The following is a 44710-nucleotide window of genomic DNA, read 5'->3' as shown; positions in this document are numbered from 1 at the left end:
GCGGTAGTGCCGGCCGCTGGCCGGCAACAGCAATAGCAACAGCGGGCATTCCGTGGAATGGTGGGGCCATGTGGATTGGCAGGACACGCCGTAAACCCATCCATGGGGGCTCGATGGCGCCATCCATGGCGCCAACGGTCCTGCCAACCCACATGGCCCCACCTCTGACAGATTCCTGCGGCTGTTGGATCGCGCGGCTGTTGGTAGGTGTCAACCTTGGTCGACACATCTGTCAGATATTGAATGAGTTCATCCATGTCGACCAAGGTCGACACCTACCAGAGCAGGATGCCGCTCCAACAGATCGCGGAAATCTGTCGAAGGCGGGGTGGGTCCGGTTGCGGGGGTGTCCGCGGCATGGATGCCGCGGCCAAGCCTCCATGGACGGATTTACGGCGTCCCCCGCAACCGGACCCACCCCGCCAACCCACAGGAACCCAGCTTTTGAAGTTGCTCCGGCTCCGGCCGTTGCTCCGGCCTCTGCGGGTGCAGGGTGCAACCCTGCAGAACAAACCCCACCCTACGCCGCCGTCGGTTGTGCAATCTTCCCCCGCGCACTACGATCCTGCGGTTCGCGCGCGCAGGCGCGCGCCCGTATTCCTGCTGAGCGCCCCGCGCGCCGCATCTGCCAACCCGAGGTATCCATGGTCATCAAACCGCGCGTCCGCGGCTTCATCTGCGTCACCACCCACCCGACCGGCTGCGAAGCCGCGGTCAAGCAGCAGATCGACTACATCCGCGCGCGCCCGCCGATCCAGAACGGCCCCAAGCGCGTGCTGGTCATTGGTGCCTCCACCGGCTACGGCCTGGCTGCACGCATCACCGCCGCCTTCGGCAGCGGTGCCGCCACCCTCGGCATCTTCTTCGAGCGCCCGGGCACCGAATCCAAGCCGGGCACGGCCGGCTGGTACAACTCGGCCGCGTTCCACAAGTACGCAGACGAAGCCGGCCTGTACGCCAAGAGCATCAACGGCGATGCCTTCTCCGATGAAGTGAAGGCCAGGACCATCGAGATGATCAAGGCCGATCTGGGCCAGGTCGACCAGGTCGTCTACAGCCTGGCCGCGCCGCGCCGCAAGCATCCGAAGACCGGCGAGATCATCAGCTCCACGTTGAAGCCGATCGGTGAGCCGATCACCCTGCGTGGCCTGGATACCGACAAGGAAGTGCTGACCGAGACCCACCTGCAGCCGGCCACCCCGGAAGAAATCGCCGGTACCGTTGCGGTGATGGGCGGTGAGGACTGGCAGATGTGGATCGATGCGCTGGCCGATGCCGGCGTGCTGGCCAACGGCTGCACCACCACCGCCTTCACCTACGTGGGCGAAGAGATCACCCAGGCGATCTACTGGAACGGCTCCATCGGCGCCGCCAAGAAGGACCTGGACACCAAGGTGCTGGGCCTGCGCGAAAAGCTGGCGAAAATCGGCGGCGACGCGCGCGTGTCGGTGCTGAAGGCGGTAGTCACCCAGGCCAGCTCGGCCATTCCGACCATGCCGCTGTACCTGTCGCTGCTGTTCAAGGTGATGAAGGAAAAGGGCACCCACGAAGGCTGCATCGAACAGCTGGATGTGCTGTACGACATCCTCTACGGCGGCAAGGCCGATGGCGTGGCGGTCGATCGTCTGCGCCACGACCTGGTCGATGGCGATGGCCACACCGTCGCGCTGGTCGATGACGAAGGCCGCCTGCGTGCCGATTACAAGGAAATGGCCGCGGACGTGCAGGGCAAGGTGGTCGCGCTGTGGCCGCAGGTGACCAACGAGAACCTGTACGAGATCAGCGATCTGGCCGGCTACAAGGCCGATTTCCTGCGCCTGTTCGGTTTTGGCGTGGAGGGTGTCGACTACGAGGCCGACGTCAATCCGGACGTGAAGATCGAAAACCTGGTCGACATGACCTGATCAACGAAGAGGCCGGCGAAATCCGGCCTTCTCTTTGGGTGGTGCCGGCCAGCGGCCGGCACTACCATCGGTCATCCGAACTCGAAGCCCATCTCCGGCAACGCCGGGCCGACGAAGTCGCCCTGCACGTAGTCCACGCCGGCACTGAACAGCAACGTCATCGAATTGGCATCGCTGACGAATTCGGCGATGGTGCGGATGCCGGCTTCCTGCGCGCGCGCGGTGATCTGGCTGATGCGGTCGATGTTTTCGCGGGTGGCTGCCAGGTCGCTGGTGAAGCCACGGTCCAGCTTGAGGAACTGCGGCTGGAAGTGGGCCAGCAGCTGGAACGAATCCAGCCCCGAACCGAACTGCTCCAGGCCGATGCGGCAGCCCAGCGGTGCTACTTCGGCAAGGAACTGCTGTGCACTGCGCAGGTGAGTGAACACCTTCGCTTCCGGCGCATGCAGCCACAGCCGTTCGCCGGGTACACCCTGAGCCTGCAGCTCGCGGCGCAGGGTAGCGATCATTTGCGGGTCGTCGAACGATTCCGGCGTCACTTTCACCAGCATCTGCGTGGCATGGCCTTCGCGTGCACGCTGGCCCAGCACCGCGATGGCCCGTGACACCACCCAGCGGTTGATGTCGGCCAGCAGGCCGTGCTCCTCCGCGATACCGAGGAACGCGGTCGGACTCAGCAGTTCGCCGTTGTGCTCCAGGCGCAGGTAGGCCTCATACAGCTCCAGCGACTCGCCCTGCAGGTTCAGCACCGGCTGGTAGTGCAGCTGGAAGCCGTCACCGGCCAGCGCTTCACGGATACGGGCGACCCAGCGCAGCACGCGTTCTTCCTCCACGCGGTCGGCGGCGGCCGGGTCGAAGATGCGGCAGGTGTTGCCCAGTTCTGCGGCGGCCTGCGTGCATTCGCTGGCTCGTGCCAGCACCTGGCCGATACTGGCGATCTTCTCGCCCACCTGCACGCCACCGATGCTGACCGTTACCGTGGCCGAGCGTGCGCCGATGCTGAAGACGTGCGCGGCGTAGGCTTCGCGGATGCGCTCGGCCAGTGCCACGGTCTGCGCGTACGGCCCGGCCTGCAGCACGGCGAAATTGTGTTCGCCGAAGCGGGCCAGCTGTGCGTCTTCGCCAACGACTTCGGCCAGCAGCGCGGCGAGCGCGCCGATCAGGGTGTCGGCCGAGGCCAGGCCAATGTCCGGCAGCAGGCGCGCGTAGTGGTCCGGCTCGATCAGCAGCAGGCCGAACTGGCCTTCGCTGCGCCCGGCCTGGGCCACCGCGCTTTCCAGCTGCAGCATGAAGGTCGGGCGATTGAGCAGGCCGGTGACCTGGTCGCGCTGGCGCAGGTCCTCGACCTCACGTGCCAGCTCGGGGTCGAATTCCATGCGGCGGCGGAGCACCACCTGCAGGCAGGATTCGCCTTCGTAGGTGGCAGCGGCAAACTCCATCGTCGCCGGGAACGCGCTGCCATCCTCGTGGCGCGCGTCGAGCTGGTACTGCGGCGGCGGCGCCTCGCCACGGCTCAGCCCCTTCAGCAGCTGCTTGAAGCCCTCCACGTGCTGGGCGGCGACCATGTCCAGCAGCGAGATGCCTTCGATGTCGTCGAAATGCTCGTAACCGAACATCTCCAGATAGGCATCGTTGGCGCGGATGTGCATGCCTTCATGCACATAGGCGATGGGGTCGCGCGAGGAGGCGATCAACGCATCGCAGCGGCGCTCGGTTTCGCGCATCTGTGCTTCGATGCGGCGCAGGCCGCGACGCGCCTGCAGGTCCACCCACTGGTCGCGGACCACGGCGAGCAGATGCTCCGGACGTTGGCGCAGGGCGAGGGCGCGGATGCCGTGGCTGCTGGCCTGCACCAGTTCGTCTTCGTCGATGCGCTCGGCCAGCAGCACCAGCGGAATATCCTTGCCGCTGGCAGCAATATGCTGGGCCACCAGTGGCAGCGGGATGCCCTGGGAGGGCGAAGCCAGCACCAGGTCGATGGCCTGGCTGGCCAGCACCTGGGCCAGCTCGGCTGCATCCTGCGGACGCCACGGGCGTACCGCGATGCCGCTGTTGCGCAGCGTGCTGACGATGGCTTCGGCATTCTCGCCGCTGTCATCGACGATCAGCAGGCGGATGGTGATGTCGTTCGCGTTCTGCATGCACTGCTCCCCAATCTGCAAATCTAGATACACGATGCGCGGCGAACCGTCCATGCGCGCACCCCTTGCACGCATTGAACGGCGATGTGGTTCACACCACGCCACCGGCCGCGTGGCCGCTGGCCCAGGCCCACTGGAAGTTGTAGCCGCCCAGCCAGCCGGTCACATCCAGCACCTCGCCGACGAAATGCAGGCCGGGCACGCGCTTGGATTCCATCGTCGAGGACGAGACCTCGGCGGTATCCACGCCGCCCAGGGTGACCTCGGCGGTGCGGTAGCCCTCGGTGCCACTGGCCACCAGCGGGAACGCGCCCAGCAGCTGCGCGGCCTGGCGCAGCACCGGCTCGTCCAGCTGGCGCACGGGCCGGTCGGGCAGCCAGTGTTCGCACAACCGCTGTGCCAGCCGCTTCGGCAGTACCTCGCCCAGCACCGTGCGCAGCTCGGCGGCAGGCCGCTCGCGCTTCATCTGGCGCAACCACTCGCCGGCATCCTGGCCGGGCAGCAGGTCCAGTTCCAGCGCGTCGCCGGGTTGCCAGAACGAGGAGATCTGCAGGATCGCCGGGCCACTCACGCCGCGATGGGTCAGCAGCATGAAATTCTGGAAGCTCTTTCCGTTGCAGCGCGCCTCGATGGGCAGAGCGACGCCGCTGAGATCGGCCAGCCGTTCCTGGTGCTTGCCGCTGAGCGTCAGCGGCACCAGCCCGGCGCGGGTCGGCAGCACCTGGTGGCCGAACTGTCGGGCCACTTCATAGCCGAAGCCGGTGGCGCCCATGCTGGGAATGGACAGGCCGCCGGTGGCCACCACCAGCGAGGCGCAGTGGAACAGGCCCTGCGTGGTGTGCACGCGGAAACCATCGCTGCCATGCTCGATGCGCTGCACGCTGCAGTCGGTACGCACCTGCACGCCTGCCGCCTGGCATTCGTCCACCAGCATCTTCACGATCTGCTTGGACGAGACATCGCAGAACAACTGGCCCAGCTCTTTTTCGTGATACGCGATGCCGTGCTTGCTGACCAGCTCGATGAAGTGCCAGGGCGTGTAGCGCGCCAGTGCCGACTTGCAGAAGTGCGGGTTGACCGACAGGAAGTTGGCCGGGGTGGTGCCGGTGTTGGTGAAGTTGCAGCGGCCACCGCCGGACATCAGGATCTTCTTGCCGACCTTGTTGGCATGGTCGATCACCTGCACCTGGCGGCCGCGCTGGCCAGCCGTGATCGCGGTCATCAGCCCGGCCGCACCGGCGCCGATGACCACTACGTCGCAACGGATCGTGCTCATGCCTTGGCGCGCTTGCGCCAGTTCGGGATCACGTCGAGCTGGATCTGGTCGTTGAGCAGCTGCACTTCACCGTCCTGGATCAGCACGCTCCAGCGCATGGCGCGCTGGATCTGCTGGCCCCAGCGCTCGACGAATTCACCGTCCAGATCAACCACCGAGAGATTGTCGAAGCGTGCCAGGCCCTTGCTCTGCTTGCCCCACCAGATCTCCGAGGCGTTGCCGCCGTAGTTGATCACCTGCACCTGGCGGCTGCGATTGCTGGCCTTGCGGATGCGCGATTCGTCCGGATGGCCCAGGTCGATCCACTGCAGGATGTCGCCGGTGTAGTCGTGTTCCCACAGATCGGGCTCGTCATCGGTGCTCAGGCCGCGGCCGAATTCCAGGCGGTCGCCGGCATTGAGGGCGAAGGCGAGCAGGCGCACCATCAGGCGTTCGTCGGTCTCGGACGGATGCTGGGCCAGGGTCAGGTTGTGGGTCGCGTAGTAACCGCGATCCATGTCGCTGATCTGCAGTTCGGCCTTGCGGATGGTGGCGGTGAGGGCCATGGGGGATCCGTGGACTAAAGACGACAATGATAGAGGTTTGCTCCAGGGGTGTCCGTTGCCGGTCTGTCTGCGCAGCGTCAACGGTGGCACTCTTGCGCTCTTTCCCGTGGCCGGAGTGGACGCCATGACCTTGCCCAGCCGCCTGCAGCTGCCACCCGGCCACTGGTCCAGCCTGCTCGATGGCCTGTGCGCGCGTTTCCCGCGTATCGACCGTGCGCAATGGCAGGACCGCTTCGCCCGAGGCCGCGTGCAGGATGCGCAGGGCAGGGCACTGGCGCCGGACATGCCTTGGCAGGTGGGGCTTGAAATCCAGTACTTCCGCGAGGTGGCCGACGAGCCGGTGATTCCCTTCGCCGAGACCATCCTGCATCTGGATGCGCACCTGCTGGTGGCCGACAAGCCGCACTTCCTGCCGGTGACGCCGGCCGGTGGGTATGTACGCGAAACCCTGCTGTCGCGCCTGGTCGCACGCACCGGCAACACCGAGCTGGCGCCGTTGCACCGCTTGGACCGGCTGACCGCCGGCCTGGTGCTGTTTTCCACCCAGGCAGCCACGCGTGATGCCTACCAGCGGCTGTTCCGCGAGCGGCGCATCGGGAAGACCTACGAGGCGCTGGCACCGGCGCTGCCGGGGCTGGCGTTTCCGCTGCAGCGGGACAGTCGTCTGGTGCCGGGGGAGCCGTTCTTCCGCATGGCCGAAGTGCCGGGCGAGCCCAATGCCCGCAGCCGGATCGAGCTGATCGAGGCCGAGGGGCCGGTCTGGCGCTACCGGTTGCGGCCGGAAACCGGCCGCAAGCACCAGCTGCGCGTGCATATGGCGATGCTGGGCGCCCCCATCGAGGGCGATGACCTGTATCCGCAGTTGATGCTGCGCCCGGATGAAACGGTCGAGGCGCCCCTGCAGCTGCTGGCGCAGGGGCTGGCCTTCGACGATCCATTGAGTGGGGAGCCCAGGCGGTTCAGCAGCCAGCGTCGCCTGTGCCTGCCCGGCCAGAGCGGGTAGGGTCGTTCAGCGAACCGGGCGTCGCGCCAGCCAGCGGTCCAGCTCGGCCGCGAACAGCTGCCGGTCGCGCGGGCCCAGCGGCGGTGGGCCCCCGGTCTGCACCCCGGCGCCGCGCAGCTCTTCCATGAAATTGCGCATCGACAGCCGCTCGGCCATGTTGTTCGGCGTGTACAGCTGGCCGCGTGGGTTCAGCGCCACCGCCTTCTTCTCCAGCACCAGAGCGGCCAGCGGGATGTCCTGGGTGACCACCAGGTCACCGGCGGCGACCCGCTCGACGATGGCGCTGTCGGCCACGTCCAGGCCCTGGGGGACCTGGATCGAGCGCAGCCAACGTGAGGGCGGGGTCCGGATCCACTGATTGGCGACCAGGGTCAGCTCGATCCCAACGCGTTCAGCGGCACGGAACAGGATGTCGCGAATGACGGTGGGGCAGGCGTCCGCGTCTACCCAGATGCGTGGGAGAGCGGGTTCAGCTTGGGTTTCAGCTTCAGTCATTTACCCAGTGTAGGGTAGGAAAATCCTGAATGGGGGCTCGGAGTTAGCCTCGATCGGCTGCCAGCCCTTGTCACGTCTAGCGGGCGGGGTCTGCCCATGAACGTCCGGGCTATCGCTTTTTGCAGAAAACACGCGTATCGTTCGTCCCACTGTGTTTGCTAGGGTCACCGTGAATCGTGGCCTGGTGCAGTTGATCTCACGATCCGCTCATCGATCCGCTTTACCAACGCCTGCAACTCAGTCTCGGCCCCGATACCCGGTGGCTGCGATTTTTTCAACATGTGTTTCAGGAGTTAGTCAAATGTCTGATCGTCAGACCGGCACCGTCAAGTGGTTCAACGACGCCAAGGGCTTCGGCTTCATCACCCCGGAAAGCGGCCCGGACCTGTTTGTGCACTTCCGTGCCATCCAGGGCACCGGCTTCAAGACCCTGCAGGAAGGCCAGAAGGTTACCTTCATCGCCGTCCAGGGTCAGAAGGGTATGCAGGCTGACCAGGTGCAGGCGGTCTAATCCGTCTGCTACCGTTTGGTAGCCAGAACGCCGGAAGCGAAAGCTTCCGGCGTTTTTTATTGCCCGCTGTTTTGTAGAGTCGGGTTTGCTCGACCGCGTTTGAAAGCAGTCGAGCAAGCCCGACTCTACAAAAGGCATGCAGCCGGGCGGGCTAAGATCAGATGCATCCTCCCATCGCGGAACCGTCCATGCGCATCGTCCACCACCTGGAAAACTCCCGTTCCCTGCGCGTGCTGTGGATGCTGGAGGAGCTGGGGCTGGACTACGAACTGCGCCGTTATCCGCGTGATCCGAAGACGCTGCTGGCGCCGCCGGAACTGCGCAACGTGCATCCGCTGGGCAAGTCGCCGGTGCTGCAGGATGGCGAACTGGTACTGGCCGAGTCCGGGGCGATCCTCGACTACCTCGCTGACCGTTACGACACGCAGCGCCAGCTGTCGCCGTCACCGATGCCGGCCGACGGAGCTGAACGCATCGCCTACCGCTACTGGCTGCACTATGCCGAAGGTTCGGCGATGCCGCCGCTGCTGCTGACCCTGGTGATCGGTCGCATCCGCAGCGCACCGATGCCGTTCTTCGCGCGCCCGATCGCACGCAGCATCGCCGACAAGGCCGAGCGCGGCTTCATCGGCCCGCAGCGGCGCCTGCACCTGGACTGGATGGAGCGCCGCCTGGCCGAAAGCCCGTGGTTTGCTGGCGAGCGCTTCAGTGCGGCCGATATCCAGATGAGCTTCCCGATCCAGGCCGCTGCCGCGCGCGGTGGTGGCCTCGACGACAAGCCGGCACTGCGTGGCTTCCTCAAGCGTATCGGTGAGCGCCCGGCCTACCAGCGTGCCGAGGCCCACGGCGGCCACCTGCAGGCGCTCAGCGGCAATTGAGGAGGGCGGCCGTCGCCCCCATCTTCAGCACCATGGATACCGACAGCCCCCGTTTCGACAACCGCCTGCTGCATACCCTGCCGGGCGACCCCGAATCCGGCCCGCGCAGGCGTGAAGTGCTGGGCGCAGCTTGGTCGCCAGTGATGCCGACCCCGGTGACGGCGCCCACGCTGCTGGCCTGGGCGCCGGACGTGGCCGAAATGCTTGGCTTCAATACCGCTGAGGTCGAGAGCGAAGGCTTCGCCCGTGTATTCGGTGGCAACGCACTGTATGCAGGCATGCAGCCTTGGGCGGCCAACTACGGTGGCCATCAGTTCGGCCATTGGGCCGGCCAGCTCGGCGACGGCCGTGCGATCTCGCTGGGTGAACTGGTCGCGCCGGATGGCCACCACTGGGAGCTGCAGCTGAAGGGCGCCGGCCCCACGCCTTACTCGCGCGGCGCCGATGGGCGCGCAGTGCTGCGCTCGTCCATCCGCGAATTCCTGTGCAGCGAAGCGATGCACCATCTGGGGGTGCCGACCACGCGCGCGTTGTCGCTGGTCGGTACCGGCGACGACGTGGTGCGTGACATGTTCTACGACGGTCATCCGCGCGCCGAGCCTGGTGCCATCGTATGCCGGGTGTCGCCGTCGTTCCTGCGCTTTGGTTCCTTCGAGCTTCCGGCATCGCGCGGGGAAACCGCCTTGCTGCAGCAGCTGGTCGATGCCTGCATCGCCCGTGATTTCCCCGAGCTGGAAGGGGAGGGCGAGGCGCTGTACGGCGACTGGTTCGCGCAGATCGCGGTGCGCACCGCCGAGATGATCGCGCACTGGATGCGCGTGGGTTTCGTGCATGGCGTGATGAACACCGACAACCTGTCCGTGCTCGGCCTCACACTTGATTACGGCCCTTACGGCTGGGTCGAGGATTTCGATCCGGACTGGACGCCGAACACCACCGACGCGCAGGGCCGCCGTTATCGCTTCGGTACCCAGCCGCAGGTGGCGTACTGGAATCTGAGCCGATTGGCCCAGGCGTTGTCGCCGTTGTTTGCCGATGTTGCGCCACTGCAGGCGGGCTTGGCAGCGTATCAGTCCACCTTCGTGGCCTGCACCCGTCGCGATGCCGCAGCCAAGCTGGGCCTGGCCGCTGCCGACGATGACGACCTGCAGCTCTACCTGCGCTGGCAGCAGTTGATGCAGGACGGTGGCATGGACATGACCCTGGCCTGGCGCGCGCTGATGCGTATCGATCCGACGGCAGCGGATGCGACGGTTCTGGACGCGGTGTACTACGACGAGGCGCGCCAGCAGGCGGTGCAGGCACCGTTGCAGCAGTGGCTGCAGGATTATGCGACGCGGCTGCAGGCCGATCCGCTGTCGGCCAGTGAGCGCACGGCGAAGATGGCCGCGGCCAATCCGCTGTACGTGCTGCGCAACTGGTTGGCGCAGGAAGCCATCGATCGTGCAGAGCAGGGCGACCTCGGTGGCGTTCACGCACTGCAGGACGTGCTGCGTGATCCGTACACCGAGCGTGCCGGGCTGGAGCATTTCGCCGGCAAGCGCCCGGCGTGGGCAGACAACCGCGCCGGCTGCTCGATGCTGTCCTGCAGTTCCTGAGGGTGGGTTTCGGCAGGGCTGCGCCCTGCACCCGCAGAGGCCAGATCAAAAGCCAAGGCAAGAGCTGGCTTCCGTGGTTTGGCGGGGTGGTGTCGGAGTGCGGGGACGCCGCAAGTACGTCCCTGTAGGCTTGGCAGCCGCATCCATGCGGCTGACACCCCGCACTCCGACACCGCCCCACCTCTGACAGATTCCGGCGGCTGTTGGTAGGTGTCGACCTTGGTCGACACGGTAGATCCACGCCATGCGTGGATGCTCTTCTTTCAATCTTCGAAATATTCGACTTCGATAGAGATCCATCCACGCATCGCATGGATCAACAGATCGCAGAAGTCTGTCGAAGACGGGGTGGGTCCGGTTGCGGGAGTGTCCGCGGCATGGATGCCGCGGCCAAGCCCCCATGGACGGGTTTACGGCGTCTCCCGCAACCGGACCCACCCCGCCATCTCTCGGAATGCGGCTTTTGCTTTCGCTTTTGCTTGCGCGGTGGCCTCTGCAGGTGCCGGGCGCAGCCCGGCCGATACCCCCCAACAGGCAGGCGACGCCCGGAACAGGTACCCTATGCCGCCATCAGATAGCCAACGTGACATGACCGACGCCATCGTCGCTCCGCAGTGGGCCTCCCGCCTGCGCGACATCGCCGACTTCCCCAAGCCCGGCATCCTCTTCAAGGACATCATGCCGCTGCTCGCCCATAGCGAGGACTTCCGCGGTGCCATCACCGCGATGGCCGACCGCTGGCGCGACCAGAAGCTGGACGCGGTGATCGGTATCGAATCGCGCGGCTTCATCCTCGGCGCCGCGATGGCGCTGGAACTGGGCGTCGGCTTCGTGCCGGTGCGCAAGCCGGGCAAGCTGCCGGGCCAGGTGCTGCGCGAGGAATACACGCTGGAATACCGCAGCGACTGCATCGAAGTGCACGCCGATGCGCTGCCGGCCGGCGCCCGCGTGGCGATCATCGATGACGTGCTGGCTACGGGCGGCACGCTGGTCGCCGCGTTGTCGCTGGTGCGCCGCCTGGGCGTTGACGTGGTCGGCGCCGGTGTACTGGTCGAACTCGACGGTCTCGGCGGCCGCGCGCGCTGGGAAGCGGATCTGCCGCTGTACACCGAACTGGTGTTCTGATCGAAGGGTGGGTGCCAACCAAGGTTGGCAACTACCGGCTCCAGGCCATTAGCTCTGGTAGATGCCAACCTTGGTTGGCAGCGCCTTTCGCGACTGGCGCCACGGATGGGCCAACCAAGGTTGGCCGCTACCAGGTCACGTCGTTGCCAACCGTGGTTGGCAACGTTGCTTCAATCACATCATCCGCACGCGGAAACGTCGGCCCTTGATCTTGCCGGCTTCCAGCTTGGCCACGGCCTTGTTGGCCTGCTCTCGCGCGATCGCCACATAGGAGCGGGTCGGGAAGATCGCAATCTTGCCGATGAACTTGCTCGACAGGCCGGCGTCGCCGGTCAGTGCACCGAGGATGTCGCCCGGGCGCAGCTTGTCGGTCTTGCCGCCGTCGATCCGCAGGGTGCGCATCGCCGCCTGCGGCAGCTCGGCCGGGCGCGAGGTTGCCAGCGGCGTCTTCTGCCAGTCCAGCGCCTGACCCATCTGCGCTTCGATGGCTTCGGCACGGGTCTTCTCGCGGCCGGCCACCAGGCTGATCGCCAGGCCGCTGGCACCGGCACGGCCAGTACGGCCCACGCGGTGCTGATAGCTCTCCACGTCGGTCGGCAGCTCGTAGTTGATCACCGCCGCCAGCTCTTCCACGTCCAGGCCGCGTGCGGCCACGTCGCTGGCCACCAGCACGTTGCAGCTGCGGTTGGCCAGCAACAACAAGACTTCCTCGCGGTCGCGCTGCTCCATGTCGCCGTGCAGGGCCAGTGCGGAGAAGCCGAACTGCTGCAGCGAGTTGGCTACTTCGTCCACGTCCTTGCGGGTGTTGCAGAACACCACCGCCGATTCCGGCGTGTACTTCAGCAGCAGGCCAGCCAGCGCCTTCTGGCGGTGCGCCGGTTCCACCTCGCAGAACAGGTGGCGGATCGCCGGAGCCTGGTCGGCACCCTCCACGGTCACTTCCACTGCGTCGCGCAGCAGGTCACGCGCCATGGCGCGGATGCTGTCGGGGAAGGTGGCCGAGAACAGCAGGCTCTGGCGGTCCCTGTGGGTGCGGCCGGCGATCTCGCGGATCGGCTCCTCGAAGCCCATGTCGAGCATGCGGTCGGCCTCGTCCAGCACCAGGGTGCGCACCGCGCCAAGATTCAGCGCGCGCTTGCGTGCCAGCTCCTGCACGCGGCCGGGGGTGCCGACCACCACATGCGGATCGTGGCCTTCCAGCGACGCCAGCTGCGGGCCCAGCGGCACGCCGCCAACCAGCAGCAGCAGCTTCAGGTTGGGGATGCCGGTGGCCAGCTTGCGGATCTGCTTGCCGACCTGGTCGGCCAGTTCGCGGGTCGGGCACAGCACCAGCGCCTGCACACGGATCAGGCTGGGGTCGATGGACTGCAGCAGGCCCAGGCCGAAGGCGGCGGTCTTGCCGCTGCCGGTCGGCGCCTGTGCGATCACATCGCGGCCATCCAGGATGGCCGGCAGGCTCTGCGCCTGCACGGGGGTGAGGGTGGTGTAGCCGAGGGCATCCAGGCCGGGCTGCAGGGCCGGGCTCAGCGGCAGGGTCGAGAAGTCAGTCATGGCGCATTGTACCCGTCCGCGCGGCCGGCCCCGTCCTGGGGCCTTCATCCATGTGGGTGCCGACCTTGGTCGGCACGCTCCCGCTCAGCCCAGCACCGCCAGCACACCCTGGTGGATCGCCAGCCCGCCGAACAGCAGCCACGCAAACAGGATCAGCGCCAGCAGCAGCGGCTTCAGTCCGGCCTGGCGCAGCGCCGAAACGTGGGTGGTCAGGCCGAGCGCGGCCATCGCCATCGCCAGCAGCACGGTGTCCAGCTGCACCAGCCCCGCCTGCAGGCTGGCCGGCAGCAGATGCAGCGAGTTGAAACCGGCCACCGCCACGAAACCGAACGCGAACCACGGCACCACGATGCGCGCCTTACTGCCGTCGGCGCCGGCCTTGCCGCCACGCGCCAGCCACAGCGACAGCGCGACCAGGAACGGCGCCAGCAGCATCACCCGCACCATCTTGGTGATCACTGCCGTATCAGCTGCCGCTTCGTTGACCGCGCGGCCGGCCGCCACCACCTGTGCCACTTCATGCACCGTCGCACCGGTGAACAGGCCGTACTGTCGCGCGTCCATCGCCAGCCAGCCGTGCGACTGCACCAGTGCATACAGGGCGGGATACAGGAACATTGCCAGCGTGCCGAACACCACCACCGTCGACACCGCCACCGTGACCTGTGCCGCGCGGCCACGCACCACCGGTTCGGCGGCCATCACCGCCGCCGCGCCGCAGATCGCGCTGCCGGCACCGATCAGCATCGCCGCCTCGCGTTCCATCTTGAACACGCGCATGCCCAGCCAGCAGGCCAGGCCGAAAGTGCTGGCGACCACCAGCACGTCCATCAGCACGCCGCTGACGCCGACATGGCCGATGTCCTGGAAGGTCAGGCGCAGGCCGTACAGCACGATGCCGGCGCGTAGCAGCCAATGCTTGGAGAAACCGACGCCGGCCGCGCTGCTTGGCGCGAGCCGCGGGTAGAGGGTGTTGCCGACCACGATGCCGGCGACGATGGCGACGGTCAGTGCACTCAGGCCATGCGCCTGCAACCAGGGAAGCTCGGCCAGGTACAGCGACGCCGCCGCGATCAGGCCCACCAGCAGAAGGCCGGGCAGACGCGGCTGCCAGCGTTGGCGCAGGGCGGGCAGGGACCAGGAGGAGAGAGCGGGGGCGTTCATGGCAGGGGCAGGGCTGGAGGGATGGGGCAAGCGTGCGCCTGCTTGATCGACCTGTAAAACGAATAATATGGGTGAAACCTACCTATCAAGCGGGTAACAGCCATGCGCCTCACCTTGCGCCAGCTTCAGGTCTTCGTCGCCATCGCCGATCACGGCAGCACCACCGCCGCCGGCCAGGCCATTGCGCTTTCGCAGTCGGCCAGCAGCGCCGCCCTGCAGGAGCTGGAAGCGCACTTCTGCACGCCCCTGTTCGACCGCATCGGCCGCCGCCTGGCGCTGAACGGGCACGGCCGCGCACTGCTGGAGCCGGCGCGCACCTTGCTGGTCAACGCCGCCGACCTGGAGCGTCAGCTGGCCGCCGGCGGCGACCCGTCGCAGGGGGCACCGCTGCGGCTGGTGCTGGCTGCCAGTACCACCATCGGCAATTACCTGCTGCCGCCACGCATCGCCGAACTGCTGCGGCAGGCGCCGCAGGCCGAGGTCGACCTGCGCATCGACAACAGTGCCGGCGTGGTCGCTGCCGTGCAGCGCCTGGACGTGGACGCCGGCTTGATCGAAGGCCCGTGCCACGAACGCGGCCTGCAGGTGACCGCCTGGCAGCAGGACCCGCTGGTGATCGTGGCTGCCGCCGATGCCCCCGCCAGCTGGTCGCTGGACGAACTGCGCCGCGCACGCTGGTTGCTGCGCGAACCCGGCTCGGGTACCCGCGAAGCGGTGGAACAGGCGCTGCTGCCGCATCTGCGCGGTTTCGCCCAGACCCTGCAGCTGGGCAATACCGAAGCGATCAAGCAGGCCGCCATCGCCGGACTGGGTCTGGCCTGTTTTTCTCGTCATGCGCTGGAAGAACCACTGGCCCTCGGCCGCCTGCGCGTGCTTGAGACCCCGTTGCCCGCCCTGCAGCGCACCCTGTGGCTGGTACGGCATCCCGGCAAGCAGTGGCTGCCGGGGCTGCAGGCGTTGCTGGGGGAGGTGGGGTAATCCATCAGAACCCCAGTTGATTCCATCCATCGACAGGCCTTGCAGCGCTCATCCACGCATGGCGTGGATCTACCGTGCCGACCAAGGTCGACACCCACCAGAGCAGAATGCCGTTCCGACAGATCGCGATGAACTGTCAGAGGCGGGTCGGTGTGGGGCTGCAGGACCGTTGGCGCCATGGATGGCGCCATCGAGCCCCCAGGGACGGGTTTACGGCGTGTCCTGCAGCCCCACACCGACCCGCTTGCCACCGTAAGCCGCTTTTGACGTTGCTTTGGCCGCGGCCGTTGCCTCTGCGGGTGCCGGGTGCAGCCCGGCCGACGCCCCCAACCGGTACAATGGCGGGATGCCTCTGATTACCCTACAGAACGTCGACTTCAGCGTCGGCGGCCCGTTGTTGCTGGAAAAGGCCGAACTGTCGATCGAGCCGGGCGAACGCATCGCCCTGATCGGCCGCAACGGCGCCGGCAAATCCACCCTGCTCAAGCTGCTGTCCGGCGACCACAAGCCCGATGACGGCGAAGTCCGCGTGCAGCAGGGCGTGCGTGTCACCCGCCTGGAGCAGGAAGTGCCGCACGGCGCCGCCGGTTCGGTGTTCGATGTCGTGGCCGACGGCCTCGGCGAACTGGGCCAGTGGCTGGCCGAGTTCCACCACCTCAGCCATGCCGAAGTGTTCGATGGCGAAGCGCTCGGCAACGTGCAGGCCAAGATCGACGCCGCCAACGGCTGGGGCCTGGACCAGCGCGTCAGCGAAACCCTGACCAAGCTCGACCTGGACGGCGAGGCCGAGTTCGGTCGTCTGTCCGGCGGTATGAAGCGCCGCGTGCTGCTGGCCCGTGCGCTGGTGTCCAGCCCGGATGTGTTGCTGCTGGACGAACCGACCAACCACCTGGACATCGAAGCCATCGACTGGCTCGAAGCGTTCCTGAAGGGCTGGAGCGGCAGCGTGGTGTTCGTCACCCACGACCGCCGCTTCCTGCGTGCGCTGGCCACCCGCATCGTCGAGATCGACCGCGGCCAGGTCACCAGCTGGCCGGGCGACTGGGCCAACTACGAGCGCCGCCGCGAGGAACGCCTCAACGCGCAGGCGCAGGAGAACGCCCGCTTCGACAAGCTGCTGGCGCAGGAAGAAGTCTGGATCCGCCAGGGCATCAAGGCGCGCCGTACCCGCGATGAAGGCCGCGTACGTCGCCTGAAGGCGATGCGCACCGAACGCTCGCAGCGCCGCGACCTCAGCGGCAACGTCAAGATGGAAGCCGCGCAGGGCGTCAGCTCCGGCAAGAAGGTCATCGACGTCAAGGACATTTCGTTCGCCTTCGGCGAGCGCACCATGGTTCGCGATTTCACCACCACCATCCTGCGTGGCGACCGCATCGGCCTGATCGGTCCCAACGGCAGCGGCAAGACCACGCTGCTGAAGCTGCTGCTGGGCGAACTGCAGCCGGCCAAGGGCGAGGTCAACGCGGGCACCAACCTGCAGATCGCCTATTTCGACCAGTACCGCGCGGTGCTGCGCGAAGACTGGAGCGCGATGGAGAACGTGGCCGAAGGCCGCGATTTCCTCGAGTTCAACGGCAAGCGCAAGCACGTGCATGCCTACCTGCAGGACTTCATGTTCACCCCGGAACGTGCGCGTGCGCCGATCACCCGCCTGTCCGGCGGCGAACGCAACCGCCTGCTGCTGGCCAAGCTGTTCGCGCAGCCGTCCAACCTGCTGGTGATGGACGAACCGACCAACGACCTGGACGTGGAAACCCTGGAGCTGCTGGAAGAGCTGCTGGGCGAGTACACCGGCACGCTGCTGCTGGTCAGCCACGACCGTGACTTCATCGACAACGTGGTGACCTCCACGCTGGTGATGGAAGGCGATGGCGTGATCGGTGAGTACGTCGGTGGTTACAGCGACTGGCAGCGCTATGCGGCCAGTCTGGCGACGCCTGCTGCGGCCCCGGCAGCCAAGCCGGCGGTCGCTGCACCGGCCGCCACGGCCGCTGCTCCGGCTGCGCCCAAGCGCAAGCTGGCCTACAAGGAAGCGCGCGAACTGGAGCAGCTGCCGAAGACCATCGAGAAGCTGGAAGGCGATGTCGAAGGGCTGACCTCTGCGATGAACGACCCGTCGTTCTACACCCGCAGCAGTGCCGAAGTAACCGCGCACACCCAGCAGCTGGCCAAGGTGCAGGCCGAGCTGGATGCCGCGTACGCTCGCTGGGAAGAGCTGGAAGGCTGAGCGTCTGCCACGGCCGTCTCGCCCGGCGGGCGGCTGTGGCTTTTGATCTGATTCCGCCTTGAAGCGAGCCGAGCACCGCAGGTCCGGCGAGGGCGAAGAGGCGCGGGTGTCTGAGCGTAGCGAGTTCCCGCGCCGTCCCTCGGTGGGCCGAGGAGCGCAGGGTACCGGTGCGCAGCATCGGCTCGCGGACGGCGGAGCGTTTCTTTTGGTTACTTTTCTTTGCGCGCAAAGAAAAGTAACGCCCATGAACGCCTCAGATTGCAGCAGTCATGATCCGCGCAGCGTGGTCATTTAACCCCGTGCAGATCCCGCAGCTGGCTCGGCCGACTGCCGAAATACGCCGCCAGATCGGCGATGTCCTGATCGCTCAGGTCCTTCGCCTGTGGCGTCATCAGCGCATGCTGGCGGTCACCGGCACGGTAGGCCTGCAGCGCATGCGCCAGGTAGTCACCGTACTGCCCACCCAGCTTCGGGTAGGTCGCATCGATCGGCGCGTTGCCGTCGGCGCCGTGGCAGTCGATGCAGCTCTGGTTGGTGGCCTTGCTCTTCACCTTGGCGCGGGCTTCACCGGCGGCCTCGCGGCCCGGTGGCAGGCCGGCAGAGGATGAAGAGCCGTGTTCGCCGCTGGCATGGCCCGGGTCGGCGGCGGATTTCTCGCTGTTTTCCACCTGCGACTGTGAACAGGCGGCCAGCAGCAGGGCAACGGACAGGGCGATGGCGTGACGCATCGGATGCGCGGCTTTCGACATGGGCGGGCCTTACTTGACGGTGGACAGGTAAACAGAGAGATCGGCGATCTCCTGTTCGCTGAAACTCATCGACTGCGCCTGCATCGTCGGATGCCTGCGCTTGCCCTGGCGGTACTCGGTCAGGGCCTGGGCCAGGTACTGCTGGGTCTGGCCGCCGATCTTCGGCACCCGGTAACTGGGGTAGGCGTTCTTGTAGCCGGTGATGCCATGGCACCCTTGGCAGGTGTAGGCCAGGACACGGCCATTGTCGAAGTTGCCGGTGGGGGCGGCAGGCGCCGGGGCAGCGGCGGGAGCCGGGGCCGGGGCAGGTGTGGCAGGAGCAGGAGCGGGCTGTGCGGCGGCCCCAAGGGGCAGGAGGACGGCCAGAGCGAGACAAGCGGCGAGCGGCTGCGGGCGCATGGTGTCGTTTCCGGGGATTCGGGTCTGGTCGTTCCGGCGTGGGGTACGGAACGACCCGAGTATAGCCCCAGGTTTCATCTAGCTGAAATGGGGGGCGGGCCGACCAGTGGCACGAAGACACCATGACCTTTGGGATATGGTGTTGCCGTGAAGTGGTGCATTACTTTGCTACCACACCTGTCCACGCATCCTCCAGGGATCTGACGATGTCGCACCCAACCTTCCTGTCCGGCCGTCGCAGCGGAATCTGCGCTGCCGCACTGCTGATCTCCACCTCCCTGCTGCTGGGCGGTTGCGCCGCAGGGCCCAATTCCGAAGCCAAGGCCGCCGAGACCAAGGAGGAGAAGAAGGTCGATGCGGTCCCGGTCGAAGTGGCCGTGGCCAGCCACCGTGCTGTCGCGGCCAGCTACACCGGTACCGCTGCGCTGGAACCACGCGCCGAGTCGCAGGTGGTGGCCAAGACTTCCGGCGTGGCGCTGGCGGTGCTGGTTGAAGAAGGCCAGCGGGTCAGCGCTGGCCAGCCGCTGGTGCGTCTGGACCCGGACCGCGCGCGCCTGGCCGTGGCACAGAGCGAAGCGCAGATGCGCAAGCTGGAAAACAACTACCAGCGCGCGCAGAAACTGGTTGGCCAGCAGATGGTCAGCGCCGCCGATGTCGACCAGCTGCGTTACGACCTGGAAAACGTACGCGCGCAGTACCGCCTGGCCACGCTGGAACTGTCCTACACCACGGTGGTGGCGCCGATCTCCGGCGTGATCGCGTCGCGCTCGATCAAGACCGGCAACTTCGTGCAGATCAACACGCCGATCTTCCGCATCGTCGACAACTCGCGGCTGGAAGCCACCCTCAACGTGCCCGAGCGCGAGCTGGCCACCCTGCGCGCTGGCCAGCCGGTGACGCTGGCCGCCGACGCGCTGCCGGGCCAGAGCTTCACCGGTACGGTCGATCGCATCGCGCCGGTGGTGGATTCGGGCAGTGGCACGTTTCGCGTGGTCAGCGCCTTCGACGGCGCCGCGCACGCGCTGCAGCCCGGCATGTTCGGTCGCATCCGCATCGATTACGACCAGCGTGCCGATGCGCTGGTGGTGCCGCGCCTGGCGCTGCTCGACGATGGTGAGCCGGCGGTGTTCCGGGTGCGCGAAGGCAAGGTCGCACGCGTTCCGGTCAAGCTGGGTTACGCCGAGGGCCCGTGGGTGGAGATCCGTGATGGCCTGGCGGCCGGTGATCAGGTGGTCACCGCCGGCAAGGTCGCCCTGCGCGACGGCACCGCAGTGCAGGTGATCGCCGATCCGAAGGCAAAGCCGAAGACGGTCGCAGCGTCGGCCAAGCCGGCAGACAAGGCCGGGAGCAAGCAATGACCGCCCCGGGCCACGACCACGGTGCCTCGCCGGCGAGCGACGGCGCCGCCGCCAGCATGCGCGGCGGCCTGGTGGAATTCGCTACCCGCCGCCGCGTGACCATCGCCATGTGCACGGTCACCCTGTTGCTGTTTGGCCTGATCGCGCTGGGCAACCTCAAGGTCAACCTGCTGCCCGACCTGAGCTACCCGACGCTGACCGTGCGCACCGAGTACACCGGTTCGGCGCCGACCGAAATCGAAACCCTGATCACCCAGCCGGTTGAAGAAGCGGTCGGCGTGGTCAAGAACCTGCGCAAGCTGAAGTCGGTCTCGCGCACCGGCCAGAGCGATGTGGTGCTGGAGTTCGCCTGGGGCACCAACATGGACCAGGCCAGCCTGGAGGTGCGCGACAAGATGGAAGCGCTGAACCTGCCACTGGAGGCCAAGGCCCCGGTGCTGCTGCGCTTCAATCCGTCCACCGAACCGATCATGCGCCTGGTGCTGTCGAACAAGGTGGCGCCGACCAGCGATGCCGATGCGGTCCGCGAGCTGACCGGCCTGCGCCGCTATGCCGATGAAGACCTGAAGAAGAAGCTGGAGCCGGTCAGCGGCGTGGCGGCGGTCAAGGTCGGTGGCGGCCTCGAGGACGAGATCCAGGTCGACATCGACCAGCAGAAGCTGGCCCAGCTGAACCTGCCGATCGACACCGTCATCAAGCGCCTGAAGGACGAGAACATCAACATCTCCGGCGGCCGCCTGGAGGAGGGTTCGCAGCGCTTCCTGGTGCGTACCGTCAACCAGTTCGCCGATCTGGAGGAGATCCGCAACCTGCTGGTCACCACCCAGGCGTCGAACGGCAGTGCTGCGGATTCGGCGTTGCAGCAGATGTTCAACATCGCCGCGTCGACCGGTTCGGCGGCAGCCATCGCGGCGGCATCGGCGGCGCAGAGCGCATCGTCCGGCGGCGGTTCCAGCGTGGTCGCCAACGGTGTGCCGGTGCGCCTGAAGGACGTGGCCACCGTGCGCCAGGGCTACAAGGAGCGCGAAGCGGTGATCCGCCTGGGCGGCAAGGAATCGGTCGAACTGGCGATCTACAAGGAGGGCGACGCCAATACCGTGTCCACCGCCGAAGCGCTGCGCAAGCGCCTGGAGCAGATCAAGGGCACGTTCCCGTCCGACGTCGAGATGACCACCATCGAGGACCAGTCGCGCTTCATCGAGCACGCCATCGCCGACGTCAAGAAGGATGCAGTGATCGGCGGCCTGCTGGCGATCCTGATCATCTTCCTGTTCCTGCGTGATGGCTGGAGCACGTTCGTGATCAGCCTGTCGCTGCCGGTCTCGATCATCGCCACGTTCTTCTTCATGGGCCAGCTCGGCCTGAGCTTGAACGTGATGTCGCTGGGCGGTCTGGCACTGGCCACCGGCCTGGTGGTGGATGACTCGATCGTGGTGCTGGAGAGCATCGCCAAGGCCCGCGAGCGTGGCCTGGGCATCCTGCAGGCGGCCATCGCCGGTACCCGCGAAGTGAGCATGGCGGTGGTCGCCTCCACCCTGACCACCATCGCGGTGTTCCTGCCGCTGGTGTTCGTCGATGGCATCGCCGGCCAGCTGTTCCGCGACCAGGCGTTGACCGTGGCGATCGCCATCGCGATCTCGCTGCTGGTGTCGATGACCCTGATCCCGATGCTGAGCTCGCTGAAGGGACGGCCGCCGCTGGCGTTCCCGGAAGAAGCGCCGAACGAACCGTGGCAACCGCAGAACCGCTGGCAGAAGCCGGTGGCACTGGGCCGTCGTGGTGCCGTGGCGACCGCGCGCTGGAGCTTCTACGCGCTGGCTTGGCTGGTGGTGCGGGTGTGGCGTGGCGTGGTGGCGGTGGTCGGCCCGGTGATGCGCAAGGCCAGCGATCTGGCGATGAAGCCCTACGCCGGCGCCGAGCGTGGCTACCTGCGCCTGCTGCCGAGCGCACTGGCGCACCCGGGCAAGGTGCTGGGCGTGGCCACGATCATCTTCGTGGCGACCATGGCGCTGGTGCCGATGCTCGGTGCCGACCTGATCCCGCAGCTGGCGCAGGACCGTTTCGAGATGACGGTGAAGCTGCCGGCCGGCACGCCGCTGAAGCAGACTGATGCACTGGTACGCGAGCTGCAGCTGGCGCACGGCAAGGGCGAGGGCGTGGCGTCGCTGTACGGTGTCAGCGGCAGCGGCACCCGCCTGGATGCCAGCCCCACCGAGAGCGGCGAGAACATCGGCAAGCTGACCGTGGTGATGGAAGGCGGCGGCAATGCGCGTACCGAAGCCGAGATCACCGAGCGCCTGCGTGACACCATGGGCCAGCATCCGGGTGCACAGGTCGATTTCGCGCGGCCGGCGTTGTTCAGCTTCTCCACGCCGCTGGAAATCGAGCTGCGCGGGCAGGACATGGCCACGCTGGAAGTGGCCGGCCAGCGCCTGGCGGCGATGCTGCGCGGCAATGCGCACTACGCCGATGTGAAGTCGACGGTGGAAGAGGGCTTCCCGGAAATCCAGATCCGCTTCGATCAGGAACGCGCAGGTGCGCTCGGCCTGACCACCCGCCAGATCGCCGACGTGGTGGTGAAGAAGGTGCGCGGCGATGTCGCCACCCGCTACAGCTTCCGTGACCGCAAGATCGACGTGCTGGTGCGTGCACAGGAAGGCGACCGCGCCAGCGTGGAGAGCATCCGCCGGCTGATCGTCAATCCGGGCAGTACCCGTCCGGTGACGCTGGACGCGGTGGCCGAGGTGGTGGCTACCACCGGCCCCAGCGAGATCCATCGCGCCGACCAGACCCGGGTGGCGGTGGTGTCGGCCAACCTGCGCGACATCGACCTCGGCGCGGCCATGCGCGAAGTGCAGCAGATGGTCGCCGAGCAGCCGCTGGGTGCGGGTGTCGGCCTGCACATCGGTGGCCAGGGTGAGGAGCTGGCGCAGGCGGCGAAGTCGTTGATCTTCGCCTTTGGCCTGGCGATCTTCCTGGTCTACCTGGTGATGGCCTCGCAGTTCGAATCGCTACTGCACCCGTTCGTGATCCTGTTCACCATCCCGCTGGCGCTGGTCGGTGCGATCCTGGCGCTGATGCTGACCGGCAAGCCCATCTCGGTGGTGGTGTTCATCGGCCTGATCCTGCTGGTCGGCCTGGTCACCAAGAACGCGATCATCCTGATCGACAAGGTCAACCAGCTGCGCGAGGCTGGCGTGGCCAAGCACGAGGCACTGGTGGAAGGTGCCCGCTCGCGCCTGCGGCCGATCATCATGACCACGCTGTGCACGCTGTTCGGCTTCCTGCCGCTGGCGGTGGCGATGGGCGAGGGCGCCGAAGTGCGCGCACCGATGGCGATCACCGTGATCGGCGGCTTGCTGGTGTCGACCCTGCTGACCCTGCTGGTGATCCCGGTGGTGTACGACCTGATGGACCGTCGCGGCGATGCGTATTACCGCGAACGTGGCCGCAAGCATGCCGGTGAGATCGAGCCGGGTGCAGCGGGCAGCGCGGCGGGTGTGGAGGAACCGGCATGAGTGTGGCCGAGTTCTCCATCCGCCGTCCGGTCACCACCATCATGTTTTTCGTGTCGCTGGTGGTGATCGGCCTGATCGCTTCGTTCCGGCTGCCGCTGGAAGCGCTGCCGGACATCTCCGCGCCGTTCCTGTTCGTGCAGATTCCGTACACCGGCTCGACCCCGGAGGAAGTGGAGCGGACCATCATCCGCCCGGTCGAGGAATCGCTGGCGACGATGACCGGCATCAAGCGCATGCGCTCGTCGGCCACCTCCGAGGCGGCGCTGATCTACATCGAGTTCAGTGACTGGGACCGTGACATTGCGATAGCCGCTTCCGATGCACGCGAGCGCATCGATGCGATCCGCAGTGACCTGCCTGACGACCTCCAGCGCTACAACGTGTTCAAGTGGTCCAGCAGCGACCAGCCGGTGCTGAAGGTGCGCCTGGCCAGCACCACCGACCTGACCACTGCGTACGACATGCTCGATCGCGAGTTCAAGCGGCGCATCGAGCGTATTCCCGGCGTGGCCCGCGTCGACATCACCGGCGCGCCGCCAAACGAGGTGGAGATCGCCATCGATCCGAACCGGCTCAACGCGCATGGGTTGAGCATCAACGAGCTGAGCGAGCGCCTGCGCACGCTGAACTTCTCGATCTCGGCCGGACAGATCGACGACAACGGCCAGCGCGTGCGCGTGCAGCCGGTGGGCGAGATCACCGACCTGCAGGAAATGCGTGACCTGGTGATCAACGCCAAGGGCCTGCGCCTGGGCGACATCGCCGATGTGCGCCTGAAACCGGCGCGGATGAACTACGGGCGGCGCCTGGACGGCAACCCGGCGGTCGGCCTGGACATCTTCAAGGAGCGCAGTGCCAATCTGGTAGAAGTGTCGCGCGCGGCACTGGCCGAGGTTGAATCGATCCGTGCCGAAGCGTCGATGCGCGACGTGCAGATCAAGGTGATCGACAACCAGGGCAAGGCGGTGACCTCCTCGCTGCTGGAACTGGCCGAGGCCGGTGCGGTCGGCCTGATCCTGTCGATCACGGTGCTGTTCTTCTTCCTGCGCCACTGGCCGTCCACGCTGATGGTGACCCTGGCCATTCCGATCTGCTTCACCATCACCCTGGGCTTCATGTACTTCGTCGGGGTGACGCTGAACATCCTGACCATGATGGGCCTGCTGCTGGCGGTGGGCATGCTGGTCGACAACGCCGTGGTGGTGGTGGAGAGCATCTACCAGGAACGCGAGCGCATGCCGGGGCAGCCGCGGCTGGCCTCGATCATCGGCACCCGCAACGTGGCCATCGCGCTCAGCGCCGGTACGCTGTGCCACTGCATCGTGTTCGTGCCGAACCTGTTCGGCGAGACCAACAACATCAGCATATTCATGGCGCAGATCGCGATCACCATCTCGGTCTCGCTGCTGGCCTCGTGGCTGGTCGCGGTCAGCCTGATCCCGATGCTGTCCGCGCGCATGGCCACGCCGAAGCTGGTGCACTCGCAGACCGGCGTGATCGCGCGCCTACAGCGGCGCTACGCGACACTGCTGGACTGGTCGCTGCGCCATCGCGGCTGGAGCCTGCTCGGCATCGTGCTGGTGGTGCTGGTCAGCCTGGTGCCGATGAAGCTGACCAAGGTCGACATGTTCGGTGGTGACGGCGGCAAGGACATCTTCATCGGCTATATGTGGAAGGGCGCCTACACCTACCGGCAGATGTCCGAGGAAGTGGCGCGGGTGGAGAACTGGATCGACGCCAACCGCGAGCGCCTGCACGTCAAGCAGGTGTATTCCTGGTACAGCGAGCAGGAAGGCAGCTCCACCGTGGTCACCCTGGACGAAAAGTACGCCAAGGACATCAAGGCGCTGCAGGAAGAGCTGCGCAAGGGCCTGCCGAAGTCGGCCCGCACCGACTACTTCGTCGGCAACCAGGGCGGCGATGGCGGCGGTGGCGGCAACCAGGGCGTGCAGGTGCAGCTGGTCGGCGACTCCAGTTCGATGCTGCAGGAGATCGGCCAGGAAGTGGTACCGCTGCTGGCCCAGCGTGCCGAGCTGCGCGATGTGCGCATCGACAACGGCGAAAAAGGCGGCGAGCTGAAGGTGCGCGTCGACCGCGAGCGCGCCGCCGCATTCGGCTTCAATGCCGAGCAGGTAGCCAGCTTCGTCGGCCTGGCCCTGCGCGGTGCACCGATGCGCGAGTTCCGCCGCGGCGACAACGAAGTGCCGGTATGGGTGCGCTTCGCCGGTGCCGAGCAGAGCAGCCCGGAAGACCTGGCCGGTTTCAGCGTGCGCACCGGCGATGGCCGCAGCGTGCCACTGCTGAGCCTGGTCACCGTCGACGTTGGTTCGTCCGCCACCCAGATCGGACGCACCAACCGCCAGACCACGCTGACCATCAAGGCCAACCTGGCCGAGAAGGTCACCGCGCCGGATGGCCGCAAGGCGATGGAGTCGGTGCTCAAGCCGATGAACTTCCCGGCCGGCTATGGCTTCACCTTCGATGGCGGTGACTACGGCAACGACGACGAAGCGATGCAGCAGATGGTGTTCAACCTGCTGATCGCGCTGGTGATGATCTACGTGGTGATGGCGGCGGTGTTCGAGTCGCTGCTGTTCCCGGCGGCGATCATGAGTGGCGTGCTGTTCTCGATCTTCGGTGTGTTCTGGTTGTTCTGGATCACCGGTACCTCGTTCGGAATCATGTCCTTCATCGGCATCCTGGTGCTGATGGGCGTGGTGGTGAACAACGGCATCGTGATGATCGAGCACATCAACAACCTGCGGCGCGGCGGCATGGGACGCACCCAGGCGCTGGTGGAGGGCTCACGCGAGCGATTGCGGCCAATCATGATGACCATGGGCACGGCGATCCTGGCGATGGTGCCGATCTCGCTGACCAGTACGCAGATGTTCGGCAACGGCCCGGAGTACGCGCCGATGGCGCGCGCGATTGCCGGCGGCCTGGCGTTCTCGACCGTGGTCAGCCTGCTGTTCCTGCCGACGATCTATGCAGTGCTGGATGACCTGCGCAGTGCGGTCACGCGACTGATCCGCCGCGCGCGTGGAGTGGAAATGGTAGAGCCGGGCGCTGCCCGGCTGTAATGCACATCAACGTGTTGTGGTGTGGGGGAGGCCGGTCGTAGTGGGGCGGCCTCCCCCTTTTTTTGATGTTCTGCGCAGAGCATGCTCGGCCGATCTTTGCGGTCGGCGTAAAGCGTGCAAACCAAGGTTGGCACCTGCCGGTCGCGCGCGCAGACGCCGTGCGGCCGGTAGCGCCGGGCCATGCCCGGCGGGGCGTTGCAATCAACCGGCGACCTTGCCCCACACCTTGAACGTGGTCAGCCACAGGCCCAGCATGCTGCCGATGTTGGTCAGCATGAAGGTCAGCACCACGCGGGTGACGCGGTTGCGATACCAGCCCTTCAGGCTCTGCGCATCGTCGCGCAGCTTCAGGAAGTCCTCATACGCCGGCTTGCGCAGGCGCGCTTCCACCAGGGCCGAGAATGCGCCGGTCGGGATGCTCAGGCGGAACGGCTTGAACGGCGCCACCGCGATCGCGGTGAGGATGCTCAGCGGATGGCCGCCGGCCAGCAGGCAGCCCAGGCCGGCGAGGCCGCCGGTATACATCGCCCAGGTCGCCAGCAGTTCGGTGCCCACGCCCAGACCACCGCGGTAGAAACCTACTCCGATGCCGGTCGCTACGATGGCCAGGATGCCCAGCGTGAACCACGGAATGTTGCGCTTCTTCGGCACCGCTTCCAGTTCGGCGCGCAGCGGTGCCGGTGCTTCGGTGTCGGTTTCCAGGTAGCGGGCCAGCCCGGCCAGGTGACCGGCACCGACCACTGCCAGCACCTCACGCTGCTGCGGATCGTGTTCTTCGCGCAGGCGCGTGGCCATGTAGCGGTCACGCTCGCCGATGATGGTCTCGTACAGCGCAGGGCTCTCGCTGGCGAACTCGCCGAAGCTCGACTCCAGCATGTCGCCCTGCTTGAGCTTCTCGATCTCGTTTTCGCCCACTTCCTCGGATGAGAACAGACCTGCGCCAAGCCCGGCGACCAGCTTCAGCTTGCCGAAGAAGCCCAGCCGTTGCGAGGCACGGTGGAAGGTCAGGCCGACTTCACGGTCGATCAGGTGTACCGGCAGGTTGCGCTCGCGCGCCAGTTCCACCGCGCGCTTCAGTTCGGCGCCCGGCTCGATGTCGAGCTGTTCGGCCAGGCGGCGCTGGTACGCGGACAGGGCCAGGTTGGCGGCGAACAGGGCCACGCGGCCCTTGCGGATCACTTCGACCAGGTCGAGCTTGGCCAGCGTGTCCGGATCGCTCAGCGCCTGCAGGCGCTGCGGGTCCAGTTCAACGGCAACGGCATCGAAGCGGCCGCTGTCGATGGCTTTCTCCACCGCCTCGACGCTGGCGCGTGAGACATGGGCGGTGCCCAGCAGGGTGTAGCGCACGCCGTCGCGTTCAACAACGCGTACCGGCTGGCCGGCGAAGAGGTCGTCGCCGGTCTCGGGAAGGGTTTCGGTCATGGGTTCATTCATTGGAAGGTGCAGTGTCGGCGCCATCGCCGAGCGCGCGCTGCATCTGCACGGTATCCAGCCAGCGGCCATGCTTGCGGCCGAGGCCACGGAACACGCCGACCAGCTCGAAGCCGAAGCGTTCGTGCAGCTTGATTGAAGCGGTATTGGTCGGTTCGCCGATCACCGCCACCATCTGCCGGTAGCCACGCGCCACGCAGGCGTCGATGAGGGCCTGGAGCAGGCCGGTGCCAACGCCCTTGCCCTGGAACGCGGCATCGACGTAGACCGAGTTTTCCACGGTCCACTGGTAGGCAACGCGGGTGCGGTAGGTGTTGGCGTAGGCATAGCCGGCCACCTGGCCGTCGATCTCGGCGACCAGGTAGGGGAAGCCGCGATCGATGATGTCGCGCATACGGCGCAGCATCTCGGACGCGTCGGGGATGTCGTACTCGTAGGTGTTGACGAAGTCGGTCACTTCCACCGCGTAGATCGCGGTGATCGCGGCGATGTCGGCCGGGCCGGCATCACGGATGAGGACGGCCATGCGCGGGCTCCGGCTCAGTCGATGTAGCGCTTGAGCAGGTCACCGTACGCGTCGATGCGGCGATCGCGCAGGAACGGCCAGATGCGGCGCACGTGCTCGCTGCGCTGCAGGTCGACATCGCACAGCAGCACGGTGGCGTCAGTGCCGGCTTCGGCCAGGAATTCGCCCTGCGGGCCGAGCACGTGGCTGTTGCCCCAGAACTGGATGCCCGACGCGCCCAGTGGCGATGCCTCGTGGCCGACGCGGTTGCAGCTCAGCACCGGCAGGCCGTTGGCCACGGCGTGGCCGCGGTGGCTCAGCACCCAGGCGTCGCGCTGGCGGGTCTTCTCGTCCTGCACGTCGTCCGGGTCCCAGCCGATCGCGGTCGGGTACAGCAGCAGCTCGGCGCCGGCCAGCGCCATCAGGCGTGCCGCTTCCGGGTACCACTGGTCCCAGCACACCAGCACGCCGAGGCGACCCACCGAGGTATCGATCGGCTTGAAACCGATGTCGCCCGGGGTGAAGTAGAACTTCTCGTAGAAGCCCGGATCGTCCGGGATATGCATCTTGCGGTACTTGCCGAGCAGCGTACCGTCCTTCTCGAACACCACCGCGGTGTTGTGGTACAGGCCGGCAGCACGGCGCTCGAACAGCGAGCCGACCAGCACCACGCCGTGCTTCTTCGCCAGCGCGCCCAGGCGCTCGGTGCTCGGGCCGGGGATCGGCTCGGCCAGGTCGAACTCGTCCACCGATTCGTGCTGGCAGAAGTACGGGCCGTTATGCAGTTCCTGCAGCAGCACCAGCTTGGCACCCTGCGCAGCCGCCTCGGCCACGCGTGCTTCGATCACCGCCAGGTTGGCGGCGGCATCACCGTGGTTGCGCTCCTGGATCAGGGCGACGGTAAGGGGGCTGCGCGAGTTCATGCGGGGCGTTCCTGCGGGGGAAAACCTGCATGTTAGCGCGGATGGGCGGCGACGGCGTGTCGCGCGCTGAATGGGTGCTGGTAGTGCCGGCCGCTGGCCGGCAACCCCGTCAATCCATCAGGCATTGCATGGTTGCCGGCCAGCGGCCGGCACTACCCATCCTCAGGCCTTCAACAACCCTTCCGGCAGCTGCATGGTGATGCAGTGCAGGCTGCCGTTCTGCCAGATCAGCGAGCGGCAGGGCACCTGCACGATTTCGCGGCCCGGGTGCGCCTGCGCCAGTACATCGCGGGCCAGGTCGTCGGCCGGATCGCCATAGGCCGGCATCAGCACCGCACCATTGACGATCAGGTAGTTGGCGTACGACGCCGCCAGGCGGCGGCCTTCGTCGATCACCGGCTGTGCCCACGGCAGCGGGAACAGGCGGTACGGCTGGCCGTCCTTGGTGCGCAGCGCGGCCAGCTCATTGCCCATCGCCTGCAGTTCGGCGTAGTGCGAGTCGCTCTCGTCGTCACAGGCCTGGTAGACGATGCTGTCAGCCGAGGCGAAGCGAGCGAGGGTATCGATGTGCGCATCGGTGTCGTCGCCTTCCAGATAGCCGTGGTCCAGCCACAGCACGCGGTCCTGCTGCAGCCAGTCGGCCAGGTCGGCAGTCAGGCTGGCGCGGTCGCGGTCCGGGTGGCGCTCATGCAGGCACTTCCAGGTGGTCAGCAGGGTGCCTTCGCCATCGGTCTCGATGCCGCCGCCTTCCAGCGCGAACGGAATGCTGCGCACCGGTGCGTCGTTGAACACGCCGGCCTGGTCGAGCACGCCCACCAGCTGGTCATCCAGGGTGGCGTCGAACTTGCCGCCCCAGCCGGTGAAGCGGAAATCCAGCAGCTGGAAGCCGCCGTCGGCACGGCGCAGGGTGATCGGGCCGGAGTCGCGCAACCAGGTATCGTCGTAGGCCGCCGTGGTGAAGTGGACCTTGTCCATGTCGATGCGGTTGGAGCGCAGCCGCATCTCGGCATAGGTCTCCACATCGTCGTCGGCCACGCAGATCAGCACCGGCTGGAAGCGGGTGATGGCCGCGACCAGCGCGATGTAGGTCTCTTCCACCTGGCCCAGGCGGTCGGCCCAGTCGGTGTCGGCGGTGGGCCAGGCAATCAGGACGCCGCTCTGGGCTTCCCACTCGGCAGGAAAACGAAGGGTCTGGTTCATGGTCTCGCTACACAGGCCCGCCCAGGGCGGGTAAAGGGATCAACGGATCGGCGGTTTCGGGCCGATTTCGTTCGGGTCCGCCTGGTTGGCCACCACGTCGATCACCTTCTGCTTCTCGAAGTAGACGGTGAACTGCGGGTACACCCAGCGGTTGATGGTCGGCCATTGCCGCTTCTGCCCGCCACGCGGCTGCAGCTGCTCGCTCGGCGCGCCGAACTGCGCCTGTACCTGCTGCATGCTCTGGCCGCGCACGGGCAGGGCACCGGCCGGCTTCTCGCGGGCACGGTCGACAAGCAGGGTATCGGCCAGCGCCGGCGTGGCGGCGGCCAGCGCGGCCATCACGGCCAGGGCGGACAGGTAACGCTTCATCTCGATCTACTCCCCAGTGGTCAAGAAAGGCGATTACAGCAAAAACGGCAGGAAAAAGCCGCATAAACAAAAAACCGCCCGAAGGCGGCTTTTTGCATCGGGTCGGCCCCGCGTAGGGCCAGCCGCAGCCGCGAAGGCTGTTGGGCTTAGCGCTGACGCGCCTTGAAACGCGGGTTCGACTTGCAGATGACGAAGATCTTGCCACGACGACGCACGACCTTGCAGTCACGGTGACGGGCCTTCGCCGACTTCAGGGAGGACAGGACTTTCATGGCATACCTCGGCGTAAACAGTAGTTGTTCGGGTGGAGCGTGGCCGCGATATGCGAAAGACAATCGGCAGTTGACGCTCGTTCAAGCCCGCCATTCTACCGGGCTTTTCCTCGTGGTTTCAAGTGGTTGCACAAAAGATCCCATTGGGGGCGTCTGACAGGGGCTAGAATGACCCCTTCACACGCTCTGGGAACCCCATGAATCCACTCGCTCCCGTCCTGACCATCGACGGCCCTTCAGGGGCTGGCAAGGGTACCATCAGCCGCATCATCGCGCGCCGGATGGGCTGGCATTACCTGGATTCGGGCGCGCTGTACCGGGCGGTGGGCGTGGCCGCGAGCTGGGCCGACATCGATACCTCCGATGCCTCGGCGCTGGTCCGCTGCACCTTTGATACCCACGTTCAGTTTGTCGAGCAGGGTGAAGCCATGCGGGTCATGGTGAACGGGACCGATGCCACCGACGAGCTGCGCCTGGAGACCACCGGCGCGCTGGCCTCGGCCATCGCCGCCATTCCCGAGGTCCGGGCTGCCCTGAAGGAGCGCCAGCGCGCATTCAGGGAGCTGCCCGGCCTGGTCGCCGATGGCCGCGACATGGGCACGGTGATCTTCCCGGACGCCTCCTACAAGGTCTTTCTGACCGCCAGTGCCGAGGAGCGCGCCGAGCGCCGGCATAAGCAGTTGAAAGACAAGGGGGTTTCTGTTAACTTTGATGACCTCCTGCGCGAGATCATGGCCCGCGACGCCCGTGATGCTCAGCGTACCGTGGCGCCCCTGAAGCCGGCAGACGATGCTGTCCTCATCGACACCACAGGCATCGGCATCGCAGATGTCGTTGCCAGAGTGATGGATCTGCTTCCGGTTCCGGCTGCCTGATCCGTTCGCGCGGGAGCACTGCCAGCAGCATCGGTGGTGGTCGCGCATAGCAGTGCTGTACCAGCTCCGTCGCGCAATGATGCGTGGCGGTTTTCCTACTACACACGACCTGCGTTTCCGGGGTCGACCAACAGGCGGGCGGTCGCCATTCCCCTGAAGGGGACGCCACCGACCCATGTGTCCAACAGAGTAAATCTAATGACCGAATCATTTGCCGAACTGTTTGAAGCCAGCCAGGCCAATCTGGCCAAGCTGAAGCCGGGCGCCATCGTCAGCGGTACCGTTGTTGAAGTCCGCGGCGACGTCGTGGTGATCAACGCTGGCCTGAAGTCCGAAGGCATCGTGCCGATCGAACAGTTCCGTAACGACGCTGGCGAAATCGACGTCGCCGAAGGCGACATCGTCAAGGTCGCCCTCGACTCGATCGAGAACGGCTTCGGCGAAACCGTCCTGTCGCGCGAGAAGGCCAAGCGCGCGATGGTGTGGGACGAGCTGGAAGAAGCGTTGGAAAAGAACGAAACCATCACCGGCCGCATCAGCGGCAAGGTCAAGGGTGGTTTCACCGTGGACATCAAGGATGTCCGCGCCTTCCTGCCGGGTTCCCTGGTCGATGTGCGCCCGGTGCGCGATCCGGCCTACCTGGAAGGCAAGGAACTCGAGTTCAAGCTCATCAAGCTGGACCGCAAGCGTAACAACGTCGTGGTCTCGCGCCGCGCTGTCGTCGAAAGCGAGCACTCGGAAGAGCGCGAGCAGCTGATGGACAAGCTGCAGGAAGGCGCGATCCTGAAGGGTGTCGTCAAGAACCTGACCGATTACGGCGCGTTCGTGGACCTGGGCGGTATCGACGGCCTGCTGCACATCACCGACATGGCGTGGAAGCGCGTGCGTCACCCGTCGGAAGTCGTGAACGTCGGCGACGAGCTGGACGTCCGCGTGCTGAAGTTCGACCGCGAGCGCAACCGCGTTTCGCTGGGCCTGAAGCAGCTGGGCGAGGATCCGTGGGACAACATCGGCCGTCGTTACCCGGCCAACAGCCGCGTCTTCGGCAAGGTCTCCAACGTCACCGATTACGGTGCGTTCGTTGAGATCGAGCCGGGCGTCGAAGGCCTGGTGCACGTCTCCGAGATGGATTGGACCAACAAGAACGTCAACCCGTCCAAGGTTGTCCAGGTTGGCGATGAAGTCGAAGTGATGGTGCTGGACGTCGATGAAGAGCGTCGCCGTATCTCGCTGGGCATGAAGCAGGTTGCCGCCAATCCGTGGGAAACCTTCGCTGCCACCCACAAGAAGGGTGACAAGGTGTCGGGCCAGATCAAGTCGATCACCGACTTCGGCATCTTCATCGGCCTGGACGGCGGCATCGACGGCCTGGTCCACCTGTCCGACATCAGCTGGAACACCACCGGCGAAGACGTCGTTCGCAACTTCAAGAAGGGCGATACCCTGGACGCCGTCGTCCTGGCTGTCGATCCGGAGCGCGAGCGCATCTCCCTGGGCGTGAAGCAGCTGGAGCAGGATCCGTTCGGCCAGTACATGGCTGCCAATCCGAAGGGCTCCAAGGTCGAAGGCGTGGTGAAGGAAGTCGACGCCAAGGGCGCGATCATCGAGCTGGCTGACGGCATCGAAGGTTACGTCTCGGCACGCGACATCGCCAACGAGCGCGTTGACGACGCCACCCAGCACCTGAAGGTCGGCGACAAGGTCGAAGCCAAGTTCGTGGGCATGGACCGCAAGGGCCGTACCCTGCAGCTGTCGATCAAGGCCAAGGACGACGCTGAAATGCGCGAAGTGCTGGAGGAATACCAGTCCTCTTCGGCTTCCAGCGGCACCACCCAGCTGGGCGCGCTGCTGCGTGCACAGCTGAACGGCAACAAGTCCGAGTAATCGGCCTTACGCTGTTCGTTGTTTCCTGGACGGCCCGGGCATTGCCCGGGCCGTTTCAGGCTGAGATACCCCTGATGTGAGCCGGTAATGACCAAATCCGAACTGATCGAAATCCTTGCGCGCCGCCAGGCGCACCTGAAGGCCGATGATGTCGATCTGGCGGTGAAGTCGTTGCTGGAAATGATGGGCGGATCGCTGTCCGCCGGCGATCGCATCGAAATCCGTGGTTTTGGCAGCTTCTCGCTGCACTATCGTCCGCCGCGCCTGGGTCGCAACCCGAAGACCGGCGAATCGGTTGCCCTGCCGGGCAAGCACGTCCCTCATTTCAAGCCGGGCAAGGAACTGCGTGAGCGGGTCAGCAGTGTGCTGCCGCTGGACGCCGATCCGGCCTGAGCCTCCCGTCGCGCCACCGCGTGCGAATCCAGCCGCGAGTCGGATAAGCTACGGACTCCTGCCACTGGAGCTGTCGCATGAAGGTTTTTCGTCTGCTGGTCCTGCTGGCGGTTCTGATCCTTGGATTGATCATCGGTGCGGTCAACATGACCGCGATGTCGATCAACCTGCTGTTTACCCAACTGCATACCTCGGTGGGCGTGGCCCTGATCGCCGCGCTGCTGGTGGGTGTCATCGTCGGTGCCGGCCTGGTGCTGGTGAGCGTGGTCATTCCGCTCTACAGCCAGTTGCGCCGCGCCAACAAGTCCGCTGTCGCCACGCCGGCACCGGTTGCTTCCCCCCAATCTTTTGATGGACGCTGATCGAAGATGGATTTCGTCACCGAGTGGTTCTGGTTCTTCCTGTTCGTTCCGCTGGCCGCACTGGCCGGGTGGGTGATCGGACGGCGTGGTGGTCAACGCCACGGTGACAGCCAGGTCAGCCGCCTGTCCAGCACCTACTTCCGCGGCCTGAACTACCTGCTCAACGAGCAGCCGGACAAGGCCATCGAGCTGTTCCTGCACATCGCCGAGCTGGACAAGGAAACCTTCGAGACCCAGGTCGCGCTGGGCCACCTGTTCCGCCGCCGCGGTGAAGTCGACCGCGCCATCCGCCTGCACCAAGGGCTGGTCAACCGCCACGACCTGAGCGACGCGCAGCGCGTGCAGGCCCTGCTGGCGCTGGGCGAGGACTATATGAAGTCCGGCCTGCTGGACCGTGCAGAGACCGTGTTCACCGAACTGGCGCAGCTGGACCAGCGTGCTCCGCAGGCGCTCAAGCACCTGATCGGTATCTACCAGGCCGAGCGCGACTGGGAAAAGGCGATCGACAACGCGACCCGTTTCGAGGACGTCACCGGCGAGCCGATGGGCAAGCTGATCGGGCAGTTCGAGTGCGAACTGGCCGAACGCTTCCGCGGTGCTGGCAAGCTGGAAGAGGCGAGGGCAGCGATTGCCCGGGCTTACCAGGCCGATGCGATGTCGGTGCGTGCCGGCATCATTGAAGGCCGCCTGGAAACCGATGCCGGCAATCCGGAAGCGGCCGTGCGCGCCTTCGAGCGTGCCGCACGCAACGACCCCGAATACCTGCCGGAGCTGCTGCCGGCGCTGATGCAGAACTACCGCAAGGTCGGCGATCTGGCAGGCGCACGTGCGTTCCTGTCGGAGATGACCGAGCACTACCGCGGCATCGCCCCGGTGCTGGCGCTGACCCGCCTGATGGAAGAGCAGGAGGGTGTGGCCCCGGCCCGTGCCTACCTGGGCCGCCAGCTCAAGGATCGCCCGTCGGTGCGTGGCGAGTCCGCGCTGATCGACCTGACCCTGGCTGAAGGCGCCGATTCCACGGCGACCCTGCACGACCTGAAGCACATCACCGACCAGTTGCTGGTGCGCAATCCGGCCTATCGCTGCACCCGTTGTGGTTTCGGTGCGCGCACCCACCACTGGCAGTGCCCGAGCTGCAAGGAGTGGGGCACGGTCAAGCCGCTGCTGAACTACGCGGTGCTCTGATCCATGCAGTGGCTCGTGATGGGCGCGCTGCTGGGCCTGGCCCTGCTGAGTGCGGCACTGACCTGGGCGGCGCGGGGTTACGCGCTGCGCCGGCAACTGTTTGACCAGCCGGGCGAGCGCCGCAGCCATAGCGTGGCGACACCCCGCGGCGGCGGCATCGCCATTGTCATCAGCCTGCTGGTGACCGCCGGTGTTGCCATGTGGGCCTGGCCCGAAGCGCGTCCGAGCCTGCTGGTCGCCAGCCTTGGCCTGGCGCTGGTGGCGGGTATCGGCTGGTGGGACGACCACCGGCCGCTGCCGGCCATGCGCCGCCTGATGGTGCACTTCATCGCCGCCGCGCTGCTGGCCGCGCTGGTCAAGGTCCACGGTGGCAGCTGGCTGCTGGCCGTACTGGTCCTGCTGTTCACCGCCTCGCTGATCAACATCTGGAATTTCATGGATGGGATCAACGGCATCGCGGCCAGCCAGGCCATTGTGGTCGCGCTGGGGCTGGCGCCGCTGCTGCCCTGGCCGTACTCGCTGGCGGCGGTCGCGTTGGGCCTGGCCTGCTTGGGCTTCCTGCCGTTCAACTTCCCGCGGGCCCGGATCTTCATGGGCGATGTCGGGAGTGGCGCGCTGGGCTACGCGGTGGCGGCAGTGCTGGCACTGGCCAGCGTCAAGACCGACATCCACTGGATCCTGCTGCTGGTGTCGGCATCGCCGTTCCTTGTGGACGCGGGCTTCACACTGCTGGCGCGCATCATTTCGGGACAACGCTGGATGGAACCCCATACCCAGCATGTCTACCAGCGCGCGGTGCAGGCAGGAGCCAGTCACGCCCAGGTAACAGGGATGTACTTTGCTTTGGGCCTGTTCAGTATTACAGTGCTTAATGTCTGCTCCAATTTGCAGCCGAGGTGGGAGGCTGCCGTGGCGTTCGCGTGGTTCATTGCGCTGAGCGTCCTCTGGCTCCTCCTGCGCAATGGATTGCGCCACCCAAAAGGAAATACCTGACTTATGGCTTCACCCTGGCGGGACAGAATCCTCGGCCTGATGCCGCGTTCGGCCATCGTCTGCCACGACCTGTTCATGGTCTGGGCATGCTGGCAGCTGCTCCACGCGGGGCGGTATTCGATCCTGGCCAACGCCCCCGAGCTCCCTCTCTGGAACGTCGACACCACGCTGGTGCTGCTGCTGCAGGGCATGGTGTTCTGGCGCGTGGGCCTCTATCGGGGCCTGTGGCGGTTCGCCAGCGTCAGCGACCTGCTGAACATCTTCAAGGCCAGTTTCATCGGCATGGTCGCCATCGTGCTGGTGCTGATGTGGAAGCGCTTCGACGGCGTGCCGATGTCGGTGCTGGTGATCTATCCGTTCGCGCTGTCGGCGCTGCTGGGCGCGCCGCGCCTGCTGTACCGGGCCTGGAAGGACTATCAGGCACTGCAGTCGGACTCGTCCGCGCGCCGCGTGCTGATCCTGGGTGCCGGCCAGGCCGCCGAGACTCTGGTCCGTGACCTGCGCCGTTCCGGTAATTTCGAGCCGGTCGGCCTGCTGGACGATGCGCCACACCTGCGCGGCGCCAAGCTGCAGGGCCTGCCGATCCTCGGCACCCTGGACGATGCGCCGACGGTGGTCCGGGAGACGGCGGCGAAGCTGCTGGTGATCGCCATTCCGTCGCTGGACGCGGCGGGCATGCAGCGGATCGTCGCCATCTGCGAAAGCACCGGCGTGCCGTTCCGCACCGTGCCCAAGCTCAGCGACATCCTGCAGGGCCAGTCGCTGCCGGGGCAGCTGAAGGAAGTGGCGATCGAGGATCTGCTGGGCCGCAAGCCGATCATGCCGGACTGGAACCTGATCCGTGGCTGGCTGGGCGGGCGTACGGTGATGGTCACCGGTGCCGGCGGTTCGATCGGCTCCGAGCTTTGCCGCCAGTGCGCACGGCATGGTGCCGGCCGCATCATCCTGCTCGAGATCAGCGAACTGCTGCTGCTGACCATCGAAGGCGAGCTGCGGCGCAGCTTCCCCGATGTCGAGATCGAAGCGGTGCTGGGCGACTGCGGTGACCCGGCGGTGATCCGCCACGCCCTGTCGCTGCATCCGGTCGACACCGCCTTCCACGCGGCTGCCTACAAGCACGTGCCGGTGCTGGAGCGGCAGCTGCGCGAAGCGGTGCGCAACAACATCCTGGCCACCGAGAACGTGGCCCGCGCCTGTCTGGAAGCGCGCGTTGAGCATTTCGTGTTCATCTCCACCGACAAGGCGGTCGACCCGGTCAATGCACTGGGCGCCAGCAAGCGCTATGCGGAGATGATCTGCCAGAGCCTGGACCAGAAGTCCACGCATACCCGTTTCGTTACGGTGCGCTTCGGCAATGTGCTGGCCTCGGCCGGCAGCGTCGTGCCGCTGTTCCGCGAACAGATTCTGCGTGGCGGTCCGGTGACCGTCACCGACCCGGAAGTCAGTCGCTACTTCATGACCATCCCGGAGGCCTGCCAGCTGATCCTGCAGGCGGCCGCTTCGGCATCGCATGGTGCGATCTATACGCTCGACATGGGCGAGCCGGTGCCGATCCGCGTGCTTGCCGAGCAGATGATCCGCCTGGCCGGCAAGCAGCCGTACAAGGACATTCCGATCATCTACACCGGGCTGCGTCCGGGCGAAAAGCTGCACGAGACGCTGTTCTATTCGGACGAGGACTACCGTTCCACCGCGCACCCGAAGATTCTCGAGGCCGGTGTACGTACGTTCTCGCGTGACCTGGTGCTGGGCAATGTCCCGCGCCTGCGCGATGCCGTGGCTGGTTACGACACGACCAGCATCCAGGAGATCCTGTTCGCGACGATGCCGGAGTTCTCTCCCATCGAACAGGATGCTTACATTTCATCCGCTAAAGTCGTGCCCTTTCCGGCACGTGAGGCCAACAGGCACCAATGAGCAAGCGAATTCGCAAGGCAGTTTTTCCAGTGGCAGGGCTCGGGACGCGCTTTTTGCCGGCAACCAAGACGGTTCCGAAGGAAATGTTGCCGATCATTGATCGTCCGCTGATCCAGTACGCGGTCGATGAAGCGATTGAAGCCGGTTGCGACACGCTGGTGTTCATCACCAACCGCTACAAGCATGCCGTGGCCGACTACTTCGACAAGGCCTACGAACTGGAGCAGAAGCTCGAGCGCGCCGGCAAGCAGGAGCAGCTGGAGATGATCCGCCATGTGCTGCCCAATGGCGTGCGCGCGATCTTCGTGACCCAGGCCGAAGCACTGGGCCTGGGCCATGCGGTGCTGTGCGCCAAGGCCGTGATCGGTGACGAGCCGTTCGCGGTGCTGCTGCCGGACGACCTGATCTGGAACCGCGGCGACGGCGCACTGAAGCAGATGGCCGACCTCAACGAGGCCAGTGGTGCCAGCGTGATCGCCGTTGAAGACGTGCCGCACGACAAGACTGCCAGCTACGGCATCGTTGCCACTGACGCGTTCGACGGCCGCAAGGGTCGCATTTCGCAGATCGTGGAGAAGCCGAAGCCGGAGGACGCCCCGAGCGACCTGGCGGTGGTTGGCCGTTATGTGCTGAGCCCGAAGATTTTCGAGTTGCTGGAACAGACCGGCAGTGGTGCCGGTGGCGAGATCCAGCTGACCGATGCGATCGCGCAGCTGCTGAAGACCGAAGAGGTCGATGCCTACCGCTTCGAGGGCACCCGCTTCGACTGCGGCACGCACCTGGGGCTGGTGGAGGCGACGATCCGCTTCGCGCTGGACAACCCGAAGCTGGCAGGGCCGGCGCGGGAGAAACTGACGGCGATGTTGGCGGAGTAAGGGTTCTATCAAGCGCTCCGTGCTGCGCCTTGATTGATACGTGATGGGCGGGACGGGTGGGCCTTTGCAGGACACGCCGTAAACCCGTCCATGGGGGCTCGGTCGCCGCATCCATGCGGCGAACGGTCCTGCAAAGGCCCACCCGCCCCGCCTGTCATGTTTCCTGCGGGCGCGGACGGGAAGGGCGGAATCAAAGGCAAAAACAGAAACGAAAAAGGCAGCCAATGGCTGCCTTTTTCGTTTCCGCGAGCATCCACGCATGGCGTGGCTCTACTGCCCTTGCCTTTGCTCACTCCTCCGCCGCGGGGAGGCTGGAAGGGCCGGGTCGGCAGGGCTGCCCGGGACCGTTGGCGCCATGGATGGCGCCATCGAGCCCCCACGGATGGGTTCACGGCGTGTCCCGGGCAGCCCTGCCGACCCGGCCCACGCCATGAAGCCCAACGAGGCAACGCTTTGAACCTTACAGCGCCTCGAAAATACCCGCTGCGCCCATGCCGGTGCCGATGCACATCGTCACCATGCCGTACTTCTGCTGGCGACGACGCAGGCCGTGCAGCAGGGTCGCGGTACGGATCGCGCCGGTCGCACCCAGCGGGTGACCCAGGGCGATCGCGCCGCCCAGCGGGTTGACCTTGCTCGGGTCCAGGCCGCAATCGTGGATCACCGCCAGCGACTGCGCGGCAAAGGCTTCGTTCAGTTCAATCCAGTCCAGCTGGTCCTGGGTCAGGCCGGCCTGCTTCAGTGCCTTCGGGATCGCGGCGATCGGGCCGATGCCCATCACTTCCGGGCGCACGCCGGCTACCGAGAAGCTGACGAAACGAGCCAGCGGGGTCAGGCCGTAGTCCTTGATCGCCTGCTCGGAGGCCAGCAGCACGGCGCCGGCGCCATCGCTCATCTGCGACGAGTTGCCGGCGGTGACGGTGCCGCCGAACTGGCCGTTGCGGAACACCGGGCGCAGCTTGGCAAGGCCTTCAGCCGAGGAATCCGGGCGCGGGCCTTCGTCGGTGTCGGCGATCTTGTTGCGGGTGATGATGCGCTGGCCATCGGCCAGGTCCGGCAGGTGCGAGACGATCTCGTACGGGCTGATCTCGTCCTTGAACTCGCCGTTCTGGATCGCGGCCATGGCCTTCTGGTGCGAGGCCAGGGCGAAGGCGTCCTGGTCTTCGCGCGAGACCTTCCACTCTTCGGCGACCTTCTCGGCGGTGATGCCCATGCCGTAGGCGATGGCGACGTGGTCGTTGTCGAACACGCTCGGCGCCATCGCGATCTTGTTGCCCATCATCGGCACCATCGACATCGATTCGGTGCCACCGGCCAGCATCAGGTCGGCGTTGCCCAGGCGGATCGCGTCGGCGGCCTGCGCCACGGCCTGCAGGCCGGACGAGCAGAAGCGGTTCACGGTCTGCGCGGCGATGGTGTTGGGCAGGCCAGCCAGCAGCACGCCGATGCGCGCCACGTTCATGCCCTGCTCGGCTTCCGGCATGGCGCAGCCGATGATCGCGTCATCGATGCGGTTGACGTCCACGCCCGGGGCCTGGGCGACGACGCTGCGCAGCACGTGCGCAAGCATGTCGTCGGGGCGGGTGTTGCGGAACATGCCCTTGGGCGCCTTGCCAACCGGGGTACGGGTGGCGGCGACGATGTAGGCGTCCTGGATTTGCTTGGTCATTGCAGTGATCTCTCGAATTTTTTAGCCGGAGTGCCCACCAAGGTGGGCACCTACCAGAGGCAGAGGGATGCCGACCAGGGGCCGGCACCCGCCATCAATCAGTTACGCAGCGGCTTGCCGGTCTTGAGCATGTGCGCGATGCGGGCCTGGGTCTTTTCCTGCTGGGCCAGTTCGACGAAGTGCTTGCGCTCCAGGGTCAGCAGCCACTCTTCGTCCACCAGGGTGCCGCGGTCGACCTTGCCGCCGCACAGCACGGTGGCGATGCGCTCGGCGATCTCGTAGTCGTACGGGCTGATGAAACGGCCTTCCAGCATGTTGACCAGCATCATCTTGAAGGTGGCGATACCCACGTCACCGGCGACCTGGATGCGGCGTGCCGGCAGCGGCGGACGGTAGCCCGCTTCGGCCAGGGCGCGCGCTTCGGCCTTGGCGATGTGCAGGGCCTCGTAGCTGTTGAACACCACCTTGTCGGTGCTGCGCAGCAGGCCCAGTTCCTTGGCGTTGACCGCCGAGTTGGACACCTTGGCCATCGCCACGGTTTCGAAGGTCTTCTTCAGTTCGGCGAACACGTCACCGCCCGGGCCAGCGGCCTGCGAGGCGCGCACGGCCAGTTCCTTCAGGCCACCACCGGCCGGCAGCAGGCCGACGCCGGCCTCGACCAGGCCGATGTAGCTTTCCAGGAAGGCCACAGTCTTGGCGCTGTGCATCTGGAACTCGCAACCACCACCCAGCGCCAGGCCACGCACGGCAGCCACCACCGGCACCAGCGAGTACTTGATGCGCTGGCTGGTGCGCTGGAAGTTGGCGACCATCTCTTCGAACTGGTCGACCTTGCCGGCCTGCAGCAGGCCCAGCGCGCCGGCCAGATCGGCGCCGGCGGAGAAGGGTTCCTTCTGCTGCCAGATCACCAGGCCCTGGAAGTCCTTCTCGGCGCGGCTGACACATTCCTGCAGGCCGTCGAGCACCTGGTCGGACACGGTGTTCATCTTGGTCTTGAAGCTGACCACGGCGATGCCATCACCGTCGTGCCACATGCGCAGGCCGTCGTTCTCGAACACGGTCTCGCCCGGCGCGAACTTCTCGCCCAGCAGCGGATCGGGGAAGCGCTGGCGCTGATACACCGGCAGCGACGAGCGCGGCAGCTTGGCGTTGCGCGACGGGCTGTAGCTGCCCTCGGCGGCGTGCACGCCGTCGCGGCCATCGAACACCCAGTCCGGCAGCGGGGCGTTGCTCATGCTCTTGCCGGCGACGATGTCATCGGCAATCCACTGCGCCACCTGCTTCCAGCCGGCGGCCTGCCAGGTTTCGAACGGGCCCAGCGACCAGCCGTAGCCCCAGCGGATGGCCAGGTCGACGTCGCGCGCGGTCTCGGCGATGTCGGCCAGATGGTAGGCGCTGTAGTGGAACAGGTCGCGGAAGGTCGCCCACAGGAACTGCGCCTGCGGGTGCTGGCTTTCGCGCAGCTTGGCGAATTTCTCGGCCGGGTTCTTGATCTTCAGGATCTCGACCACTTCCGGTGCGGCGGTGCGATCAGCAGCGCGGTAGTCCTGCTTTTCCAGGTCGAGGACGACGATGTCCTTGCCGACCTTGCGGAAGATGCCGGCGCCGGTCTTCTGGCCCAGCGCGCCCTTGGAAATCAGCGCGTCCAGCCACTTCGGCGACTTGAAGAATTCATGCCACGGGTCGTTGGGCAGGGTATCGCCCATGGTCTTGATGACGTGGGCCATGGTGTCCAGGCCGACCACGTCGGAGGTGCGGTAGGTGGCCGACTTCGGGCGGCCGACCAGCGGGCCGGTCAGGCCGTCCACTTCATCGAAGCCCAGGCCGAACTGCTGGGTGTGGTGGATGGTGGACAGGATCGAGAACACGCCGATGCGGTTGCCGATGAAGTTCGGGGTGTCCTTGGCGTACACCACGCCCTTGCCCAGGGTGGTGACCAGGAATTCTTCCAGGCCTTCCAGCACGGCGGCGTCGGTGGTGGTGGCCGGGATCAGCTCGGCCAGGTGCATGTAGCGCGGCGGGTTGAAGAAGTGCACGCCGCAGAAGCGGTGGCGCAGCTGCTCGGGCAGCACGTCGGCCAGCTTGTTGATGCCCAGGCCCGAGGTGTTGGAGGCCAGCACCGCGTGGTCGGCCACGAACGGCGCGATCTTCTTGTACAGGTCCTGCTTCCAGTCCATGCGCTCGGCGATGGCCTCGATGATCAGGTCGCAGTCCTTCAGCTGCTCCAGGCCGGACTCGTAGTTGGCCGGGGTGATGGCTTCGGCCAGCGACTTGCTGGCCAGCGGCGCCGGGCTCAGCTTGCCCAGGTTGGCGATCGCCTTCAGCACGATGCCGTCAGCCGGACCTTCCTTGGCGGGCAGGTCGAACAGCACGGTGTCGACGCCAGCGTTGGTGAGGTGGGCGGCGATCTGGGCACCCATGACGCCGGCACCCAGCACGGCGGCGCGGCGGACTAGCAGGGAATTGGACATGGTGTAGGGCCTTTGTTGGTCAGCAGTTACTGGGTGGAATCAAGGGGAAGCGGGCAGGGCGCTGGCGCGTGCGGCGGCGCGGAACCCGGCTTCGGCGAAATGGATCAGTTCGTGGGCGGCATGGGCACGATGCGCCGCTTCGGTGACACCGGCGGGACGCTTGATCAGCCCGAAGTCGGCCATGGCATAGGTGAGCGAGCCGGCCAGGAAATCCAGGCGCCAGTACAGCTCTTCCTTGCTCAGGTCGGGTGCGCATTCGGCAATCGCCTTGCCGAACGCACGCAGCACGTGACCGTAGTGGTCGGACAGGAACTTGCGCAGGTTGTCGTTCTTCTCTGCGTAGGCGCGGGCGATCACGCGCACGAAGGCGCCGCCGTTCTGGCGGTCCTGGGCCAGCGCCAGTGCCGGCTCGACGAAGGCGGCCAGCACCGGGCGCAGCTGCCCGGGGTGTTCGCTGCGGGCGCGCTCGAGCTGCGCCAGGCGCGCGCCGGTCATCTCGTCCATGCGGCGGCGGAACACCTCGTTGACCAGGTTTTCCTTGGAGCCGAAGTGGTAGTTGACCGCGGCGATGTTGACGTCGGCCTGGCTCGTCACCTGGCGCAGCGAGGTGCCGGCGAAGCCGTGCTGTGCGAACAGCTCCTCGGCCGCGCCGAGGATCCGGTCCTTGGTCGAGAAGTGGGCGGGTTTGGCCATCGGCGGGCGGACCTTAATCAAACGATTGTTTGATACTAGGACCAGACGGTAGCGTATGGCATTTTGCAGTGCAGCAAAAATGCCCGGACCGGTCAGATTTCACTCAGGTGGGTGAATGGGCGCAAAGGGTAGTGCCGGCCGCTGGCCGGCAGGCTGGCGCCCCACGGGCTGCCTGCGGTTGCCGGCCAGC

36 protein-coding genes are annotated in these 44710 nt (G+C 66.3%); 19 read left to right on the top strand and 17 right to left on the bottom strand.

Features of this window, described 5'->3' with window-relative positions:
* The first annotated feature begins 644 nt into the window (after positions 1–644).
* Positions 645–1904 (top strand): enoyl-ACP reductase FabV, encoded by a 1260-nt coding sequence (gene fabV / locus ACMZ91_RS06770; RefSeq protein WP_414577895.1) that lies wholly within the window; start codon positions 645–647, stop codon positions 1902–1904.
* A 71-nt stretch (positions 1905–1975) separates the two neighbouring features.
* Here fabV and ACMZ91_RS06765 read toward each other — a convergent pair whose 3' ends face one another.
* The 3 genes from ACMZ91_RS06765 to ACMZ91_RS06755 form a co-directional block, all read right to left on the bottom strand.
* A complete protein-coding gene (locus ACMZ91_RS06765) occupies positions 1976–4045 on the bottom strand; it encodes a GGDEF/EAL domain-containing response regulator (protein ID WP_121503054.1) in 2070 nt (689 codons plus the stop codon).
* Between the two features lie 91 nt (positions 4046–4136).
* Positions 4137–5321, bottom strand: coding sequence for a BaiN/RdsA family NAD(P)/FAD-dependent oxidoreductase (locus ACMZ91_RS06760; protein ID WP_414577897.1), 1185 nt, complete (start codon positions 5319–5321; stop codon positions 4137–4139).
* Positions 5318–5866 (bottom strand): YaeQ family protein, encoded by a 549-nt coding sequence (locus tag ACMZ91_RS06755; protein ID WP_088025707.1) that lies wholly within the window; start codon positions 5864–5866, stop codon positions 5318–5320. The genes ACMZ91_RS06760 and ACMZ91_RS06755 overlap by 4 nt, the downstream gene beginning before the upstream one ends.
* A gap of 124 nt (positions 5867–5990) precedes the next feature.
* On the opposite strand from ACMZ91_RS06755, the gene ACMZ91_RS06750 reads away from it, so the two are divergent.
* Entirely contained in the window at positions 5991–6869 is an 879-nt protein-coding gene (locus ACMZ91_RS06750; RefSeq protein ID WP_414577900.1) for a pseudouridine synthase, read from the top strand.
* Positions 6870–6875: 6 nt separating this feature from the next.
* Here ACMZ91_RS06750 and ACMZ91_RS06745 read toward each other — a convergent pair whose 3' ends face one another.
* Positions 6876–7364 carry a YaiI/YqxD family protein gene (locus ACMZ91_RS06745; protein WP_010484520.1) on the bottom strand — a complete coding sequence of 163 codons (489 nt, stop codon included), beginning with the start codon at positions 7362–7364 and terminating at the stop codon, positions 6876–6878.
* 301 nt (positions 7365–7665) lie between these two features.
* Here ACMZ91_RS06745 and ACMZ91_RS06740 point away from each other — a divergent pair, with 301 nt between their 5' ends.
* The 4 genes from ACMZ91_RS06740 (at position 7666) to ACMZ91_RS06725 (ending at position 11476) form a co-directional block, all read left to right on the top strand.
* On the top strand, positions 7666–7875 hold the full coding sequence (locus ACMZ91_RS06740) for a cold-shock protein (RefSeq protein ID WP_004153307.1): 210 nt from the start codon (positions 7666–7668) through the stop codon (positions 7873–7875).
* Between the two features lie 188 nt (positions 7876–8063).
* Positions 8064–8753, top strand: a complete 690-nt coding sequence (locus ACMZ91_RS06735; protein WP_049461212.1) for a glutathione S-transferase family protein — start codon at positions 8064–8066, stop codon at positions 8751–8753.
* Positions 8754–8785: 32 nt separating this feature from the next.
* Positions 8786–10351, top strand: coding sequence for a protein adenylyltransferase SelO (locus tag ACMZ91_RS06730; protein WP_414577903.1), 1566 nt, complete (start codon positions 8786–8788; stop codon positions 10349–10351).
* 588 nt (positions 10352–10939) lie between these two features.
* Complete coding sequence (locus ACMZ91_RS06725; protein ID WP_071228978.1) at positions 10940–11476, top strand: adenine phosphoribosyltransferase; 537 nt, start codon at positions 10940–10942, stop codon at positions 11474–11476.
* A gap of 174 nt (positions 11477–11650) precedes the next feature.
* On the opposite strand, the gene dbpA is transcribed toward ACMZ91_RS06725, so the two are convergent.
* Together dbpA and ACMZ91_RS06715 are read right to left on the bottom strand one after the other, a co-directional pair.
* Complete coding sequence (dbpA, locus tag ACMZ91_RS06720; RefSeq protein ID WP_414577905.1) at positions 11651–13027, bottom strand: ATP-dependent RNA helicase DbpA; 1377 nt, start codon at positions 13025–13027, stop codon at positions 11651–11653.
* An 84-nt stretch (positions 13028–13111) separates the two neighbouring features.
* The gene (locus tag ACMZ91_RS06715) at positions 13112–14191 is read right to left on the bottom strand and encodes a YeiH family protein (RefSeq protein ID WP_049461880.1); all 1080 of its coding nucleotides are present in this window, start codon (positions 14189–14191) and stop codon (positions 13112–13114) included.
* 102 nt (positions 14192–14293) lie between these two features.
* Here ACMZ91_RS06715 and ACMZ91_RS06710 point away from each other — a divergent pair, with 102 nt between their 5' ends.
* Together ACMZ91_RS06710 and ACMZ91_RS06705 are read left to right on the top strand one after the other, a co-directional pair.
* The gene (locus tag ACMZ91_RS06710; protein WP_414577907.1) at positions 14294–15169 is read left to right on the top strand and encodes a LysR substrate-binding domain-containing protein; all 876 of its coding nucleotides are present in this window, start codon (positions 14294–14296) and stop codon (positions 15167–15169) included.
* Positions 15170–15515: 346 nt separating this feature from the next.
* Positions 15516–17396, top strand: a complete 1881-nt coding sequence (locus ACMZ91_RS06705) for an ATP-binding cassette domain-containing protein (RefSeq protein WP_414577909.1) — start codon at positions 15516–15518, stop codon at positions 17394–17396.
* Positions 17397–17683: 287 nt separating this feature from the next.
* Here ACMZ91_RS06705 and ACMZ91_RS06700 read toward each other — a convergent pair whose 3' ends face one another.
* Both ACMZ91_RS06700 and ACMZ91_RS06695 read right to left on the bottom strand, forming a co-directional pair.
* Positions 17684–18145 carry a c-type cytochrome gene (locus ACMZ91_RS06700; RefSeq protein ID WP_006361215.1) on the bottom strand — a complete coding sequence of 154 codons (462 nt, stop codon included), beginning with the start codon at positions 18143–18145 and terminating at the stop codon, positions 17684–17686.
* 9 nt (positions 18146–18154) lie between these two features.
* Complete coding sequence (locus ACMZ91_RS06695) at positions 18155–18544, bottom strand: c-type cytochrome (RefSeq protein WP_005413034.1); 390 nt, start codon at positions 18542–18544, stop codon at positions 18155–18157.
* Positions 18545–18750: 206 nt separating this feature from the next.
* Between ACMZ91_RS06695 and ACMZ91_RS06690 the strand changes: the two genes are divergently transcribed.
* The 3 genes from ACMZ91_RS06690 to ACMZ91_RS06680 are packed head-to-tail and all read left to right on the top strand — an operon-like array spanning position 18751 to position 26503.
* Positions 18751–19902, top strand: coding sequence for an efflux RND transporter periplasmic adaptor subunit (locus tag ACMZ91_RS06690; protein WP_049461883.1), 1152 nt, complete (start codon positions 18751–18753; stop codon positions 19900–19902).
* Positions 19899–23420, top strand: a complete 3522-nt coding sequence (locus ACMZ91_RS06685) for an efflux RND transporter permease subunit (protein WP_414577912.1) — start codon at positions 19899–19901, stop codon at positions 23418–23420. The genes ACMZ91_RS06690 and ACMZ91_RS06685 overlap by 4 nt, the downstream gene beginning before the upstream one ends.
* Positions 23417–26503: an efflux RND transporter permease subunit gene (locus tag ACMZ91_RS06680; RefSeq protein ID WP_414577914.1), complete on the top strand. Its 3087-nt coding sequence runs from the start codon at positions 23417–23419 to the stop codon at positions 26501–26503. Before ACMZ91_RS06685 ends, ACMZ91_RS06680 begins: the two co-directional genes overlap by 4 nt.
* A 201-nt stretch (positions 26504–26704) precedes the next feature.
* On the opposite strand, the gene ACMZ91_RS06675 is transcribed toward ACMZ91_RS06680, so the two are convergent.
* The 6 genes from ACMZ91_RS06675 to ykgO all read right to left on the bottom strand — a co-directional run bounded on the left by ACMZ91_RS06675 (position 26705) and on the right by ykgO (position 31203).
* The gene (locus tag ACMZ91_RS06675; RefSeq protein WP_414577916.1) at positions 26705–27925 is read right to left on the bottom strand and encodes a TraB/GumN family protein; all 1221 of its coding nucleotides are present in this window, start codon (positions 27923–27925) and stop codon (positions 26705–26707) included.
* 4 nt (positions 27926–27929) lie between these two features.
* Positions 27930–28460 (bottom strand): GNAT family N-acetyltransferase, encoded by a 531-nt coding sequence (locus tag ACMZ91_RS06670; protein ID WP_005409279.1) that lies wholly within the window; start codon positions 28458–28460, stop codon positions 27930–27932.
* A gap of 14 nt (positions 28461–28474) precedes the next feature.
* Positions 28475–29362: a carbon-nitrogen hydrolase gene (locus tag ACMZ91_RS06665; protein ID WP_005409280.1), complete on the bottom strand. Its 888-nt coding sequence runs from the start codon at positions 29360–29362 to the stop codon at positions 28475–28477.
* Between the two features lie 162 nt (positions 29363–29524).
* Entirely contained in the window at positions 29525–30562 is a 1038-nt protein-coding gene (locus ACMZ91_RS06660; protein WP_197656002.1) for an agmatine deiminase family protein, read from the bottom strand.
* A 39-nt stretch (positions 30563–30601) separates the two neighbouring features.
* Positions 30602–30901 carry a hypothetical protein gene (locus ACMZ91_RS06655; RefSeq protein ID WP_373695432.1) on the bottom strand — a complete coding sequence of 100 codons (300 nt, stop codon included), beginning with the start codon at positions 30899–30901 and terminating at the stop codon, positions 30602–30604.
* A gap of 176 nt (positions 30902–31077) precedes the next feature.
* Positions 31078–31203: a type B 50S ribosomal protein L36 gene (gene ykgO, locus ACMZ91_RS06650; protein WP_005409283.1), complete on the bottom strand. Its 126-nt coding sequence runs from the start codon at positions 31201–31203 to the stop codon at positions 31078–31080.
* A 197-nt stretch (positions 31204–31400) separates the two neighbouring features.
* Between ykgO and cmk the strand changes: the two genes are divergently transcribed.
* From cmk to galU, 8 genes are all read left to right on the top strand, one after another.
* On the top strand, positions 31401–32078 hold the full coding sequence (gene cmk / locus ACMZ91_RS06645) for a (d)CMP kinase (RefSeq protein ID WP_032130077.1): 678 nt from the start codon (positions 31401–31403) through the stop codon (positions 32076–32078).
* Between the two features lie 198 nt (positions 32079–32276).
* Positions 32277–33962: a 30S ribosomal protein S1 gene (gene rpsA / locus ACMZ91_RS06640; protein WP_005416230.1), complete on the top strand. Its 1686-nt coding sequence runs from the start codon at positions 32277–32279 to the stop codon at positions 33960–33962.
* Between the two features lie 87 nt (positions 33963–34049).
* On the top strand, positions 34050–34355 hold the full coding sequence (locus ACMZ91_RS06635; RefSeq protein ID WP_005409286.1) for an integration host factor subunit beta: 306 nt from the start codon (positions 34050–34052) through the stop codon (positions 34353–34355).
* Positions 34356–34432: 77 nt separating this feature from the next.
* Positions 34433–34717, top strand: coding sequence for a LapA family protein (locus tag ACMZ91_RS06630; RefSeq protein ID WP_010484569.1), 285 nt, complete (start codon positions 34433–34435; stop codon positions 34715–34717).
* Between the two features lie 6 nt (positions 34718–34723).
* On the top strand, positions 34724–35902 hold the full coding sequence (gene lapB, locus ACMZ91_RS06625; RefSeq protein WP_005416232.1) for a lipopolysaccharide assembly protein LapB: 1179 nt from the start codon (positions 34724–34726) through the stop codon (positions 35900–35902).
* A 3-nt stretch (positions 35903–35905) separates the two neighbouring features.
* Positions 35906–36895, top strand: a complete 990-nt coding sequence (locus tag ACMZ91_RS06620) for an MraY family glycosyltransferase (RefSeq protein ID WP_414577919.1) — start codon at positions 35906–35908, stop codon at positions 36893–36895.
* A 3-nt stretch (positions 36896–36898) separates the two neighbouring features.
* Positions 36899–38812 carry a polysaccharide biosynthesis protein gene (locus tag ACMZ91_RS06615; protein WP_032130079.1) on the top strand — a complete coding sequence of 638 codons (1914 nt, stop codon included), beginning with the start codon at positions 36899–36901 and terminating at the stop codon, positions 38810–38812.
* A complete protein-coding gene (galU, locus tag ACMZ91_RS06610) occupies positions 38809–39687 on the top strand; it encodes a UTP--glucose-1-phosphate uridylyltransferase GalU (protein ID WP_019336276.1) in 879 nt (292 codons plus the stop codon). Before ACMZ91_RS06615 ends, galU begins: the two co-directional genes overlap by 4 nt.
* 460 nt (positions 39688–40147) lie before the next feature.
* On the opposite strand, the gene ACMZ91_RS06605 is transcribed toward galU, so the two are convergent.
* The 3 genes from ACMZ91_RS06605 to ACMZ91_RS06595 all read right to left on the bottom strand — a co-directional run bounded on the left by ACMZ91_RS06605 (position 40148) and on the right by ACMZ91_RS06595 (position 44520).
* Positions 40148–41356 (bottom strand): acetyl-CoA C-acyltransferase, encoded by a 1209-nt coding sequence (locus ACMZ91_RS06605; protein ID WP_049462680.1) that lies wholly within the window; start codon positions 41354–41356, stop codon positions 40148–40150.
* A gap of 98 nt (positions 41357–41454) precedes the next feature.
* Positions 41455–43827, bottom strand: coding sequence for a 3-hydroxyacyl-CoA dehydrogenase/enoyl-CoA hydratase family protein (locus tag ACMZ91_RS06600; RefSeq protein ID WP_049399461.1), 2373 nt, complete (start codon positions 43825–43827; stop codon positions 41455–41457).
* 39 nt (positions 43828–43866) lie between these two features.
* Positions 43867–44520 carry a TetR/AcrR family transcriptional regulator gene (locus tag ACMZ91_RS06595; protein ID WP_006431024.1) on the bottom strand — a complete coding sequence of 218 codons (654 nt, stop codon included), beginning with the start codon at positions 44518–44520 and terminating at the stop codon, positions 43867–43869.
* Between the last annotated feature and the right edge of the window lie 190 nt (positions 44521–44710).

This window comes from Stenotrophomonas sp. FR024 (genome assembly GCF_047500745.2).
Classification (GTDB): Bacteria; Pseudomonadota; Gammaproteobacteria; order Xanthomonadales; family Xanthomonadaceae; genus Stenotrophomonas; species Stenotrophomonas maltophilia_A.
The sequence above is the reverse complement of the archived record's forward strand: the minus strand, read 5'-3'. Positions and strand labels throughout refer to the sequence as shown.

What these genes read in the sequence shown, in the direction of transcription:
- fabV (WP_414577895.1), top strand. Translation starts at nt 645, where the DNA reads ATGGTCATCAAACCGCGCGTCCGCGGCTTCATCTGCGTCACCACCCAC.
- ACMZ91_RS06765 (WP_121503054.1), bottom strand. Translation starts at nt 4,045, where the DNA reads ATGCAGAACGCGAACGACATCACCATCCGCCTGCTGATCGTCGATGAC.
- ACMZ91_RS06760 (WP_414577897.1), bottom strand. Translation starts at nt 5,321, where the DNA reads ATGAGCACGATCCGTTGCGACGTAGTGGTCATCGGCGCCGGTGCGGCC.
- ACMZ91_RS06755 (WP_088025707.1), bottom strand. Translation starts at nt 5,866, where the DNA reads ATGGCCCTCACCGCCACCATCCGCAAGGCCGAACTGCAGATCAGCGAC.
- ACMZ91_RS06750 (WP_414577900.1), top strand. Translation starts at nt 5,991, where the DNA reads ATGACCTTGCCCAGCCGCCTGCAGCTGCCACCCGGCCACTGGTCCAGC.
- ACMZ91_RS06745 (WP_010484520.1), bottom strand. Translation starts at nt 7,364, where the DNA reads ATGACTGAAGCTGAAACCCAAGCTGAACCCGCTCTCCCACGCATCTGG.
- ACMZ91_RS06740 (WP_004153307.1), top strand. Translation starts at nt 7,666, where the DNA reads ATGTCTGATCGTCAGACCGGCACCGTCAAGTGGTTCAACGACGCCAAG.
- ACMZ91_RS06735 (WP_049461212.1), top strand. Translation starts at nt 8,064, where the DNA reads ATGCGCATCGTCCACCACCTGGAAAACTCCCGTTCCCTGCGCGTGCTG.
- ACMZ91_RS06730 (WP_414577903.1), top strand. Translation starts at nt 8,786, where the DNA reads ATGGATACCGACAGCCCCCGTTTCGACAACCGCCTGCTGCATACCCTG.
- ACMZ91_RS06725 (WP_071228978.1), top strand. Translation starts at nt 10,940, where the DNA reads ATGACCGACGCCATCGTCGCTCCGCAGTGGGCCTCCCGCCTGCGCGAC.
- dbpA (WP_414577905.1), bottom strand. Translation starts at nt 13,027, where the DNA reads ATGACTGACTTCTCGACCCTGCCGCTGAGCCCGGCCCTGCAGCCCGGC.
- ACMZ91_RS06715 (WP_049461880.1), bottom strand. Translation starts at nt 14,191, where the DNA reads ATGAACGCCCCCGCTCTCTCCTCCTGGTCCCTGCCCGCCCTGCGCCAA.
- ACMZ91_RS06710 (WP_414577907.1), top strand. Translation starts at nt 14,294, where the DNA reads ATGCGCCTCACCTTGCGCCAGCTTCAGGTCTTCGTCGCCATCGCCGAT.
- ACMZ91_RS06705 (WP_414577909.1), top strand. Translation starts at nt 15,516, where the DNA reads ATGCCTCTGATTACCCTACAGAACGTCGACTTCAGCGTCGGCGGCCCG.
- ACMZ91_RS06700 (WP_006361215.1), bottom strand. Translation starts at nt 18,145, where the DNA reads ATGTCGAAAGCCGCGCATCCGATGCGTCACGCCATCGCCCTGTCCGTT.
- ACMZ91_RS06695 (WP_005413034.1), bottom strand. Translation starts at nt 18,544, where the DNA reads ATGCGCCCGCAGCCGCTCGCCGCTTGTCTCGCTCTGGCCGTCCTCCTG.
- ACMZ91_RS06690 (WP_049461883.1), top strand. Translation starts at nt 18,751, where the DNA reads ATGTCGCACCCAACCTTCCTGTCCGGCCGTCGCAGCGGAATCTGCGCT.
- ACMZ91_RS06685 (WP_414577912.1), top strand. Translation starts at nt 19,899, where the DNA reads ATGACCGCCCCGGGCCACGACCACGGTGCCTCGCCGGCGAGCGACGGC.
- ACMZ91_RS06680 (WP_414577914.1), top strand. Translation starts at nt 23,417, where the DNA reads ATGAGTGTGGCCGAGTTCTCCATCCGCCGTCCGGTCACCACCATCATG.
- ACMZ91_RS06675 (WP_414577916.1), bottom strand. Translation starts at nt 27,925, where the DNA reads ATGACCGAAACCCTTCCCGAGACCGGCGACGACCTCTTCGCCGGCCAG.
- ACMZ91_RS06670 (WP_005409279.1), bottom strand. Translation starts at nt 28,460, where the DNA reads ATGGCCGTCCTCATCCGTGATGCCGGCCCGGCCGACATCGCCGCGATC.
- ACMZ91_RS06665 (WP_005409280.1), bottom strand. Translation starts at nt 29,362, where the DNA reads ATGAACTCGCGCAGCCCCCTTACCGTCGCCCTGATCCAGGAGCGCAAC.
- ACMZ91_RS06660 (WP_197656002.1), bottom strand. Translation starts at nt 30,562, where the DNA reads ATGAACCAGACCCTTCGTTTTCCTGCCGAGTGGGAAGCCCAGAGCGGC.
- ACMZ91_RS06655 (WP_373695432.1), bottom strand. Translation starts at nt 30,901, where the DNA reads ATGGCCGCGCTGGCCGCCGCCACGCCGGCGCTGGCCGATACCCTGCTT.
- ykgO (WP_005409283.1), bottom strand. Translation starts at nt 31,203, where the DNA reads ATGAAAGTCCTGTCCTCCCTGAAGTCGGCGAAGGCCCGTCACCGTGAC.
- cmk (WP_032130077.1), top strand. Translation starts at nt 31,401, where the DNA reads ATGAATCCACTCGCTCCCGTCCTGACCATCGACGGCCCTTCAGGGGCT.
- rpsA (WP_005416230.1), top strand. Translation starts at nt 32,277, where the DNA reads ATGACCGAATCATTTGCCGAACTGTTTGAAGCCAGCCAGGCCAATCTG.
- ACMZ91_RS06635 (WP_005409286.1), top strand. Translation starts at nt 34,050, where the DNA reads ATGACCAAATCCGAACTGATCGAAATCCTTGCGCGCCGCCAGGCGCAC.
- ACMZ91_RS06630 (WP_010484569.1), top strand. Translation starts at nt 34,433, where the DNA reads ATGAAGGTTTTTCGTCTGCTGGTCCTGCTGGCGGTTCTGATCCTTGGA.
- lapB (WP_005416232.1), top strand. Translation starts at nt 34,724, where the DNA reads ATGGATTTCGTCACCGAGTGGTTCTGGTTCTTCCTGTTCGTTCCGCTG.
- ACMZ91_RS06620 (WP_414577919.1), top strand. Translation starts at nt 35,906, where the DNA reads ATGCAGTGGCTCGTGATGGGCGCGCTGCTGGGCCTGGCCCTGCTGAGT.
- ACMZ91_RS06615 (WP_032130079.1), top strand. Translation starts at nt 36,899, where the DNA reads ATGGCTTCACCCTGGCGGGACAGAATCCTCGGCCTGATGCCGCGTTCG.
- galU (WP_019336276.1), top strand. Translation starts at nt 38,809, where the DNA reads ATGAGCAAGCGAATTCGCAAGGCAGTTTTTCCAGTGGCAGGGCTCGGG.
- ACMZ91_RS06605 (WP_049462680.1), bottom strand. Translation starts at nt 41,356, where the DNA reads ATGACCAAGCAAATCCAGGACGCCTACATCGTCGCCGCCACCCGTACC.
- ACMZ91_RS06600 (WP_049399461.1), bottom strand. Translation starts at nt 43,827, where the DNA reads ATGTCCAATTCCCTGCTAGTCCGCCGCGCCGCCGTGCTGGGTGCCGGC.
- ACMZ91_RS06595 (WP_006431024.1), bottom strand. Translation starts at nt 44,520, where the DNA reads ATGGCCAAACCCGCCCACTTCTCGACCAAGGACCGGATCCTCGGCGCG.